46 protein-coding genes are annotated in these 45,480 nt (G+C 48.9%); 40 read left to right on the top strand and 6 right to left on the bottom strand.

Annotated elements, in window-relative coordinates; genetic code table 11:
• The first annotated feature begins 303 nt into the window (after positions 1 to 303).
• Positions 304 to 1,413, top strand: a complete 1,110-nt coding sequence (locus tag VN379_RS08280; RefSeq protein WP_325532720.1) for a Glu/Leu/Phe/Val dehydrogenase — start codon at positions 304 to 306, stop codon at positions 1,411 to 1,413.
• Positions 1,414 to 1,609: 196 nt separating this feature from the next.
• Positions 1,610 to 4,543: an insulinase family protein gene (locus VN379_RS08275; RefSeq protein WP_325532718.1), complete on the top strand. Its 2,934-nt coding sequence runs from the start codon at positions 1,610 to 1,612 to the stop codon at positions 4,541 to 4,543.
• A gap of 94 nt (positions 4,544 to 4,637) precedes the next feature.
• Here the strand turns inward: VN379_RS08275 and VN379_RS08270 are convergent, their stop codons facing one another.
• Entirely contained in the window at positions 4,638 to 4,928 is a 291-nt protein-coding gene (locus VN379_RS08270) for a hypothetical protein (protein WP_325532716.1), read from the bottom strand.
• 164 nt (positions 4,929 to 5,092) lie between these two features.
• Here VN379_RS08270 and VN379_RS08265 point away from each other — a divergent pair, with 164 nt between their 5' ends.
• The 6 genes from VN379_RS08265 to VN379_RS08240 all read left to right on the top strand — a co-directional run bounded on the left by VN379_RS08265 (position 5,093) and on the right by VN379_RS08240 (position 12,185).
• Positions 5,093 to 6,268, top strand: coding sequence for an MFS transporter (locus VN379_RS08265; protein WP_325532714.1), 1,176 nt, complete (start codon positions 5,093 to 5,095; stop codon positions 6,266 to 6,268).
• Complete coding sequence (locus tag VN379_RS08260; protein ID WP_325532712.1) at positions 6,261 to 7,880, top strand: hypothetical protein; 1,620 nt, start codon at positions 6,261 to 6,263, stop codon at positions 7,878 to 7,880. The genes VN379_RS08265 and VN379_RS08260 overlap by 8 nt, the downstream gene beginning before the upstream one ends.
• A gap of 119 nt (positions 7,881 to 7,999) precedes the next feature.
• Entirely contained in the window at positions 8,000 to 8,581 is a 582-nt protein-coding gene (locus VN379_RS08255; protein ID WP_325532710.1) for an RNA polymerase sigma factor, read from the top strand.
• Positions 8,571 to 9,482: a hypothetical protein gene (locus tag VN379_RS08250; protein WP_325532708.1), complete on the top strand. Its 912-nt coding sequence runs from the start codon at positions 8,571 to 8,573 to the stop codon at positions 9,480 to 9,482. Before VN379_RS08255 ends, VN379_RS08250 begins: the two co-directional genes overlap by 11 nt.
• Positions 9,483 to 9,683: 201 nt before the next feature.
• On the top strand, positions 9,684 to 10,880 hold the full coding sequence (locus VN379_RS08245) for a protease complex subunit PrcB family protein (protein ID WP_325532706.1): 1,197 nt from the start codon (positions 9,684 to 9,686) through the stop codon (positions 10,878 to 10,880).
• 126 nt (positions 10,881 to 11,006) lie between these two features.
• On the top strand, positions 11,007 to 12,185 hold the full coding sequence (locus tag VN379_RS08240) for a PP2C family protein-serine/threonine phosphatase (protein ID WP_325532704.1): 1,179 nt from the start codon (positions 11,007 to 11,009) through the stop codon (positions 12,183 to 12,185).
• On the opposite strand, the gene VN379_RS08235 is transcribed toward VN379_RS08240, so the two are convergent.
• A complete protein-coding gene (locus VN379_RS08235) occupies positions 12,172 to 13,290 on the bottom strand; it encodes an HD-GYP domain-containing protein (protein ID WP_325532702.1) in 1,119 nt (372 codons plus the stop codon). The two genes, VN379_RS08240 and VN379_RS08235, sit on opposite strands and share 14 nt — an antisense overlap.
• A gap of 157 nt (positions 13,291 to 13,447) precedes the next feature.
• On the opposite strand from VN379_RS08235, the gene VN379_RS08230 reads away from it, so the two are divergent.
• The 32 genes from VN379_RS08230 (at position 13,448) to spoIIID (ending at position 40,969) form a co-directional block, all read left to right on the top strand.
• On the top strand, positions 13,448 to 14,269 hold the full coding sequence (locus tag VN379_RS08230) for a carbon-nitrogen hydrolase family protein (RefSeq protein ID WP_325532700.1): 822 nt from the start codon (positions 13,448 to 13,450) through the stop codon (positions 14,267 to 14,269).
• A gap of 34 nt (positions 14,270 to 14,303) precedes the next feature.
• On the top strand, positions 14,304 to 14,921 hold the full coding sequence (locus VN379_RS08225) for a LysE/ArgO family amino acid transporter (RefSeq protein ID WP_325532698.1): 618 nt from the start codon (positions 14,304 to 14,306) through the stop codon (positions 14,919 to 14,921).
• A 77-nt stretch (positions 14,922 to 14,998) separates the two neighbouring features.
• Complete coding sequence (locus VN379_RS08220; RefSeq protein ID WP_325532696.1) at positions 14,999 to 17,077, top strand: diguanylate cyclase; 2,079 nt, start codon at positions 14,999 to 15,001, stop codon at positions 17,075 to 17,077.
• A gap of 203 nt (positions 17,078 to 17,280) precedes the next feature.
• Positions 17,281 to 17,490 carry a 50S ribosomal protein L31 gene (gene rpmE, locus VN379_RS08215; RefSeq protein ID WP_325532694.1) on the top strand — a complete coding sequence of 70 codons (210 nt, stop codon included), beginning with the start codon at positions 17,281 to 17,283 and terminating at the stop codon, positions 17,488 to 17,490.
• A 135-nt stretch (positions 17,491 to 17,625) separates the two neighbouring features.
• Positions 17,626 to 18,462, top strand: a complete 837-nt coding sequence (locus VN379_RS08210; RefSeq protein ID WP_325532722.1) for a DUF1385 domain-containing protein — start codon at positions 17,626 to 17,628, stop codon at positions 18,460 to 18,462.
• Positions 18,455 to 19,522 (top strand): peptide chain release factor 1, encoded by a 1,068-nt coding sequence (gene prfA, locus VN379_RS08205; protein ID WP_325532692.1) that lies wholly within the window; start codon positions 18,455 to 18,457, stop codon positions 19,520 to 19,522. Before VN379_RS08210 ends, prfA begins: the two co-directional genes overlap by 8 nt.
• 1 nt (position 19,523) lies before the next feature.
• Positions 19,524 to 20,384 (top strand): peptide chain release factor N(5)-glutamine methyltransferase, encoded by an 861-nt coding sequence (prmC, locus tag VN379_RS08200; protein ID WP_325532690.1) that lies wholly within the window; start codon positions 19,524 to 19,526, stop codon positions 20,382 to 20,384.
• Between the two features lie 89 nt (positions 20,385 to 20,473).
• Positions 20,474 to 21,520 carry an L-threonylcarbamoyladenylate synthase gene (locus VN379_RS08195; protein ID WP_325532688.1) on the top strand — a complete coding sequence of 349 codons (1,047 nt, stop codon included), beginning with the start codon at positions 20,474 to 20,476 and terminating at the stop codon, positions 21,518 to 21,520.
• A 117-nt stretch (positions 21,521 to 21,637) separates the two neighbouring features.
• Positions 21,638 to 22,234: a manganese efflux pump MntP family protein gene (locus tag VN379_RS08190; RefSeq protein WP_325532686.1), complete on the top strand. Its 597-nt coding sequence runs from the start codon at positions 21,638 to 21,640 to the stop codon at positions 22,232 to 22,234.
• 59 nt (positions 22,235 to 22,293) lie between these two features.
• Positions 22,294 to 22,758: a low molecular weight protein arginine phosphatase gene (locus VN379_RS08185; RefSeq protein WP_325532684.1), complete on the top strand. Its 465-nt coding sequence runs from the start codon at positions 22,294 to 22,296 to the stop codon at positions 22,756 to 22,758.
• A gap of 57 nt (positions 22,759 to 22,815) precedes the next feature.
• Positions 22,816 to 23,256, top strand: coding sequence for a ribose 5-phosphate isomerase B (rpiB, locus tag VN379_RS08180; RefSeq protein WP_325532682.1), 441 nt, complete (start codon positions 22,816 to 22,818; stop codon positions 23,254 to 23,256).
• Between the two features lie 23 nt (positions 23,257 to 23,279).
• Positions 23,280 to 23,834: a TIGR01440 family protein gene (locus VN379_RS08175; RefSeq protein WP_325532680.1), complete on the top strand. Its 555-nt coding sequence runs from the start codon at positions 23,280 to 23,282 to the stop codon at positions 23,832 to 23,834.
• Between the two features lie 39 nt (positions 23,835 to 23,873).
• Positions 23,874 to 25,109, top strand: coding sequence for a serine hydroxymethyltransferase (gene glyA / locus VN379_RS08170; protein WP_325532678.1), 1,236 nt, complete (start codon positions 23,874 to 23,876; stop codon positions 25,107 to 25,109).
• A 44-nt stretch (positions 25,110 to 25,153) separates the two neighbouring features.
• Positions 25,154 to 25,780, top strand: coding sequence for a uracil phosphoribosyltransferase (gene upp, locus VN379_RS08165; RefSeq protein ID WP_325532676.1), 627 nt, complete (start codon positions 25,154 to 25,156; stop codon positions 25,778 to 25,780).
• A 65-nt stretch (positions 25,781 to 25,845) separates the two neighbouring features.
• Positions 25,846 to 26,307 carry a dCMP deaminase family protein gene (locus tag VN379_RS08160; RefSeq protein WP_325532674.1) on the top strand — a complete coding sequence of 154 codons (462 nt, stop codon included), beginning with the start codon at positions 25,846 to 25,848 and terminating at the stop codon, positions 26,305 to 26,307.
• A 253-nt stretch (positions 26,308 to 26,560) separates the two neighbouring features.
• Complete coding sequence (locus tag VN379_RS08155; protein ID WP_325532672.1) at positions 26,561 to 27,232, top strand: nucleotide pyrophosphohydrolase; 672 nt, start codon at positions 26,561 to 26,563, stop codon at positions 27,230 to 27,232.
• Between the two features lie 172 nt (positions 27,233 to 27,404).
• Positions 27,405 to 28,454, top strand: coding sequence for an MraY family glycosyltransferase (locus VN379_RS08150; RefSeq protein ID WP_325532670.1), 1,050 nt, complete (start codon positions 27,405 to 27,407; stop codon positions 28,452 to 28,454).
• A gap of 123 nt (positions 28,455 to 28,577) precedes the next feature.
• The gene (gene wecB / locus VN379_RS08145) at positions 28,578 to 29,741 is read left to right on the top strand and encodes a non-hydrolyzing UDP-N-acetylglucosamine 2-epimerase (RefSeq protein WP_325532668.1); all 1,164 of its coding nucleotides are present in this window, start codon (positions 28,578 to 28,580) and stop codon (positions 29,739 to 29,741) included.
• A 196-nt stretch (positions 29,742 to 29,937) separates the two neighbouring features.
• Positions 29,938 to 30,144 (top strand): AtpZ/AtpI family protein, encoded by a 207-nt coding sequence (locus VN379_RS08140; RefSeq protein WP_325532666.1) that lies wholly within the window; start codon positions 29,938 to 29,940, stop codon positions 30,142 to 30,144.
• 47 nt (positions 30,145 to 30,191) lie between these two features.
• A complete protein-coding gene (locus tag VN379_RS08135; RefSeq protein WP_325532664.1) occupies positions 30,192 to 30,623 on the top strand; it encodes an ATP synthase subunit I in 432 nt (143 codons plus the stop codon).
• A gap of 10 nt (positions 30,624 to 30,633) precedes the next feature.
• On the top strand, positions 30,634 to 31,317 hold the full coding sequence (gene atpB, locus VN379_RS08130; protein ID WP_325532662.1) for a F0F1 ATP synthase subunit A: 684 nt from the start codon (positions 30,634 to 30,636) through the stop codon (positions 31,315 to 31,317).
• A 57-nt stretch (positions 31,318 to 31,374) separates the two neighbouring features.
• The gene (gene atpE, locus VN379_RS08125; RefSeq protein ID WP_075757102.1) at positions 31,375 to 31,626 is read left to right on the top strand and encodes a F0F1 ATP synthase subunit C; all 252 of its coding nucleotides are present in this window, start codon (positions 31,375 to 31,377) and stop codon (positions 31,624 to 31,626) included.
• Positions 31,627 to 31,713: 87 nt separating this feature from the next.
• Entirely contained in the window at positions 31,714 to 32,217 is a 504-nt protein-coding gene (gene atpF / locus VN379_RS08120; protein WP_325532656.1) for a F0F1 ATP synthase subunit B, read from the top strand.
• The gene (locus tag VN379_RS08115) at positions 32,211 to 32,765 is read left to right on the top strand and encodes a F0F1 ATP synthase subunit delta (protein WP_325532654.1); all 555 of its coding nucleotides are present in this window, start codon (positions 32,211 to 32,213) and stop codon (positions 32,763 to 32,765) included. Before atpF ends, VN379_RS08115 begins: the two co-directional genes overlap by 7 nt.
• A 156-nt stretch (positions 32,766 to 32,921) precedes the next feature.
• Positions 32,922 to 34,445, top strand: coding sequence for a F0F1 ATP synthase subunit alpha (gene atpA / locus VN379_RS08110; protein ID WP_325532652.1), 1,524 nt, complete (start codon positions 32,922 to 32,924; stop codon positions 34,443 to 34,445).
• 6 nt (positions 34,446 to 34,451) lie between these two features.
• Complete coding sequence (atpG, locus tag VN379_RS08105; RefSeq protein WP_325532650.1) at positions 34,452 to 35,303, top strand: ATP synthase F1 subunit gamma; 852 nt, start codon at positions 34,452 to 34,454, stop codon at positions 35,301 to 35,303.
• A gap of 32 nt (positions 35,304 to 35,335) precedes the next feature.
• The gene (gene atpD, locus VN379_RS08100; RefSeq protein WP_325532648.1) at positions 35,336 to 36,745 is read left to right on the top strand and encodes a F0F1 ATP synthase subunit beta; all 1,410 of its coding nucleotides are present in this window, start codon (positions 35,336 to 35,338) and stop codon (positions 36,743 to 36,745) included.
• 3 nt (positions 36,746 to 36,748) lie between these two features.
• A complete protein-coding gene (locus tag VN379_RS08095) occupies positions 36,749 to 37,156 on the top strand; it encodes a F0F1 ATP synthase subunit epsilon (RefSeq protein ID WP_325532646.1) in 408 nt (135 codons plus the stop codon).
• Positions 37,157 to 37,418: 262 nt separating this feature from the next.
• Positions 37,419 to 38,672 (top strand): UDP-N-acetylglucosamine 1-carboxyvinyltransferase, encoded by a 1,254-nt coding sequence (gene murA / locus VN379_RS08090; RefSeq protein WP_325532644.1) that lies wholly within the window; start codon positions 37,419 to 37,421, stop codon positions 38,670 to 38,672.
• A gap of 162 nt (positions 38,673 to 38,834) precedes the next feature.
• Positions 38,835 to 39,839, top strand: coding sequence for a stage II sporulation protein D (spoIID, locus tag VN379_RS08085; RefSeq protein ID WP_325532642.1), 1,005 nt, complete (start codon positions 38,835 to 38,837; stop codon positions 39,837 to 39,839).
• Positions 39,840 to 39,901: 62 nt separating this feature from the next.
• Positions 39,902 to 40,597 (top strand): M23 family metallopeptidase, encoded by a 696-nt coding sequence (locus VN379_RS08080; protein ID WP_325532640.1) that lies wholly within the window; start codon positions 39,902 to 39,904, stop codon positions 40,595 to 40,597.
• A 111-nt stretch (positions 40,598 to 40,708) separates the two neighbouring features.
• A complete protein-coding gene (spoIIID, locus tag VN379_RS08075; protein ID WP_325532638.1) occupies positions 40,709 to 40,969 on the top strand; it encodes a sporulation transcriptional regulator SpoIIID in 261 nt (86 codons plus the stop codon).
• Positions 40,970 to 41,202: 233 nt separating this feature from the next.
• On the opposite strand, the gene VN379_RS08070 is transcribed toward spoIIID, so the two are convergent.
• From VN379_RS08070 to VN379_RS08055, 4 genes are read right to left on the bottom strand one after another with little or no spacing between them, the layout of a single operon-like run.
• The gene (locus VN379_RS08070; protein WP_325532636.1) at positions 41,203 to 42,165 is read right to left on the bottom strand and encodes a 2-keto-3-deoxygluconate permease; all 963 of its coding nucleotides are present in this window, start codon (positions 42,163 to 42,165) and stop codon (positions 41,203 to 41,205) included.
• Positions 42,166 to 42,178: 13 nt separating this feature from the next.
• Positions 42,179 to 43,201 carry a 4-hydroxythreonine-4-phosphate dehydrogenase PdxA gene (gene pdxA / locus VN379_RS08065; RefSeq protein ID WP_325532634.1) on the bottom strand — a complete coding sequence of 341 codons (1,023 nt, stop codon included), beginning with the start codon at positions 43,199 to 43,201 and terminating at the stop codon, positions 42,179 to 42,181.
• Between the two features lie 4 nt (positions 43,202 to 43,205).
• Positions 43,206 to 44,489, bottom strand: coding sequence for a four-carbon acid sugar kinase family protein (locus VN379_RS08060; protein WP_325532632.1), 1,284 nt, complete (start codon positions 44,487 to 44,489; stop codon positions 43,206 to 43,208).
• A 32-nt stretch (positions 44,490 to 44,521) separates the two neighbouring features.
• Positions 44,522 to 45,379 (bottom strand): MurR/RpiR family transcriptional regulator, encoded by an 858-nt coding sequence (locus VN379_RS08055; protein WP_325532630.1) that lies wholly within the window; start codon positions 45,377 to 45,379, stop codon positions 44,522 to 44,524.
• Positions 45,380 to 45,480 lie beyond the last annotated feature (101 nt).

Genomic DNA, 45,480 nt, shown 5'->3' with positions numbered 1-45,480 from the left:
ATCTTTTCGGGGGTCATGAGAAATATCCTTTCAGAATTTTTGACCAATGCATATTTTCACTGCTAATTTACACTAATAGGATTGATTTTGTATTATGTATTCGGTAGACAAAAAGCATTAACGAATAATATGATGAAAATGTAAGAATATTTAAATATATCCAGGGGGTTGATAAGCATGCAAAATATTTTGAAATGGCGAAAGTCCAGTTAGACAAAGCAGCAACCTTAATTAAGATAGATCCTGCCGCAGCTAAGCTGCTCTGAGCCAGAGCGGACGCTCGAGGTCTCCATCCCGGTCATTATGGACGATGGCCGTCTGGAGGTATACAAAGGGTACCGGGCTCAGCACAATACTGCGCTTGGCCCGGCTAAAGGAGGTATCCGCTTCCATCAGAATGTTAACATGGATGAGGTTAAGACCCTTAGCTTCTGGATGACCTTCAAATGCGCGATATTAAACCTGCCTTATGGTGGCGGCAAGGGTGGCGTTATTGTCGAACCCCGCAACCTGTCCCGCCGCGAACTGGAGAGTTTGTCACGCGGTTATATTCAAAAAATAGCGCCAATTATCGGTGAGTATGTTGATATACTTGCCCCTGATGTCAACACCGATTCCCGGATCATGGGGTGGATGATGGATGAATACAGCAAATCGTTCGGTCGTCTGGCCTCTGGGGTTATTACCGGCAAGCCTAAAACGATCGGCGGCTCGGCCGGCCGTGGTTCAGCTACCGGGCGGGGTGTTATGTTTACCGTACGGGAGGCTTTTAAAAAGCTTGGTTTAAATGCCAATCAGACAACCGCAGCAGTGCAGGGGTTTGGTAATGTAGGCAGCTTCACCGCCAAGCTTCTTTATGATATTGGTGTCACAATTGTGGCTGTCAGTGATGTGCATGGCGCAATCTACAAAGCGGATGGCTTTAATCCTTATGCTGTCGAGGAGTATATAAAAGATAAGGGTTCGGTAATGGGGTTCCCCGGCACCAGCAGCATGAGTAATGCCGAACTGCTGGAACTGCCTGTTACGGTATTAGCCCCCTGTGCCCTTGAGAGTCAGATTACCGGCGATAATGCTGACCGCATTAAAGCCCGGATCATTGCTGAAGGCGCTAATGGCCCGACAACACCTGCCGCCGATGAGGTATTGGCCAACCGTGGCGTTATGATTATTCCTGATGTTCTGGCGAATGCCGGTGGTGTTACCGTCAGCTATTTTGAATGGGTGCAGAATCTCTACCGCTATTATTGGACCGAAAAAGAGGTGCATGCCCGCCAGGAAGAAATGATGGTAGAGGCCTTCGAGAAGGTTTATGAGACCAGTAAAAAATATCAGAGCACCCTCCGGGTAGCTGCCTATATTGTCGCCCTGGAGCGGCTGACTGAGGCAATGAAACTGCGCGGCTGGTATTAGCCTGATAACTTTAACGCATTGGATATAATAGAATTTGTAATTTTATAATTAAATGTGTGGCAAACGGGAGAATCTATTATTAGATTCTCTTTTTTGCAGGAAAACTGTTCCAATCTGACGAAAGGCAAAAGATATAACCTCTTGGTAAGGCAATACATAGGATAAAAAGTAAAACTACAAAAAGCGAGGTAAAAGCATGTCCTTTAAGATCGGCCAGACCTATCACGGTTTTAAACTAATGGATGCTAAGCACGTAGCCGAGATTAACTCTGATGCCAAATTGTTTGTGCATAAACAAAGTGGCGCGCGCCTGCTATATCTAGGCAACGATGATGATAACAAAGTCTTCTCCGTCACCTTCCGTACCCCGCCTGAAGACTCAACCGGTGTGCCGCATATTGTAGAGCACTCCGTATTGTGCGGTTCGCGCAAATTCCCGATTAAAGAACCGTTTGTTGAATTGGTAAAAGGTTCGCTTAATACCTTTCTTAATGCGATGACCTTCCCGGATAAGACCATGTACCCTGTTGCCAGCCGCAACGAAAAAGATTTCCGCAACCTGATGGACGTGTACCTGGATGCCGTATTCTACCCCCGGATGCTGGAAACTCCCGAGATTCTTATGCAGGAAGGCTGGCATTATGAGCTGCCTGACAAGGACGCTGAACTCACATATAAAGGCGTTGTTTATAATGAAATGAAAGGAGTATTCTCTTCACCTGACGCTATCCTGGAACATCAGATTTATGCTGCGCTGTTTCCGGATACTACCTATGGCGTCGAGTCTGGCGGCGATCCGGAATATATCACTGAGCTTACGCAAGAGCAGTTCGTTGCCTTTCATAAAAAATATTACCACCCGTCCAACAGCTATATTTTCCTGTATGGCGATCTGGATTTAGACGATAATCTGAAATTCCTGGATCAGGCTTATCTTAAAGATTTTGCTGCGGCAACCATCGATTCAGATATCCCGCTGCAAAAGCCATTTAAGAAAACTGTTGTTAAAGTGGTTGACTATCCGGTATCTCCGCAGGAATCAACCAAAGATAAGACCTTTATTACCCTCAATATCGCTGCCGGCAAAGCTACCGATCCCGAAAGCTACCTGGGGCTGATGATGCTGGAGCATATCCTGCTGGAGACACCGGCAGCACCGCTTAAAAAAGCGTTATTAGATGCTGGACTGGGCAAAGAGGTATTTGGCAGCTACAGCAAAAGCATTTTGCAGCCGACAATGACCTTCGGCGTAAGCGGCGCAAATGCCGATCAGCTTGACGCCTTCCAGGCTGCTATTTCGACTACTTTAGCGAAACTGGCAAAAGATGGCCTGGATAAAAAACTGGTTGAGTCGTCAGTTAATATTTTCGAGTTCCACCTCAGAGAAGCTAACTATGGCAACCGTCCTAAAGGTCTTGTTTACAACATGAAGTGTCTTGACAGCTGGCTCTATGATGAAGATCCGCTGATCCACCTGGCGTACGAACCGTCGCTGGAGAAAATTAAGCAGCAATATAAAAAAGGCTATTTTGAACAGCTTATAAAAACCTATCTCATTAACAATACCCATCAGGCGCTGGTTGCCTTAAAGCCGAGCTGTGATATTGGCGCCCAAAAGGCTGCAGAGTTAAAACAAAAATTAGCTGAGTACAAAGATAGCCTCAGCCAGGCCAAACTGGATACCCTCGTTAAGCAAACAAAGGCCTTAAAAGAACGCCAGGAAGCGGCTGATTCACCGGAGGCGTTAGAGTCAATCCCGCTTTTGGAGTTAAAAGATATTGATCCTAAATCGGAAGAATTGGTCACCGTTGAGCAGAAAGAACAGGGAGTGCCGATACTGCTGCATCCCCATTTTACTAATCAGATTGCCTATATAAACCTCTACTTTAATATTGGCGCTGTTGCTGAAGCTGAACTGCCCTATGTGTTTCTGTTAGCTGATATTTTAGGTAAAGTAGACACCGCCAAGCTGCCATATACCGAATTGGCCAAGGAGATTAACATTCATACCGGCGGTTTTGCCTATGATGTTTTTGCTTTTTCCGAGAACGCCGATGATGAGACCTTTACCCCGATGTTTAGGGTTAAAGCCAAGGCACTTGTAAGCAAGCTGCCGGAGATGTTTGGTCTCTTAGGGGACGTAACCGGTGGCAGCCTGTTTAATGACGGCAGCAGGCTCAAGGAGCTTATCCGCGAAACTAAGGCCGCATGGGATACGGCACTGTTCCGCCGCGGCCAGCAGGTGGTCGCCAGCCGCCTGTTATCCTACTTATCACCTGTTGCTAAATACAATGAGGTTGGCTTACTGACCTACTACAAGTTTATTGCCGCGCTTGAGGATAACCTTGAAACCAAGGTGAAGGAGATAGGCCGGACGTTGTCGGCTGTAGCCCAAACAGTATTTAATAAGGATAATCTGCTGGTAGGCGTTACCTGCACCAAGGAAGACTATGAGCAATTCCGGAAGAGTCTCACCGTACTTAAAGAGAAACTGGGCTCCAGGCAGTTTAAACCAGTCAAGTATAGCTTCAAAGCCCAGGCGCTTAACGAGGGACTCTTAACCTCAGGCAAGGTGCAATATGTTGCTAAAGGCGCCAATTTCCGCCGTCTCGGCTATAACTATCGTGGCAGTATGAAGGTCCTTGAGACAATCCTGCGTTATGATTATCTCTGGAACCGGATTAGGGTTCAGGGCGGTGCCTACGGTGCCTTTGCCCAGTTTGACCGGAGTGGTAATGTTGTATTTGGCTCTTACCGGGACCCCAACCTGGGCGAAACCGTAAAAGTATATGATGAGACTGTTCAATATTTGAATGACTTTACCCCTGGCAATGTTAGCAAGCGGGAAATGACCAAATACATTATTGGGACCATGAGTACCCTGGATGCACCGCTGACACCACAGATGAAAGGTGAAAGGGCTGATGCCGCTTACATTAGGAATATCAGTCAGGCTGACCTGCAACAGGAGCGGGATGAGATTTTGGCTACCAGGCAGGACGATATCAGAAAACTTTCGGACGTTGTGGATGCCGTTATGAAGGCTAATTACCTGTGTGTGCTGGGTGGCGAGCAAAAAATTAAGGCAAATAAAGAGTTGTTTGGGCAATTAGTTACTGTAATTGAGTAGCTAAAAAGAGATTGGCCGCGCCAAGGCTCGCAATGACCGGTTGGAGTGTATTGTCCTCCACGGTCATTGCGGGCGGTGCCGGCAATCTCTTTTTTTACTCGCTTAAGAGTCCTTGTGCCAATAAACTGTCATCAGTTTCCCAAGACTCTACAATTACTTTAGCTGTCCGATATTCAAAACCCATGCCCATTAAATAACTCATAAGCGCTAACTCAGTCATAGCATGGCGCGTACTTGTGCCTTCAAGCTCCTTGATCCCATGACGAATGGCAGGCTCAACCTGTAACAAAAAATAACCGGCAGTGAGCGACTGGCTGGGAACCAGCTGAACTACAGGGTTTGGCTTGCAGTTGCGTCCGGATATCATACTTTGGAAAGTTGCCATTATGTTGCCTCCTTACGGCTTTTACTGTAGTTTATGTTGCCATGCAAATATTTGTGAGCTTATGTTAAGTCATTAAATAAAAAACAGCTTAAAAATAAATTTAAGCAGCAGGAACCGGGACAGAGCAGGCCAAATATATAGGTAGATAGTTCAAGGAGGTATGTATGAACCCTCAGGACGGTGCACTTTGGTCCAGAAATTTTACCCTTAGTTGTCTGGCTAATTTTTTCTACTTTGGCAGCTTTTATTTGTTATTGCCTATTCTGCCTCAATATGTTGACACCCTGGGCGGCACACCTGCACAGGTTGGACTGGTCACTGGTCTGTATACCATGGCGGCTGTACTGATCAGGCCATATTTCGGTCAGCTTGCCGACCGTATTGGACGGAAAAAGGTTATGATGATTGGTGCAGGCTGTTTTACGCTGTTATTTATGCTATACGGCCTGGTTAATGCGATTTACCCCCTATATATTATGCGTGTGTCCCATGGTTTGGCTCATGCCGCTTTTTTGGCCGCTTCAGCGGCCTATATCGCCGATTTGGCACCGCCGGCGCGGCGGGGTGAGGCTATGGGTGTTTACGGCACCTCTAATGTTATTGCCATGGCTCTATTTCCCGCCTGGGGTACGGCAGTTATCAGCAGGACCGGTGATTTTAATTATTTGTTTGGACTGTCGGCAGCGGTGGCGGGGGCCGCTTTTCTCTGTATCCTGCTGGTGAAAGATCTGGCGGTTGCAAACTACGGTGGCCGGCCGGCCGGTAGCTTTTTAGCTGTTGGTAAACGGCGTGAGGTGCTGATGCCGGCGTTGGCCTTATTTGGCGGAGCTACCACTTATGGTGCCATTATTGCTTTTTTGCCATTGTTTGCCCCACAGCAGGGAATCAGCGATATCGGGATCTTTTTTACCGCTTTTGCAGCCAGTACTGTTGCCAGCCGGGTATTTATCGGGAAATTGTCTGACAGGATTGGCCGCCAGCGGGTTATCCTGCCATGTATGGCACTGGTGGTTGGCGCTGTCCTGATGCTGGCCCAACTGAGCAGCAGTGAAATGCTGATCATAATAGCCCTATTATATGGCTTTGGATTTGGCGCATTTATGCCGACACTTAATGCCCTGGTTGTTGATTATACACCACCCCAGGACCGGGGAGTTGCGCTGGGATTTTTTACAGCATTTATGGACCTGGGCATCACTGCAGGTGCTGTTGTCCTGGGGTTTGCCGGCGAAAAATTTGGCTATACGGCTATGTTTAATAGTAGTGCAGTTGTTGCTATTATCAGTATCGCCGTATTTGTTATTGGAATGAGGAAGGTAGGTGTACAACCGCGTGAATAGTATTAATATCAACAGTACCGCTCCGGCTCTGCCGGTCAAGCTTGAAACGGCAGATAGTCTGGTGGTCAATCAGGATTCCAGTGGTGAGGTTCAGGCGAATGCCACTGGCACGAAAGCAGCACCCGCGCAGGCGGCATTGTTGTCATTGGAAAGCTTTATCACCATCGAGTTGGCAGAACTTGGCAAAACAGTTACCGCCCGCACCGCGGTTGTTAACAGTTTGCCACCCGAAGTCCAAGAGCTTGTTAAAGATATATTGCATCAGTCGCAGGCCGCACAAACTATTGTTCCTGAAGGGGTGGCTTCGCTGCTTAAGGCGCCGCGGACAGCTGCTGAGAAGTTGACAATATTAGCTGCGGCACTGGAGCAAGCGATGACAGGTGCAGGCGAGGACGTGGCTCCCCCGCCTGCAGGAATACCGGCAGGTAAGCCGCAGGCAGCATTGACTGAGCTGATCAATGTCTGGCGAAAGCTAACCCCGGCAGAGCTTAGAGCAACCGTCAAGGTATTGCGTGAACTTGCTGCCACAGCAGCATCTCAGTCGGAGCAGGCTTTGGCTGAGAACCCGGAGCTGCCGGCAACTGTTCTTCCTACAGTGAAGCTGCCCGCAGAGCCAGGGCCTGAAACACCGGCACCAGCTCAGCCTAAGGTTTTGCCAGGTGAACCGGAGGTGGCGTCCCAGGTATTGAGTAAGCCGGATGTCCGGGATGCCGAACCTGATAAACCGCCGGCAGCTCCCTTGCCGGGTACGCCCAGGCAGGTAAAAGGAGATATCCCCGCCTTGCCAAATATGCCACAGCCCCACCCTGATGTACAAGAGCAGCAGGATGTGGATGTGCCTGCCTTATTGAAGTCTGTTTTTAGCCGCTCTGAGGTGGTCAAAAGCCTGCCACCGGAGGTCCGGGAATTTATTCAGGCCTTACTGCGCCAGGAACTACCGGCCCAGACCGGGAATACAGGCCCACAAAATCTTCAAACCCGGCAGGCCCTGCAAGACTTGCAAGACCTGCCTGAACCCCTGATTGCCTTTATTAAATCAACCCAGCCGCTCCCGGAAAAGCTGGCACTATTTATTGCAACCTTGGAACAGGCAGCAGAGCCGTTTAGTCCTGAGGGACGGCCTACGGCTAAAGCCACCCCTGGCCCCCAACTGGATTTAGTCGCGTTAACCACAGCCGGGCAAGGGAAAAACCCTGAAGAGTTGAAGGCTGCCGCCAATATAATCAGGGGCTTGGCTGAAACTATGCCCAAACCAGGCGGTATCATTGCCGAGCGTCAGGATAATCAGAGCATATTGACCTTTACCGTGCCACTGTATTTTGGTGAGGGTCAGACCGCCTACCCGGCCCATATCCATATCTATCACCAGGAGCAGGAAGATCGAAAAAAATCCGGACAGACAGTGACCGAGACCTGGCTCAGGATTTGTGTAGAGACAGAGAATATTGGATTGGTTGAGACCTCGTTTCGTTTGTATGATGGACATACCGTAGATGTCAAAGTGCGCTTTGACGATAAAGCAACAGCTGATGATTTTGCTGATGATGTTGAAGAGGTAAAAGAAAAGCTGGCACAGCTCCCTCTTGCCCTGGGAGAGTTTCTGGTAAAGTAATGAAACTAAGAAATTTTTTTCATGCATTCGTAACATACTATAAGATAACGACCTGTGGCGTTACTTATTGGCTTCTGTAACGTTAAATTATATGTAAGCCTAAAGAGTGGTGACAATGATTGTCAGAAAATGAAAATATTATGATTGCCAAAGCCAGGGAAGGTGACCGCGCAGCACTTAATGCGCTTGTTTCCAGCCATTGGCCTTCTATGTACCGTTTGGCTTTAGCAAAAACCGGCAATCCCGAAGATGCCCAGGAGATTGCACAAGACACCTTCTTACGGGCCCTGGCAGCATTACCACGTTATAAAGAAACGAACGCCACCTTTAAAACCTATTTGTCACGGATTGCCCTTAATCTTATTATTGATTATTACCGTAAACGCGGCCGGGCTCCCCAGGTTGTGGATATTGCTGAATACAATGAGCCGATCATTGATCCCGATTCACGGCCGGAAGAGTCTGCAGTAAACGCTGAATGGCGCGGGGAAGTACTCGGCCTGCTGGCCCGCTTGCCTGCTGAACAGCGGCAGGTCATTGAACTGCGGATTATTCAGGGGCTGTCGGTTGCCGATGCTGCCCGGATTATGGGCAAAAGCGGTGCTGCGATAAAAATGCTGCAGCAGCGGGCGCTGAAAAAACTTAAAGACTTATTTACCGAGCATGGGTTAACAGGAGGAGGTGAAGCTGGTGCAGGATAATACAAAAATCGAGAAAAGACAAGCAGAAGCGCTGTCAGCCGCCATTGATGCCCTTAACCGGGGTGTGGTGCCCGAAGAGAGCCAGGAACCTGAGTTACAAGAACTGCTATTGACCGCCAAACTGGTTAAGGATGCATCAGAACCAATGCTTGCACCACCTCCGGCAGTGCTCGATAACCTGGTAAATCAAGCAGCCAATACCATTGCCCGGGAAAACCGCAAAAGGCATCGGGCCTGGGGCTTTGCCGGTCTGACAAGTGCGGTCGCAGCTGTTGTTCTAGTCGCGTTGTTGCAGGTTATGCCGCCGGTCACCCCAGAGCAGCAATTAGTTAAGACGTCGCCTGCTCCAGTCACCGAAGCTCCGCAGCCCCCAACAATCGCGAAGACACCACCCAATCTAGTTACACCGCCGGCTGATACCCGGACGCCGGTTTTACCCGCTAAACCGGCACAGGATTCTCAAGCCGCTCAACCCGAAGCAGCAGATGTGACTCCACCTGCTGCTCAGGAGCCCAGTATTGCCCTTGTCCCGCCGCAATCACCGGTTCCGGCGGCCAGCGAAACCATGCTGGCTTTGGCAGAACGAAAAGCCGATATTGTCAGCATTGACGCTGCCACCAAAAGAATCCGCCAGGTTTATCACCAGGGTGCACCTGACGAAATAATTGTTACCCAGGCCCCAAAAATTCAGCGAAACCTCCGGACAGCCCCGCAACCCCCGGAAGCACGCACAAAAATGGCTGCCCCGGTTCCCAATGAATCAGTCGAGATCAAACCCCCGCATCGTAACAAAGTAACAGTAACAGTCGACAACACAGAGGTAACCCTGGAAGGCACAGCGACTGAAGAAGAACTCCTAAACCTGGCAAAAACACTCACCAAAGTAAGTGTAGCAAAATAAAAGAAACAACAAAAGTGACTCAAGGGGACGGTTCTCTTGAGTCACTTTTTTGCTGTTTGTGACTCAGCAGAACCGTCCCCCTGAGTCTGGGAAGTTTTTCTTGTGTTGGTGGCGTTACCTTTGAGGGAACGATGGCGTTTAAGTAGATGAGTTGACTAAGGAGTCAATTGCAATAGATTAATAAAATGAGAGGGATAAAACATGAAAATCAATAAGAAACAGATAAAATTTATTTCTGCTGTCACCGGTCTGGCAGTGATTACGGCTGCAACCTCTTTTGCTGCCCTGCCTGAGCCGGCATCGGCCCAATGGCTGAATCTGACTCAATCTGCTGTGCTTGAACAAGGGGCTCAGTCAACACCGATTATGACGCAAGAGACCGTTTTAGCCACTGCAACCGGGGATATGACTACCGGAGTTGAGGAAGCTGAAGACGGCAGTATTCCAGTGCAAGCAGAAGGAAGTAAGATGTTTCAAGTTCCTGTTAAACAGGTAATGACAGATGATCGGCCGGCTGTAGTGCTTAAAGATACCTCGGTTCAGGGCATTATTGAGACTGTTGTTAAAATACCGGGAGTATTACCAGGCGGAGTTGTTGCCAGTTCGGGAAAAATTGACGTAGGACCAGGGGTGGCAAACCTTGATTATGCCAAAATAATTAAGTGGCAGCAGAATGTTGACGCAGGTTACGAACGCTGGCGTCTTGACCCAATGAAAGTCGCCCGCCGGGAAGGAAAAAACTATGGCTTTACCGATAAAGATAGCTTTACTATTGTTAAGCGCCTGGCACATAGCGAGTTGGCCCGTCATGGTGAGGTCCATGTCAAAGTAACCCATAACGGGAAAAATTATACCATGATTTTGGTTAAACCGTTTGGCGGCGGTGACGCCATTTGGACGACGTACAAGGTAGTTGGCCAATATAAACCGGTTCCACCTGCTCAAACTACAGGTAAAACCCTGTTCTCCTCCAATAAATTTGCCAACTGGAGCTGGCATAAAGATAGATACCTGAAAGATATGGCTTTTGCTACTATCGTTGATTATAAATCGCAGCTTAGACAGGACAAGCGTATCCCGGAAAATGTTCTGAGTAAAGTGAAGAATATTAATTATGATAAAAAAGTCGTACTGTTTGCTTATCTTGGTACAGCCCCGTCAGGTGGTTATGGGGTTGGCATTGAAAAAGTAGTTATGAACGGCAATAAGATGACTGTCACTGTCCGTACTCAGAGTCCGGGACACGGTTCGGCGGTAACACTTGCGATGACGCAACCATCCGACTATGTAGTGCTTGATAAAACAATCTTTGATGTCTGGGGTGGCGTGGACATTACCTTTGTTGACCAGAATGGTAAAGTTCTAAGTAAAAATAAATTAACGATTTCCCATCGATAGAAAAAACGAGATTGCGAGCATGAGCTGAGCAATCTCGTTTTTCATTTATGGTAACCGGTGCTGTTTTCACTGGCAGGAAAATATTATATAATAAGAAAATAGTTGTTAATCAGACGGAGGTAGCCAATGGATTCGATCAATATGCTGGTAGTATTTTTGTTAATACTATGTGTTATAACTTCTGGTTGGCTGTATAAGCGAAATCGCCACATGGCCAGGTTGGTAGAGCAGCAACTGCAGGAAACTGTGCGCCAGGCCGAGGTGTTTAACGCTCGGAATGAGCGTTATCGCGCACTTTTACGACAGTCAAGCGATGGAATTATTGTCTTGGATGCCGAAACCTGGCGGATTCAGGAGGCTAATGATCAGTTTCGGCAGATTATGGGTTTTGAGGAAGCTGAAGTAGTCTGGCTCCATATTAAGGATTTAGCAATCTCAGCCGACATTGTGGCCGATCTTGAGGAGGCATTGGCTACTGGTGAGAGCCGCAGCCAGCGGAATTTCCGGCGTAAAGACGGGCATGGTATTACTGTTGAGTTTTCGGCAACGCAGATCAGCTACCGGGACCAGCAGGCCATTGTAGCTACTTTCCGGGATATAACGGAGTATGTCCGTCTGCAGGAGGCCCTGAAAAAGGACATAAAAACTGCCGGTCAAGTGCAGCGCAGTTTATTGCCTGCTGATCTTGATACCGGCCAGGTGAGTATTCGGACCGTATTTGAACCTTATCATATGGTAAGTGGTGATTTTTTCCATTATACATTTATCAAAGGCGGCCATGTTTTAGCCGGCTATATGATCGATGTGGCCGGGCATGGCTTGGGAACCGCCCTCCAGACCGCAGCTCTGAATGTGCTCATGCAGGAAGCTTATTTAATGGAGATTCCGCTTGTTGACAAGGTACGCTGGATAAACCAGACGGTAATGCGCTATTTTACAGAAGAGACCTTTGCCGCCATGCTATGTTTCGAACTGGATTTTGACAGCAGGATCCTTACTCTGGTGCCAGCTGGCATTACCGGTTTTTTTGTGGCTTCGGAGACAAGCAATGGTTTGGTAAAAACAGCTGGTTCCCTTTTGGGAATCATTCCGGAGCTTGATATTACCGAGGTTCAAATGCCTGTACGTGCCGGAGATACTATTTATTTTGTGACAGACGGCATATTGGATCTGGTCGAAGTCAATGGCCTGCCTGAAGACCTGGATCTCCGTGATTTTGACAGTACAGCCAACTGGTTTGACCTGTTGATAAAAGCCAGCAGGCGTTGGGATGATGCCTCAGGTTTATTTATCAAGCTGAATTAGCGTCCAGTTCTAATATTTCGGCAGGGGTGAAGATTTTATCAATAAAGGTTGTCAGCTGTTTGGTTAAATCAATCTCGGCCCCTTCGGTTTGCCTGTGACCGTTAGCATCAATAATCACTCTCAAGGTGGGCCGGGTTTGTAGACCGGAGATTACTTTTGTTACCAGGGCAATCTCACCGGTGTTGAGTCTAACGATGCTGTCCAAGGGATAGATTGCAATTTGACTCAGGAAGGTTCTTAAAATGACTGGGTCGAAGTGGGTATTTGCGAGCGACATCATGATCTCATAGGCTTCATATGGCAGAGTTCCTTCTTTGTAGGGTCTGTCTGAGGTAATAGCGTCATAAACATCAGCGATGGCCACAATCCTGGCATAGTGATGGATATTTAAACCACCCATGCTGCGGGTGTAACCGCTGCCGTCAAACTTTTCGTGATGCTGGAGGGCAACGTGGGAGGAGATAAGGGGGATTTCGCTTTGGCGGCGGAGAATATCAAAGCCATAGTCAGGATGATTCTCCATGACTTTTCTTTCCTCGACGGTGAGGGGCCCCGGTTTGACCAGGATTTCTTTGGGAATGAGCATTTTTCCTGTGTCATGCAGTAAGGCTCCCAGAGCCAGCTCTCTGAGCTCGAGAAGATTATAGCCTAGCTTGACACCGGTGAGTGTTGATAAAACGCAGACATTAACCGAGTGCCCAAAGGTATAGCCGTCGCGTGAACGAATATCAGTCAGATGAACCATGGCCCCCCGGTTTTTAATAACCTCATCAGTAAGAAAGGCAGCTGTTCTTTTAAACTCCTTCGTATCTACCTGGCGGGTGTCGGAGATATTTTGAAATGCAGCATGTACCGCCTGGACCGCTTGTACCCGTGTCTCTTCACGGACAACCTCAGGGATAGTATCGATGAGGTCACCATCAACCATCTGATCAGTAAACGGGTTTTTTATATATATACTTGTCAGGCCAAACTGCCGTAACCGTTCAATATGTAAATGATTCAATTCTGTATCAGTACCTAAGAGCAACACGCCTTCGGTGCTGAAAACATTGCGGGCGATGACCATACCCGGCTGTAAACTAATTGTGGCAATTTTTTGCATGAATGTGAAGGGCCTCCCTATGTTCTAACAAGTTATTGTTTATTTGCCAGGCTATGTTATTCGACAGGCTATGTTAATAAATCCTTCAGCTAGAGCTGTTGATTTTAAAAAATCACACTATTTTGTAATGATAACAAATATAACGGGAGGGTTATTTATGTCAGTATTTACGGTAGGTATTTGTCAAATGGGGATTATACCCGATAAGTTGGTTAATATTGACAGGGCGCGACAAATGATTGGCGAAGCAACTGCCCGGGGCAGCCGGTTAGTGGTTTTGCCTGAAATGTTTAACTGTCCGTATCAGTCGGAGCTGTTTCCTGAATATGCAGAAAGTTATCCGGATGGCCCAACAGTGACTATGTTAGCCGAGTGTGCCGCCAAATATAAGGTAATCATTGTGGGCGGTTCAATTCCTGAAAGGGATGAGGCCGGCAATATTTATAACACCAGCTTTATCTTTGATGAAAGCGGTGACTTGATTGGCCGCCACCGCAAAGTCCACTTATTTGATATTGCGATAAAAGGCGGCACTGTATTCCAGGAATCCAGGACCCTGACTGCCGGCAGTAGCATGACTGTTGTCAAGACATCGCTGGGGACTATCGGTGTGGCTATCTGTTATGATGTGCGCTTCCCTGAGCTGGCCCGGGCCATGACGCTAAAAGGTGCACAGGTCTTAATTTATCCGGCTGCTTTTGGTCCGGTTACTGGTCCGGCTCACTGGGAATTGTTAATGCGGGCAAGGGCTGTTGATAACCAGGTATATGTGATTGCGGCAGCACCGGCGCTGAATGCAGCTGCCGAATATGAGGCTCATGGGCATTCCATGCTTGTTGATCCCTGGGCCAGGGTGCTGGCTGTTGCCAGTGAAGTAGAAACCGTAATAACCGGCAAGATAGATTTTAGAACACTGGATAAGGTGCGGGATGAGTTACCGATACTTAAACACCGGCGGCCAGAGCTATATAGAGACTGACCATTGGAGTCAGTTTCAGAGGGAGAGAGAAAAGGTGGAACCATTTATTCATGGCATGATTCTTGCTTTTGGGCTTATTTTACCACTAGGGGTACAAAATTTATTTGTTTTTACGCAAGGCGCTCTTCAGAGCACCCTGTGGCAGGCGTTGCCGGCCGTTCTGACAGCCGGAGCGTGTGATACATTGCTTATTCTGGCGGCAGTGCTCGGGGTATCACTGGTGATTTTGAGTTTTGCCTGGCTTAAGCTGATCCTATTGGGAACTGGCATTGTCTTTCTAGCCTACATGGGCTGGGTTTCCTGGAATAGCAAGCCGGATAGCAGTCCCGTTCCGGGCGGCAGCGGTATGCCTCCTGCCAAACAGATTGTGTTTGCTGCATCGGTTTCGCTGTTAAACCCGCACGCTATTCTTGACACAATCGGGGTCATCGGAACAAGTTCCTTAAACTATGCTGACAACGACAAAGTATTGTTTACTGTTGCCTGTATAGCAGTCTCCTGGCTGTGGTTTTTTGCGCTGGCCCTTGCCGGACGGATAATTGGCAACTTAGACAGCACAGGCAAAATGTTAAGTCGTATCGGTAAGATTTCCGCTGTGTTCATCTGGGGGGCTGCACTATATCTGGGTTATGGAATTGTCAGTGAGATGTAAGCCAGCCATTCTTAAAAAGTAGCTATGCGTATTGGAGACTGCTTGTCTATAATAGTAAGCAAAAAGGCGGTAAAAAGGTGCCACTACGGGAAAAAAGCATCATTATTATTGGCCTGACGCTATTTTTGTTGCTGTTTAGTATATTCCTTACCGCGGATACCATTCTGGTTAATGGCTATCGGCAACTGGAGAAAAGTGATACTGAACGCAATGTAAAGCGAGCGATCAAAGGCATAGAAAACGAGGTTGATTCCTTAGAGGGGATAGTCAGAGATTGGGCTCAGTGGGATGATAGTTATCATTTTATTGAGAACAGTAGTCAGGACTTTATTGATGCCAACTTCGTAGACCTGACGTTTATATCTCAGCAGATCAATGTGATCATGTATACTGATCTTGCCGGACGCATTGTATATGCACGTGCCTTTGACTGGGATAAACGTGAGGAATTGAACTTAACTGAAAAAATGGCGGCAAGGCTTGCTGACATTAAACCAATTGACAACCGCACCCCTTTTTCCAGTATTAATAAAGGCCTGTTGACTTTCCCGGAAGGACAGATGCTAGTTGCTGCCGGGGCTATTTCTAACAGCACCGGGATGGCTCCGGCCCGGGGAGTATTACTTATTGGCCGCTTTGTGACTTATGTGGAAAAAGAGAAGATATCAGAACGGATTCAACTGCCGATCGATTTTGCCAGCTGGGATGGCGATTTGCCACCGGATTTTGTTTCAGCTCAGGGCTATTTGTCTTACCGTGATGAGATATATGTCAAACCGATTGATGATAATTATATGGCCGGCTATACGGTCTTGCCTGATTTGTATGGTCAGCCTGCCTTGTTGATGCGGGTCATGGTAGCAAGAGAAATCACGCAGCAGGGGCAGCAGACACTCAATTACTTTATTGCCATGTTGTTGATTGCCGGTCTCATCTTTGGGATTGTGATGCTGATTCTTATTGAGTGGAATGTACTTAGTCCATTAACTCAGTTAAACGGCATTGTTGAAAAGATTACGAAAAGCAAAGATCTTTCTATTAGGTTGCCGGTAGCCGGTAGGGACGAACTAACCGGGTTAGCGGCTAATATTAATAATATGCTGAGTTCATTGGAAAAGGCGCAGTCCCGGCTTAGGTATGTTGGCCGGCACGACACGCTGACTGGGCTTTATAATCGTGCCTTTTTTGAGGAATGCATCGAAAAGACCAAAGAAACGGCAGACAGTGTTCAGGTGCTTGTCGCCGATGTTGACGGGCTTAAGTTGATTAATGACACCTTGGGCCACAGTAGTGGGGACTCCCTGTTACGCAAGGCTGCTGAAGTATTAAAACAGACCTGTCCGCCTGATGCCATCATTGCCAGATTCGGCGGCGACGAATTTGCTATTATTCTTAAGAATTACCTGGCTAAAGATGTCGCCCTGCTGTGTAAAGCTATTAAAGAGGCTGTTAGCAGTGCCAACCATGAGACACCAGGTTTGACGCTCAGCATGTCGATTGGTTATGCAGCAGGTACGCAGCAGTCTAATGATGCCGTAGAGCTGCTAAAAGAAGCAGATAATTATATGTATCGTGATAAACTGTTCCATAATCGCAGTACGCGCAGCGCTATTGTACAGACATTAAAAAAAGCGCTTGAGGTGCGGGATTTTATTACTGACGGGCATGCCGTCAGGATGCAGGATTTAGTGCGCTTATTAGGCACAGAGATTGGATTTTCCGAGAATAGATTATCGGAATTGCAGCTTTTTGCCCAGTTTCATGATATCGGCAAGGTGGGCATTCCTGACGGGATTTTGTTTAAGTCTGGCCGGCTGACTGTCGAGGAAACAGCCATCATGCGCAGCCACTCGGAAATTGGGTATCGTATTGCCAGGGCGGCACCAGATCTGGTATTTATTGCCGACTGGGTGCTTAAACACCATGAATGGTGGAATGGCGGCGGGTACCCGCTTGGTCTTAAAGCTGAAGAAATTCCTATTGAATGCCGCATTCTGGCTTTGGCTGATGCTTATGATGCGATGACTAATCAACGGCCATACCGTACGCCCATGACCCCTGCCGACGCGACCAGAGAAATCAGGGAAAATGCGGGTATACAATTTGATCCTGAGCTTACCAAAGTATTTATCACGATATTGGCAAAGTTGCCGTAAGATAACTTGCACATTCTTGGCATGATATGCTATAATTACTACGCATAAAGTGAAACTTACCTCCAAGGCGCTTAAATGCCCGGCGAGGCTTAGTTGAACCTATCCAGGAGCTTGTCCGGCTATGTCTCTGCATAAGCGGAGGGGATTCGTGACGAACAGCCAGCGGATAAATTTAAGTGGCTTTAAAAAGTGAGGTGCAAGACGTGCAAGAAAAAATTCATCCTAAATTCAGTGAAGCTAAGGTAGTTTGCGGTTGTGGCAATACATTTGTAACCGGCTCAGTTAAAAAAGAACTGCGTGTAGATGTATGCTCCAAATGCCATCCGTTCTATACCGGTCAACAGCGCCAGATAGCAGCCGGCGGCCGTGTAGAAAGATTCAACAAGCGTTATGGCAGCAATACCCAAGAATAATTGCAGCTTGGCAAATTGAACAAGAAAAAGGCAGCAGAGCAGGAATGCTCTGCTGTACTTATAAATAAAGGGGGGGCGGGTATCGTGAGTGAGAGAAAGCCTTTTGTCGGCGGCCAGGCCGTTATCGAAGGGGTTATGATGCGCGGGCCGGAATATATCGCCACTGCAGTTCGCGAACCGTCCGGCACCATCACTGTTCAAAAAGAGCGTCTAACCTCGATAACTGACCGTTATCCCATATTGAAAAAACCAATGCTGCGTGGTGTTGTGGCATTAGTTGAATCCCTGGTATACGGTCTTAAAGCGTTATCGTTTTCGGCTCAAGCGGCAGGTGAGGAAGAAGAAGCACTGACAACAAAGGAAATTGCTATGACTATGGTGTTTTCACTGAGTTTGGCGATCTTGTTGTTTGTCGTTATTCCTACCTATGCTGCCAAATATATTCATAGCGCCGTAACAGATTCACGTTTATTAAATACCTTTGAGGGGATTTTGCGACTGGCGATTTTTTTCCTGTATATTCTGGGAATATCTTTAATGAAAGATATTCAGCGGGTATTTCAGTACCATGGCGCTGAGCATAAAACCATTCACACCTATGAGGCCGGAGAGGCATTGACGGTAGAAAATATCAGGAAACACAGCCGCCTGCATCCCCGTTGCGGGACCAACTTTCTACTCATTGTTATGGTAGTAAGTATTGTTATGTTTGCCTTTTTGGGGTGGCCCGATCTGTGGCTGAGGATTTTATCCCGGGTCGTTTTATTGCCGGTAGTGGCAGGTATTGCTTATGAGATTATCCGGTTTGCCGGGCGTAGTCAAGCCCGGTGGGTTGCTTGTGCCATCACCCCGGGGATGTGGTTGCAGCAACTGACCACCCGTGAACCAAGTGACGACCAGATTGAAGTGGCTATTGCGGCCTTAAACGCTGTGCGCCCTGATGAAGACTTAGAGGTGAGGACGAATGCTTAATAAATTTCAGGCAATTGAAGATAAGTTCATGGAATTAGAGGGACGCATCAGCGATCCGGCTGTCATGGCCGATATGGGTGAATGGCAGAAGTTGACCAAAGCCCACAGCAAAATGGTGTCTGTAGTAGAAAAATTCCGTGAATATAAAAAAGCAAGGCAGGCCATGGATGATGCCCGCGAAATGATGAAAGACAAACTGGATGAGGAGTTTCGCGAGCTGGTTGAAGCCGAGTATAATGAGGTTAAGGGCAAAATAGTATCGTTGGAAGAAGAGCTGAGAGTGCTCTTGTTGCCAAAAGACCCCAATGATGATAAAAACGTTATTGTTGAAATCAGGGGCGGTGCCGGTGGGGATGAAGCGGCGCTGTTTGCCGGCGATTTATTTCGTATGTATACCCGCTATGCGGAAACTCAAGGCTGGCGGGTTGAGATGCTTGACGCCAATGCCCCGGATTTGGGCGGCTTTAAGGAAGTTGTTTTTTCCATCGAAGGTGATGGCGCATACTCTAAACTTAAGTATGAAAGTGGCGTGCATCGTGTTCAGCGGGTGCCGACCACTGAGTCCAGCGGGCGTATCCACACCTCAACCGTGACAGTTGCTGTATTGCCTGAAGCCGAGGAGGTTGATATCGACGTCAGCCCGAATGATCTCAGAATTGACACCTACTGCGCTAGTGGCGCAGGCGGCCAGCATGTCAATAAAACCGAATCGGCTGTGCGGATTACTCACTTGCCGACAGGTGTGGTAGTACAGTGCCAGGATGAAAAATCCCAGCTCAAGAACCGTGACAAAGCTATGCGTGTGCTAAGGGCCAAGCTACTGGAACTGGCGCAGGCCGAACATGCGGCAGGGATAGCAGAAAACCGCAAAAGCCAGGTAGGCACAGGCGACCGCAGTGAGCGGATTAGAACCTATAATTTTCCCCAGGGCCGCGTGACTGACCACCGGATCGGCCTGACGCTGCATAAACTGGATTTTGTTTTAAATGGTGATTTGGATGAGCTGATTTCAGCGCTGATAACTACCGGGCAGAGCGAGAAGCTAAAGGACGTAGAGTAAAATGACTGAACAGTGGATAATTAGTTCAATCTTAAATTGGACTAAGCAGTACTTCGGCTCCAAAGGGATTGATAATCCCCGTCTGGATGCAGAGGTACTGCTTTCCCATATCCTGGGCAAGGACCGGCTGTACCTGTATACCAATTTTGATCAGCCCCTGACTGCGGGTGAACTGGCAGCATACCGTGAGACTGTCAAGCGGCGGGCTGTACGTGCGCCGGTAGCTTATATCACCGGCTATAAAGAATTTATGGGCTTGAGCTTTGCGGTTAGTCCGGCAGTACTGATTCCCCGGCCGGATACGGAGATTTTAGTGGAGACAGTACTAGCGCGTCTTGCCACCGGACAAGCACCGAGTATCGCTGATTTGGGGACAGGCAGCGGTGCAATTATTGTCAGCATTCTGACCAAACTAACTACAGCCAGGGGGGTTGCTGTTGATATTTCAGCAGGTGCATTGGCTATAGCTAAGGAGAATGCCGTCAGGCACAGTGTTGATCAGCGGCTTGAGTTGCAGCTGGGCGATCTGTTTGCGCCCCTTTCCGGCAGTAAGTTTGATGCGATACTGTCAAACCCGCCCTATATTCCGGACCGTGATATCGCCGGCTTAAGCGCAGAAGTGCGTCAGGAGCCGCGGCTGGCGCTGGCAGGCGGGGCGGATGGCCTGGATTTTTACCGGCGTATTGTGGCCACAGGGGCGGCCTATTTGAATACCGGCGGTTTTATTGCCGTCGAGGTTGGCATTAATCAGGCCGGGCCGGTGGCCGCACTGGCGAACACCGCCAGCAGACTTAAGGCTGAGGCCATTATCAAAGATTATGGCGGAATCGAACGGGTAGTCGTATTTTCGTTAACACAATGATTCAAGGGTGACTCAACAGAACCGTCCCCCTGAGTCTGACTCACGGGGACGGTTCTGTTGAGTCAGAAAATCGATGGAGATGAGTTTATTTGCGTACTGTATATTATCAGGTTGATCCGGTTAATCCGGACCGGGGTGTACTGGCTGAGGCCGCTCAACTGTTGCGGCAGGGAGGGCTTGTGGCGTTTCCGACTGAGACAGTGTATGGTCTGGGTGCCAACGGTCTTGATGCTCAGGCTGTGGCCGGGATATTTAAGGCTAAGGGGCGGCCGTCCGACAATCCGCTTATTTTACATATTGATACCCCTGATCAGTTAAATAACCTGGCAGCCACTATTCCTGCCAGCGCTCAGGCGCTTATTGATAAGTATTGGCCTGGACCGCTCACTGTGGTGGTACAGCGTCAGCCCCATGTACCAAATGCCGTAACCTGTGGTCTTGACACTGTGGCTGTGCGTCTGCCGGACTCACTGATTGCCAGGGAGCTTATCCGGTTAGCCGGGGTTCCGGTGGCTGCACCCAGCGCCAATACCTCAGGCCGGCCAAGCCCGACAACAGCCAGCGATGTAGAGAGTGACCTTGCCGGTAAGATTGACGCCATTATCGATGCCGGGCCATGTGCCATCGGGGTGGAGTCAACTGTTGTTGACTGTACCACGCCGGTACCGACCCTGTTGCGTCCAGGCGGCATTACCTATGAGATGCTGCTTGCGGTGTTAGGGGAAATAGAGGTAGATCCGGCACTGGCCGGCACCCTTACCGCTCCGCGGTCGCCAGGCATGAAATATACCCATTATGCACCAGTGGCACCCATGTTTTTGATAGAAGCCGGACAGCAAAGCCCTGCATTGCTTTTACAGCGTGAAATCAGCAAAGCCCTGGCGGCAGGTAAAGCTGTGGGGGCAATAGTATCTGCCGAGATTGCAAATACGTTGCCGCCGCAGGTAATAACCGCTGTTTACGGACCACAGGAACAGACCGGGGTTATTGCGGCAAACCTGTATACAGCGCTGCGTAGTTTTGATAATCAGGCGGTTGATGTTATTTATGCGGAAGGTATCGCTGAACAAGGACTGGGGCTGGCTGTAATGAATCGGCTGCGCAAGGCCTCAGGCTACCGGATTATCCGCGAATAGTACAAGGTATGCTTACATATTGCCCCCTGCCGGCACATATATATTACCAGGCCATTGATAAGGCTCCAGCCAGATTGTTGGGACTTTAAACGGCCTTAGGTAAAGGGGTGGAATTTTATGAGCATGTTCGAATTATTCATCTTAAGCGCAGCCTTGGGAACTGACCTATTTTCAGTGGCAGTGCCGATTGGCATGAATAAAGTGCGGCGGCTGGTTATTGTCCAGTCGGCCATTGTTTTTGCTTTATTTCATATTATTATGATTCTGGCCGGCTACCATATCGGTCACTGGCTGGGTACTGTTGTTGAACATGTCGGCGCCTATCACATTGACTGGCCGGCAGCCAATGTACAAAACTTTGCCACAATTATTGGCGCGCTGGTACTGGCCGGGCTGGGCGCAAACATGATTAAAGAAAATATCAGCGGCCCGGAAGACACCTCACCCGGAAACCCGTTGCGCGGCGGGGCACTCCTGATGCTGGCGGCCAGTGTCAGTATTGACGCGCTGGCAGCCGGTTTTAGCCTGGGGATGATCGATGTTGATTTGCTGCGGTTGAGCGTCATCCTGGGCGCCGTTATCTTTGTTATAGCCCTGATGGGACTGGGCCTTGGCCGTAAGCTGGGACGCTATATCGGCGAACGGGCTGAAATGATTGGCGGCATTGTTTTGGTTTTGCTGGGAATACATATTTTATGGACGACAATTTATTAGCAGGTTTACAGGGTATGAGATAGTTTTTCCGGACACAAAATATGAGGGGTTGATCCTGGATGTTCAAGATCGTACTTGTTTGCACAGGAAATACGTGCCGCAGCCCGATGGCGGCCGCACTGCTTACCGATTTGGCGGCCAAAGCCGGGCTTGCCGGTACAATACTTGTCGATTCGGCCGGGATTGCCGCCGGGCGTCAGCCAGCTTCGGCTGCGGCTCAGTCTGTAATGCGTCAGGCCGGGTTAAATTTGGACAGGCATTATTCTGAGCAACTGTCACTTGCTCAGCTGCAGAGTGCTGATCTGATACTGACAATGACTCAAGCGCATAAACGTGCGGTAGCCGGGATGGCACCAGGCATGACAGACAAAATATATACACTGGCTGAACTGGCCGGACAAGCCGGGGACGTAGCTGATCCGTATGGCGGCAGTGAAACTGAGTACCGTAACTGTGCCCGGCAAATCCAGCAATTGCTGCTGGCGGCATGGGGAAAAATTGTCACTTTGGCAGGAAAAAAGTAATTAGCGTTGAAAAGGTGAAAAAGATACGCAAATTTATGGCATAGGAAGTGTTACTCAATGAAGGTAGCCATTGGCAGCGACCACGGCGGTTTTCGCCTCAAAGAAGAGATTAAGGCTCTGTTCACCGAAATGAAGGTAGACAGCCACGATTTTGGTACATATACGCCAGACTCAGTTGACTACCCTGATATTGCCTGCCAGGTAGCGGGGGCGGTGGCAAATGGCGAATATGACCGGGGTATCATTGTTTGCGGTACTGGCATTGGCGTAAATATTGCCGCTAACAAGGTTAAGGGAATAAGAGCCGCGCTCTGCCATGATGTCTTTTCCGCACAAATGTCGCGCGAGCATAATGATGCCAATATCTTAACACTGGGCGAACGGGTGATTGGTGCTGGATTGGCCAGGATGATTGTTGAGGTGTGGCTTAAGGCAGAATTTGCCGGGGGGCGTCACGCCTGCCGGGTAGAAAAAATTATGGAGCTGGAAAAAGCGTAGAGCGCAAATGAGGTGGATAACTCATGGACACAGACTTGGCAACAATTGGCCGGCAGACAATGCAGGCGGCAGAAGAACTGCTAAAGACGGCTGCACTGCAGCCAGGACAAATCCTGGTGGTAGGGTGCAGTACCAGTGAGGTGCAGGGGGCCCGGATTGGCTCCTATGGTTCAGATGTGGTGGCTGCCCGGATTTTAGCGAGTTTGCAAAAGGTTTGTTCCTGGTATCAGGTAGCTTTGGCCATCCAGTGTTGTGAGCACCTCAACCGGGCACTTGTTGTAGAACAGGCTGTAGCTGATCAATATCAGCTTGAGCAGGTCACCGTCGTTCCGGTTGTTAAGGCCGGCGGGGCTCTGGCTGCCGGTGCCATGCGCGAGTTCGCCAATCCCGCGGTAGTTGAAGCAATTACGGCTCATGCCGGTCTTGATATTGGCAGTACACTCATTGGAATGCATATAAAGAAAGTGGCTATTCCGGTGCGGTTGACGCAAAAATATATTGGACAGGCTTATTTGACAGCCGCGCGCACTAGGCCTAAATTAATTGGCGGGGCGCGTGCCGTTTATGAGATGTGTTAATTAAAATGCAATTTTTCGTACTTAGGGGAGGAATTATTTATGACAATACTTGCAGGAGTGGACCCGGAAGTAGCAGGGGCTATTGACCTTGAACGTAAACGCCAGCAAAACAAGCTGGAGCTAATTGCATCTGAGAATTTTGTCAGCAAGGCTGTAATGGAAGCCCAGGGATCTGTACTTACTAATAAGTATGCCGAAGGTTATCCCGGGCACCGTTATTATGGCGGTTGTGAATATGTCGACATTGTTGAGCAATTGGCTATTGACCGTGCTAAAGAACTGTTTGGTGCTGAGCATGTCAATGTGCAGGCACATTCGGGGGCTCAGGCTAATACGGCTGTATACTTTGCATTTCTGCGGCCTGGCGATACCATCCTGGGTATGAATCTGGCTCATGGCGGTCATCTGACCCATGGCAGCCCTGTTAATATCTCCGGACAATATTTCAAAATTGTTGCCTATGGCGTTGACAGCGTTACCCATCGCATTGACTATGATCAGGTGGCTGAGCTGGCTATGACGCATAAGCCCAAAATGCTGGTGGCCGGCGCCAGTGCATATTCCCGCATAATTGATTTTGAACGTCTGGGACAAATTGCCCGCGACGCCGGTGCTATGTTTATGGTTGATATGGCGCATATTGCCGGCTTGGTGGCAGCAGGCTTTCATCCCAGCCCTGTGCCTCATGCCGACATTGTTACCACAACGACCCATAAGACCCTGCGCGGTCCTCGTGGCGGCATGATCATGTGCCGCGCCCAGTATGCCAAGGCTATTGATAAGGCGATATTCCCTGGTATCCAGGGCGGCCCGCTCATGCATGTTATTGCCGCTAAGGCGGTGTCCTTTAAAGAAGCGCTCAGTGAAGAATTCCGCCGTTATCAGGGGCAAATCATTAAAAATGCGCAGGCCCTGGCTGAACGCCTTAAACAAAACGGCTTTACCCTCGTGTCAGGTGGCACTGATAATCATTTGATGCTTGTTGACCTGCGGGCACAGAACATTACCGGCAAGCAGGCAGAACATCTCCTCGATGAAGTGGGGGTTACTGTCAATAAAAATGCAATTCCGAACGATCCGGCCAGCCCGATGGTTACAAGTGGCGTCCGTATCGGCGTTCCTGCCGTCACTTCCCGGGGAATGGCCGAACAGGACATGGTGATTATCGGTGATATCATCTCCATGACGCTGACCAAGCCTGAAGATAGCGAAACTCAGGCTAAAGCCCGCTCCCTGGTGGCCGAACTGTGCCGCAAATACCCGTTATATGCATAAACAACCCGGGCGGGTGCCTGATGGGAAATAAGGAGATGACCAATATGCAAGTAAAAATAATCGATCATCCATTGATTCAGCATAAATTATCATTGATCCGCGATGTTAAAACAGGTACCAAAGAATTTCGCGAGCTGTTAGAAGAAGTGTCTATGCTTATGGCCTTCGAACTGACCCGGAACATGCCACTGGAGGAAACCCAGGTCGAAACGCCGCTGACTACCTGCACCTGCAAGGTGCTGTCAGGCAAGAAAATTGCTGTGATCCCCATTCTGCGAGCCGGATTGGGGATGGTAAACGGCATAGTAAAACTTATTCCCGCTGCCAAGGTGGGACATATTGGCGTATATCGCGACCATGATACCCTGAAACCTGTTGAATATTATTGCAAGCTGCCCACCGATGTGGCTGAACGTGAACTCATTGTCATTGACCCGATGCTGGCAACAGGCGGTTCATCGGTTGCGGCAATTGATATGTTGAAAGCCAAAGGCGCTAAAAACATTAAGCTGATGTGCCTGGTCGCTGCGCCTGAAGGCGTAAAGCTGGTTAACGACCACCACCCTGATGTTGAGGTGTATGTTGCGGCTGTTGACAGTCATCTCAATGAACATGGGTATATTGTGCCTGGCTTAGGCGATGCCGGTGACCGTATTTTTGGAACAAAGTAAACAGGCATTTTGTACCTGGGCCATGAATACACTGTTATACACCGTTGGCCAAGGGGGTAGAGAATATGAATGAGAAGACAGAACTTGTCCGTCCCACCTGGGATGAATATTTTATGGATATAACCAGAGTGGTTGCTACCAGGTCAACCTGTTTGCGCCGTCAGATAGGCGCGGTTATTGTCAAAGACCAGCGGCTGCTGTCAAGTGGTTATAACGGCGCGCCCTGTGGTTTAGCCCACTGTGGGGAAACCGGCTGTGTCCGTGCTGTCAATCAGGTTCCGTCCGGTGAACGGCAGGAACTGTGCCGGGGACTTCATGCCGAACAAAGTGCTGTCGTCCAGGCCGCCATGTATGGGGTACCTATTCATGGTGCTACCATTTATTCCACCCACCAGCCGTGCTCAGCCTGTACTAAGATTATCATAAATGCCGGTATCAAGCGGGTTGTTTATCAGTACAGCTATCCTGACAAACTGGCTGAACAGCTAATTGCCGAGGCCGGCATAGAATACGTATGTTTTGGTTAACTATATATTTCGCAGTAAAGAAGTTTGCCGGCGCAGGCGGGTGGTGCATACCGCCTGCAAAACTTTAACGCGTTGTATATAGTAACCTGCTGCTGCCTGGCACTACCGGGCAGCTTTTCTTTTTAACCGGAAAATCCAGTGAGAAGGAAGGATTTCAGCAATTTTTGGCGAAATTTTGATTTATAATCTGAGGCTGGTTTAGTGTCCGGGTTTTCTGGGATGCATAAACCGGCCTTTCTATAGGAGAATATGCATGGTAGAAGCGATTTACTTACCGAAACTGGAGTCTTTGACTCCGACACTTGATTCAACCCTCTTAAAGGCTATGGAAGAGGCTGGCGAACTGGCCCGGGCTGTGCTCAAATTTATGCCATGGGAAAAACTGACTCCGGATGAATTGAGTGCGCGGCCTGAAGCAGTGGCCCTGCTTGCTGATGTTAAAGAAGAGCTTTTAGATGTCGCCCAGACCTGCGTGACAATGATCTTTGTTATGGAAGACTCGTTCAGTATTGATGCCGATAGCCTGATTGGTGAGCATCTGGACAAACTGTTTGAAAAAGGGTACGTGTATGACGACAAGCAGAGTTACCGCATTGCCACGATAAAAAATCTGCATGGCGGCAACTATAAATGCATCAGCCTGCCGCATCTGCATATTGATGATGTTACCCTGCTGACAACTGTCTGCAAGATCCAGGAAGAACTCGGTGAACTGACCCAGTTTCTTGGCAAGTATGCCGGTGCGTCAGGGGAACAAGCCAGTCTCAGCATTAATGAGGTGAACCGAGGGGCTGCCCTTGAGCTTTTTGATGTTGCCCAGTGCTGCTTTACAATGATGTATATCCTGGCTGAACGGCATGCTGTAAACATACCTGCACTTGTTGCCACACACGTGGACAAGTTGCGCCGTAAAGGCTACTGCTAAGAAAATGGTATAAAGGCGCGTTAAATCGAGGTATACTGCATATATATGGCGCATATAGTTATTGGTAATGAAAATAATACCGCTAGAGGACGATTTGGCGACTAGGGGCCGATTGACAACTTTTACACACATGAGGTACAATGGGTGTTGCGTAGAAAAGAGGTGTTAGCATATGCAAACATATGTGGTGGCTTTTACTGTTGCTCTGGCAGCAGCTTACTTTATCACCCCCCATGTTAAGGATCTGGCCATTAAAGCAGGGGCGCTTGATGCTCCTGACGCCCGTAAAGTGCATACCATTCCAATCCCCCGTATGGGCGGACTGGCGATATATTTTGGTTTTGTGTTGGCCGTGCTGTCCAGCATGCGCATCAATCATGAAATCTGGGGGCTGCTATTAGGCGGCACTGTTATTTTGGCAGTTGGTATTATTGATGATTTAAAGCAATTACCGGCAAAAGTTAAACTGTTAGGTCAGATTGTGGCTGCCGCTGTACTCATTATGTTTGATATCCGCATCGAATGGCTGACAAATCCATTTGGTGACATGATTTATGTTAATTATTTATCCATTCCGCTCACTATTATGTGGGTCGTCAGCCTGACTAACACTGTCAATCTGATTGACGGTCTTGACGGACTGGCTGCCGGGGTTTCGACAATTGCGTCGGTGACTATTCTCTTAGTGGCGCTGGAACAGAACCTTTGGACAGTAGCGATTTTGACTGCCGCACTGGCTGGCAGTGCGCTGGGCTTTTTACAGCACAACTTTAATCCCGCTAAAATCTTCATGGGTGATACCGGGAGTATGTTCCTAGGCTATATGCTGGCTGCGGTCTCGATACTGGGGACAGTAAAAAGCGCAGCTACCATCGCGCTGGTGGTGCCAATTGTGGCACTGGGGCTGCCAATTATGGATACCGCGTTTGCCATTATCCGCCGCTATATGAGCGGGCGTCCGATTTTTAAGCCGGACAAGGGCCATTTTCACCATCGCCTGCTAGCAATGGGCTTAAGCCAAAAACAGGCTGTATTGCTGATGTATGTGATCAGTGGTTGTTTAGGCGTAAGTGCCATCGCCCTGACTGAAGTAAGCAAAGTGTATGCCGCGTTGATTTTGCTGTCAATCATTACAGTTGCCATTTTGGGGGCCAAGAAGATTGGTGTGCTAAAAAACAATGAGGGTGTGCTTAAAAGCACCGACTCAGTGAAAAGCCATTAGGCCTGAGTCGCGTTCATAACGCAATTTCGCAAGGTTATAGGGCGGGCAATCTTTGCCCGCCCTATGCTATACTACGGCATAAGTGAATTTTTCCACTTGATGCCAACCGAGAGGAGAATCTTTATGTCGCGCATTAAAGTGATGACTGTCTTTGGTACACGGCCGGAGGCGATAAAAATGGCGCCTGTTGTGTTGGAATTATCGAAATACCCTGAGTATATAACCCCGGTGGTGGCAGTTACTGCCCAGCATCGCGAGATGCTTGACCAGGTGCTGAATCTGTTTAAGATTAGGCCTGACTATGATCTGGATATTATGAGTAAGGGGCAGACCCTGTTTGATATAACCTGCCGGGCCATGCATGGGCTTAATCAGGTACTTGTTGTCGAGAAACCTGATATTGTGCTTGTTCACGGTGATACCACTACTACCTTTGCCGGAGCGCTGGCGGCCTTCTATCACCAGACAACAGTCGGTCATGTTGAGGCCGGTCTTCGTACAGGCAATAAGCAGTCACCCTTCCCGGAGGAGATGAACCGCAAGCTGACAGGTTCACTGGCAGATATCCATTTTGCGCCAACAATTACGGCCAGGCAAAACCTGCTGCAGGAAAATGTCTGTCCGGAGGCAGTCACTGTTACCGGCAATACGGTCATTGATGCCCTGAAGGCAACTGTTGATGCGGATTACCGGTTTACTGACCAACTGCTCCAGGATATTGATTACGCCAACCGCAAGGTTATACTGGTAACAACCCACCGGCGGGAAAATTTAGGCGAGCCAATGCGCCATGTATATCAGGCGCTGAAAGATATTGTTATTGCTCATTCTGATGTGGAGATTGTTTTTCCGGTACATAAGAATCCACTTGTCCGTCAGGTTGTTCAGGAGGAACTGGGCGAACTTGACCGGGTTCATCTGATTGACCCACTAGACTACCAGCCCTTTGCCAATCTGATTGCCAGGTCTTATCTGGTGCTTACTGATTCAGGCGGTATTCAGGAAGAAGCGCCAGCCCTCGGCAAGCCGGTATTGGTTTTAAGAGACACTACTGAACGCCCTGAGGCGGTTTCAGCAGGTACTGTCAAACTGATCGGCACAGACCGGGACCGTGTATATGCAGAAACCCGGGGGCTGATTGTTAACTGCAATGAGTATCAGCAGATGGCCAATGCTGTTAACCCCTATGGCGATGGCCAGGCCTCCAGGCGCATTGTCAAAGCGATTTTACACAAGTATGGTGTAGTGGACAGCCGCCCTGATGAGTTTACTTTTAGTAATATTTAGCTCAGAAATATGCAAATTTTGCTATATATATGTTAAAAATTTATGGTTTCCTGTATTTCTATGCAGGAGTTTTGCCCGTTGAAAGAGAATAGCCAGAGTGGATACCGGCCTTTTTTGGTATTTTCGCCAGAAATAATAGCTCCATGTTTTGATGGTTATAATAGCTCTAAGATGCCTGACTTTAAGAGGTGAAGAGATGGCTGGCAAAAATAATGAGCTATGGTCAGCCTTTAGTCTTGCTGGATCTATCGGGCTTAATATGGCGGCAGCTGTCGCTGTCGGACTCTTTCTAGGCCGCTCCGCCGACAGTCTTTTAGGCTCATCTCCCTGGTTTACTGTAGGCGGTATTGTGCTGGGTATGGCTGCGGGGTTATGGGGCACCTATAAAAAGATTGTTAAGTGAGACTGTTCATAAGCAGCTGTCTGTTTGTCAACAGCTTAGGAGGACAAGTGTTTAAAACCGGTTTTGCTGACGATTTCGCTGTGCAGATGCGGCGAACACTGGTACATCTGGGAGCCTGGGGTTTTTTTATAACCCTTGGTGCTTTTATGTCAAATAAAGTATTCATTATACCTGGTTTATTGACAGGCTGGTCGGGGAGTGTAATCTACTTTCTCCTGATGTGCCGCCGGGTAAAGCAAAGTGCCGAACTGCCGCCTGAGAAGGCAATCGCCTCAATGCGCGCCGGCTGGCTCATCCGGTTCAGTTTTACAATTTCTATGCTGGTTTTGTCAATATATGTGCCTGGTATTGATTTTTGGGCGGCAGTAGTGGGATTATTCTCACTTCACATAGTATTAATGATTAATGCCGTAATTACCGTGATTTCAGGACTTTTAGCAAATGTAGGCAAGTCCAATCTTAAATCAGGAAGGGAGTGAAAGCGAAAGTATGGGACATGGTGGAGGAGGCCATGAGATTGGCGGACATAAGCTGGCACATTTTGCCGGTCTTACCTTTAATCTCGACACCTTATACATGACATGGCTGGCCATGGGCATTGTCATAATCCTGGCAGTGATTGCTACCCGCCGGTTGGAGATTGTTCCACGGGGCTGGCAAAATTTCCTGGAAATGATTATTACCGCCCTGCTGGAACAGATTGACAACACCATGGGGCCAAAGGGGAGAAAGCTGGCGCCGTTGATTATTACCCTGTTTTTATTTCTGGTTGTTGGCAATGAACAGGGCCTGGTGCCGGGATTTACCTCGCCAACCAATGACATTAACACAACACTGGGTCTAGCGTTGATGGTTGTTATCCTTGTACATATTCTTGGTGTTATGAATCGGGGGCCGGGTAGGTATTTCAAACATTTTTTTGAACCCTATATCCCCTTTGTCATTATCAACATAATCGAAGAACTGGCCAAACCGATTACCTTATCTTTCCGTCTATTTGGTAATATTCTGGCCGGTGAGATCCTGCTCATTGTCCTGGGCATGCTGGTGCCGTATGTTATACCTACGGCATGGTTGGCCTTCAGTGTGTTTGTCGGCATTGTTCAGGCATTTATTTTTACCATGCTGTCCATGTCGTACCTGTCAAATTCATTGCAAGACGAGCACCACTAACCTTTAGATAAAATTGAATGCTCATAATTGCACAAAAGAAAAAAGGAGGAGTTTTTTGTGGAACAAGCTATTATTATTGCAGCCTCTGCTATTGGAGCGGGTTTGGCTATTGGACTGGCCGCCATTGGCGCCGGTATCGGTGACGGTGCGGTTACCGCTAAGGCAATTGAGGGGATGGCCAGACAACCGGAAGCAAAAGGAACTATTCTTGTAAACATGCTGATTTCAGTAGGTTTGATTGAATCTATTCCTATTATTGCAGCGGTTATTGCTATCGTACTTGTATTTGCCAATCCGTTTATTAAGTAATCAAAGCGTTATCGGGCGACTGGCAGAAGCTTATGCTGCTTTCTGTCAGCGCTCCCCTTATACGCCGGAAAGAGGAGGGGCCCTCAATTGGTTGACTTGAATGCGACGCTTATAGCGCAAATTATAAATTTTCTTATACTTGTTGCTATCTTAACTAAAGTGGCATACAAACCGCTGATGCAGGCGCTGGCTGACCGGCAGGCCAAAATTGCTGACAGTCTGGAAACAGCTGAACAGGAGAAGCAAGCTGCTGAGAAACTCAGACAGGAATATCTTGCTCAACTGGCCGAAGCTCGTACCCAGGCCCAGGCTATTGTTGAAAAGGCCGCCAAGCTGGCTGAACAGACCAAGGAAGAAATGTTGAAAGAAGCTCGCGAAGAAAGCGCACGGCTGTTGAAAGCCACGCAGGAAGAAATTGCCCGTGAACGTGATCTCGCTATTGCCGAACTTAAAGGTGAGGTTGTAACGCTAGCCGTTGCCGCTGCTTCCAAGATTATTGCCCAGAACATGGACAATACCGCCAATGCCAAGATTGTTGATGACTTTATCACTAACTTGGATGGCAAGAAAATAGGTGGTTTGCCATGCTAACCAATAAGTTGGCGATCAAATATGCACAGGCCATATATGAAATTGCCAGCGAAAGAGCGCTGCTCGACAACGTGGAGAAACAGCTTAGGCTGGTCGACGCCACCATTGCCGGGCATGCTGATTTGGCGACACTTATGTATCATCCGCTTGTACCGGCTCCAGCTAAAAAAGAGACAATCAACCGGGTTTTCGCCGGCGATTTGGACGGTTTTGTCCAGAATTTCCTGCTGCTCCTGATTGATAAACGTCGCGAGCCGGCACTGCCAGCCATTATCCGCGAGTACATACGCCTGGCCAATGAGGCCAGAAATATTGCCGAGGCCGAAGTCTTTACTGCCAAAGAACTAAGCGCAGAACAGCTTGAAGCGCTTGCAGCAAAACTTAGCAAGGTTACCGGCAAGAACATAGTACTCAAGACAAGCATAGATCAAGAACTGCTCGGCGGTGTAGTTGTTAAAATTGGTGATAAACTAATTGACGGCAGCGTAGCCCGTCAGCTTAAAGCGCTTAAAGCTGCGCTTTTGACGAACCAAGTCACTGCCGTATAGCCGAGGACTTTATCCGATGACCAGGCCGGTCTAAGACTCCCCTTGCCAGGGAAGTCCAGACGGCTAAGTCCCCGGATAAGGTCGACTATAGTTCAGACAGGCTATATCCCTGTCTGAAGCTGAGTCTACTTTATGATTGGGGTGAGATCTTAACTTATGAAAATGAGGCCAGAAGAAATAACGGCGATTATCAAACAACAGATTGAGCATTATCAGGTAGACCTCAATGTTGACGATATCGGCACCGTTATCGAAGTAGGCGATGGTATCGCCCGGATCCACGGTTTGGAAAAGGCCATGGCCGGCGAATTATTAGAGTTTCCGCATGAAGTATTTGGCATGGTCTTAAACCTGGAAGAAGATAATGTTGGTGCCGTATTATTGGGCGGCGAGATTGAGATCAAGGAAGGCGACACTGTACGCCGGACCGGGCGTATCATGCAGGTTCCTGTAGGTGAAGCCATGGTCGGCCGTGTTGTTAACGCCCTTGGTCAGCCTATTGACGGCAAAGGCCCGATTAATACCACCGAATTCCGTCCGGTTGAATACCGTGCACCAGGCATTGCTGACAGACAGTCGGTAAAAGAGCCGTTGCAGACAGGCATTAAAGCCATTGACTCCATGGTTCCTATCGGACGCGGTCAGCGCGAACTGATCATTGGTGACCGTGGTACCGGTAAGACCGCGATTGCTATTGATACTATTATTAACCAAAAAGGGCAGGGTGTAGTTTGTATTTACGTAGCCATTGGCCAAAAGGCATCCACAGTAGCCCGGGTTGTTAAGACCCTGGAAGAGGCTGGCGCTATGGAATACAGCATTGTTGTCGTGGCTACCGCTTCTGACAGCGCACCGCTGCAATATCTGGCGCCCTACGCCGGTGTTACCATGGGTGAATACTTTATGTATAAAGGCGGCGCCGTACTGTGCGTGTATGACGATTTGTCCAAACATGCCGTAGCTTATCGCGCGATGTCGCTGCTGCTTCGCCGTCCTCCCGGACGTGAGGCGTACCCTGGCGACGTATTTTATCTACATTCCCGCCTCTTAGAACGGGCAGCCAAGCTGTCCGGTGAACTTGGCGGGGGCTCGATTACAGCACTGCCGGTTATTGAAACCCTGGCTGGTGACGTATCGGCCTATATACCGACCAACGTAATTTCTATTACCGATGGTCAGATATTCCTGGAAGGCGAGTTGTTCTATTCGGGTATCCGCCCGGCTATTAACGCCGGTTTGTCGGTATCCCGTGTAGGGGGTTCCGCCCAGATTAAAGCGATGAAACAGGTTGCCGGACGCTTGCGTCTGGACTTGGCACAATACCGGGAATTGGCAGCGTTTGCACAGTTCGGCTCTGACCTTGATAAATCTACCAAGGCCCAGCTTGACCGTGGTCAGCGAATGATGGAAATCCTGAAACAGCCGCAATATGTACCGATGCCTGTAGAAGAACAGGTTATGGTTATCTATAGCGGTATTAATGGTTGTCTTGATGATGTGCCGATTGAGGATGTCACTAAGTTTGAACAAGACTTCCTGAAATTTATGCGCAGCAATTATGCCGAAGTGGCTAAAACCATCAGAGAGAAGAAAACTCTTGATGCTGACACCGAGGCGGTTATTAAAAAAGCTGTTAAAGAATTTAAAGACACTTTTGTTAAAGTTGAAGCGGCGAGGTGATAATGTATGGCTAGCGCCAGAGATATCCGCCGTCGCATTAAAAGTGTAAAGAATATCCAGCAGATCACCAAAGCCATGAAGATGGTTGCTGCTGCCCGGCTGCGCCGGGCGCAGGAACGGGCCATTGCCAGTAAGCCTTATACTGATAAGATTAAAGAGGTACTGACCAGTGTAGCCGCCAATGCCCGTGATGCTTCCCACCCACTGCTTGAGGTGCGGGAATCGAAACAGATTGGTTATCTGGTATTAAGTGCTGACAAAGGCTTGGCGGGGGCCTACTCGTCCAATCTCGTTAAAGAGGTTTTACCGCTGGTACGCGGCAAAGACAACGCCAAGCTGGTGACTGTGGGCCGTAAAGCCCGTGATTACTTTAAACGGCGTGGTTACAATATTGACGGCGAGTACACCGGTTTTTCGGAGAAACCGTCCTATCACAATGCTGTCATGCTGGCACAGCTTATGGCTGAAAAGTTTGCAGCAGGTGAGTATGACGAGATTTATTTGACATATACCCATTTTTATTCGCCTATTAATCAGAAGCCAACAACGATCAAATTGTTGCCGGTAGCCGGAATCGGCGAAGGGGAGGAAACACCCCAGACCGAGTACATATTTGAGCCGTCGGCCGGTGAAGTTCTTAGTCTGCTTCTACCGCGCTACCTGGAGACAGTTATTTACGGTGCGCTTTTACAATCAGCGGCTAGTGAGCTGGGCGCCCGGATGACTGCAATGGGTTCGGCTACTGATAATGCGCAAGAACTTATTTCCAAACTGACACTGAACTACAACAAGGTTCGCCAGGCCACCATTACCCGGGAAATTTCCGAGATTGTCGGTGGCGCTGAGGCGCTTAAGTAGAAGGTTGAAGAAGTTAAGGAGGGGAAACCCTAGTGAATATCGGTAGAATTATTCAAGTTATCGGTCCTGTTATTGACGCTGAGTTTCCCCCGGAGAAACTGCCTGCTATATATAATGCTGTCACAATTGACGAAGCAGTTGGAGATGTGCAGGTTAAGCTGACTGCAGAAGTAATGCAGCACTTGGGCGATAATACCGTCCGTTGTGTAGCCATGTCTTCTACTGACGGCCTGACTCGCGGCATGAAGGCAGTAGATACCGGGGCGCCCATTAAAATTCCAGTTGGTAAGGGGACTTTAGGCCGGGTATTTAATGTACTTGGTGAAACAGTTGATAAAAACCCCGAGCCAGTGACTGCTGATGATTACTGGCCAATCCACCGGCCGGCACCAAAGTTTGAAGACCAGGAAACCTCTACGCAGATACTGGAAACAGGCATCAAGGTTGTTGACCTGATTGCCCCGTACGCGTTAGGTGGTAAAATTGGCTTGTTCGGCGGTGCAGGTGTAGGTAAAACAGTACTTATTATGGAACTTATCCGTAATATTGCCACAGAGCATGGCGGCTACTCGGTATTTGCCGGCGTAGGCGAACGTACCCGTGAGGGTAACGACCTGTGGAATGAAATGATTGAATCAGGCGTTATCGACAAGACAGCCCTTGTTTACGGTCAGATGAACGAACCACCCGGAGCACGCATGCGCGTGGGCCTTACCGGTTTGACAATGGCTGAATATTTCCGTGATATCGGCGGTCAGGACGTACTGCTGTTCGTTGATAATATCTTCCGTTTCATTCAGGCCGGCTCCGAGGTTTCCGCCCTCTTAGGCCGGATGCCGTCGGCGGTAGGCTATCAGCCTACGCTGAGTACCGACGTAGGTGCACTCCAGGAACGGATTACCTCAACCAAAAAAGGTTCAATCACCTCGGTTCAGGCCGTATATGTGCCGGCCGATGACCTGACAGACCCGGCGCCGGCAGCTACCTTCGCCCATCTTGACGCCACCACAGTACTGTCCCGTCAAATTTCGGAGCTTGGTATCTACCCGGCTGTTGATCCGCTGGACTCCACCTCCCGGATTATGGACCCGCATGTGTTAGGCGAAGAGCATTATCAGGTAGCCCGCGGCGTACAGGAAGTGCTGCAACGCTATAAAGAACTTCAGGATATTATTGCCATCCTGGGCATGGAAGAATTGTCTGATGAAGACAGACAAACTGTAGCCCGGGCAAGAAAAATCCAGAGATTCCTGAGCCAGCCATTCTTCGTTGCCGAGGCATTTACCGGTTCACCTGGTAAATATGTGTCGCTCAAAGAAACAATCCGCGGCTTTAAAGAAATCTTAAGCGGCAAGCATGATGAACTCCCGGAAACAGCCTTCTATATGGTAGGTACTATTGACGAGGCAGTGGAAAAGGCTCAGAGAATGAAGGGGGAATAATATATGGCCAATAAAATTCGGCTGGATATTGTTACTCCTGACAGGATGGTCTATTCCGAAGATGTCAATATGGTAATCGCCAGAGCGACTGACGGCGACCTTGGCATTTTGGCAGGTCATGCCCCGCTGATCGCCGGCCTTGATGTCTGGCCACTTAGAATTATAAAGGATGAAGGCGAGGAACAACTGGCACTGTGTGGCGGCTTTATTGAGGTTCGTCCGCAGAAGATAACCGTATTGGCAAGTTGCGCCGAATTGCCCGAGGAAATCGATATCAAACGTGCTGCGGCCGCCAAAGAGCGGGCCGAAGCGCGGCTAAGAACAACCGCTGATGTTGACGTTCATCGTGCTGAGATTGCTCTTAAACGTGCAATGACGCGTTTGAGAGTGGCCGAAAAGAAATTAGGTTAAAACAAATTAATGAGATTATTCCACTGCGGAATAATCTCATTTCTTTTTATCTCACCATAATTTACATTGAATAACGTGCCTAAATACTGGCAAAAATGAAGATAGCGGCTTTATTTTTACTTTATTATACGTCGCAGGCCACTTGCTTCGCGAATTGGGTAATGATAAACTATTATAGGACAACTGTAGACTGCCTGGCATCTGAAATTTTGCAACAGTCTTTATACATTTAAGGGTACCGCTGTGGTGGGAGGAAACTTTTGTGGAAAAATTAATTGTTCGAGGGGGCAATCGCCTTTCTGGTACAGTAAAAGTTAGTGGCGCGAAAAATGCTGTGCTGCCGGTAATTGCGGCAACGCTGCTGGGGACAACTCCCAGCACCCTGGAAGAGATACCAGACCTGGAAGATGTCCGTACGATTGCCGAAGTGCTTGAGCATTTAGGCGCGGCGGTAAAAATTGAACCGGGAACATTATATGTTGACAGCTCCAATATTATTGCCTGCGAAGCCCCTTATGAGCTTGTACGGAAAATGCGGGCATCCTTTCTGGTAATGGGTCCGTTGTTGGCGCGGGAAGGCTGTGCCAAGATTTCCTTACCAGGTGGCTGTGCGATTGGTACAAGGCCAATCGATCTGCATTTGAAAGGCTTTGAGGCTTTAGGCGCTGAGATTGTTATGGGCCATGGCTTTATTGAAGCCAGGGCGCCCCAAGGCTTAAAAGGCGCCAGAATTTATCTGGATTTTCCTAGTGTTGGTGCAACCGAGAATATTATGATGGCCGCAAGCATGGCTAAGGGACAGACCATCATTGAAAACCCTGCGGAAGAACCTGAGATCGTGGATTTGGCCAATATGCTTAATCACATGGGTGCCAACATTCGCGGTGCAGGCACTAAAATGATTAGAATTGAAGGTGTCACCGAACTCAGAGGTGCCTGCCATACCGTTATTCCTGACAGAATTGAAGCAGGTACCTATATGGTGGCCGCAGCAATGACCGGTGGTGACGTATATGTGGAAAACGCCCTGACCGAACACCTAAAGCCAGTTATTGCCAAACTAAAAGAAGCCGGTGTACTTATTGAAGAGGATGTTAACGGTGTAAGGGTTTGTGCAACAGGCATCATCCGCTCAATCGATATCAAAACCTTGCCATATCCTGGTTTCCCTACCGACATGCAGGCTCAGTTTATGGCGCTGATGACAGTTGCCCAGGGTACCAGCATTGTCACCGAAACTGTATTTGAGAACCGGTTTATGCATGTTGACGAACTCAAACGCATGGGGGCATCGATTAAAATTGATGGCCGCAGTGCCGTTGTTGAAGGCATTACTAAACTAACCGGTTGCCCGGTTAAAGCCACAGATCTTAGAGCAGGAGCCGCGCTTGTGCTGGCAGGTCTGGTTGCCGAAGGCCAAACCGAGATTGGCTATATTCATCATATTGACCGGGGTTATGACCGGCTTGTGGAAAAATTCCGCGGTATTGGTGCAAATATTGAACGCGTAGGTTAGTTGAACTAATAATTATATAAGCACTGCTTATCGTCGCAAAGAGCGAGATTGCACCACCAGGGGCAATCTCGCTTTGCTTTTCCACTCATACCGTGTAGCTTGTTTGCATATTATGAATTAATAATGTGTATACGGCTAAGTGTTGCCGGAAGAGGTGAGACGGTGAGGTATGTGGTTGTATATAGTATCTTACTGGTTATAGTTACTGTTATTGCAATTCCGGCGTTCATCGTGCAAGGCCTGAGCGATTGGAACCAGCAGCCGGCAGCAGCCAATTATCCTGTAGTTTACCGGGGAGAGGATATTACGATTAAAGTATATGTACATGAGATTAAACAGATAGTTTCCATGAATCTGGAGGATTATGTAAAAGGGGTAGTGGCAGCAGAAATGCCTGCTGAATTTGAGCCTGAAGCACTCAAAGCGCAGGCGGTAGCTGCGCGCACCTATGCCGTAAAACACATGGCATTGTTCGGCGGTACCGGTTCGAGTGAATATCCTGGCGCAGATGTGACTACAGACCATAACGACAGCCAGGCCTGGCACAATGAAACAGTTCTAAGAAATAAATGGGGCCAGAATTATGCTAAGTACTGGGGAAAAGTCAGCCGGGCTGCTAACGAGACGCGGGGTTTGATCATTACCTATAAAGGTGAACCCATTAATGCTGTATTCCATTCTACCAGCGGGGAAAAGACCGCCAGTGCCCAGGAGGTATGGGGCTTTGATTATCCCTACCTGCAAAGTGTGGCTTGTACCTGGGATCAAAAATCACCGCGGTATCAGGATACCAAGGAAATAACCCTGGTTGAGCTTGAAACCCGGTTAGGGGCCGATGCCGGTATCCTGGCAGCCGCTCAAAGCAGCGGTAGTGGCAGTATTGCAGGCATTATCGATCATACCGGTTCAGGCAGGGTAAACAAAGTCCGGATAGGAACTAAAACCTTGTCAGGCCTTGAGGTGCGTCAAAAGCTGGAATTGCGCTCAACAAATTTTAGCGTTGAGTCTGCCGGCGATAAGCTGATATTTAAAACCTTCGGCTATGGTCATGGTGTGGGACTATGCCAATACGGCGCCAACGGCCAGGCCAAAGAAAATTGGAACTTCCGGCAGATATTAACCCACTATTACACAGGAACGGCTATTAAGGATATTTTTGGTTCATAAGCCAGCAGGCCTCAGCGGATTATTCCCGGCTAAACTGGGCATAATATCCATGAGGTGATTAAATGTCCGGAAAAATATTTGTTAAGCTGGCACGGTCTGGATATATAGGACAGGTACTAGCAGCAGGGGTGCTATTAAGTGTAGCAGCGCTACTGATGTTTGCTGTTGTCAGTACTTTGGAGCCGGCGTCTAATCCGCCAATTACTAAAAGTGCACCCGTATCAGAATTAACGCAACCTACGCAAAACACACAGCCCGAACAACCAATGCCGGCTGTTTCAATTAATCAATTGCCTGCAACACAGCCGCCGGCTGATCCAGTGGCAGCAGATGCCGCAGAGCTGGATATGGCGGCAGGTAATCTGGCCATTCGCGACCTGTGGAGTGGTGCCGTAATCCGTGGTTTTGGCTGGCAGCTCCATCCCCTGTACAAGGATTGGCGATATCATAACGGCCTTGATATCAGTGGTGGTGAAGGGCAAATAGTACCGGCCCTGTTAAGCGGGGAAGTAGTGGATATGTTTACCGATAAGCAGTATGGCTTAACAGTAGCCGTGAGAAGCGGCAATTACACCGTCTATTACGGTTCCCTGGCCAGCATTGCCGTAAATAAAAATAATATGGTCAGAGCAGGCAGACCTATTGGCTCAATGGGAATCAGCACCAGTGAACCGGAACCCCATCTGCATCTGGCTCTTAAAAACGCTGAAGGCAAAAGCATTGACCCACGGGAGCTATTCCCGAATATCCCTAATTAAATTTAACTTTCACAAAATTAATGACCTTTTAGTAAGGTCATTTTTTCTTTTCCCCCGCATATACATGTTAGCAAAGGGTTAAAAGGACGGGCGCGAGGGGGAAGAGACTAGATGAAAGAGTATATTCGCAAACGGGTGTTGGATATATGCAATCACATCATGGAAACAAAGCATACAGTACGTCAGACAGCAACGGTCTTTGGGGTAAGCAAAAGCACTGTTCACAAAGACATGATTGAACGTCTTCCTGAGGTTAACAAACGGCTGGCTGCCAAGGTGAAAAATATCCTTGAACTAAACAAGGCAGAGAGGCATATCCGCGGCGGTGAGGCTACCAGAAAGAAATACAAAGATGAAAAAGAGGATGAATAATAATACCTTTGCTTCTATTAATCATGGTGCTGTCATTAGAATAATCAACCTGTTGCCTTTAGAATTAGGCAATAGGTTGATTTGTTTAGAGGACAGTAAAGGACGCACATCCTGATTGTTCATGGATGCAAAAATAAAAACCGCTATTTGCCTTTCGGCAGCCAGCGGTTTTTGTTTTGCATCTGTATAAAGTGCACGTGCAGGTTCTGTATTTGCAGCGTAATATTCCCGGACTACGCTGCCGGATTTCCTCCTACACCAATTCTCTTTGCCCACCAGGCAGTTACGACAGGTACCAGTACAGCCGTAACAATTACGCAGGTTGCCACCAGCACAGTTGCCGTAGGCGCAACAGACGCATACGAAGTATCGACAGCGGCGATGGCTGCCGGTACTGCTGCGGCGTTGCCGGCGGTTGAGGCGGCGGAAAGACCGGCAATGCCGTTGCCGCCGCTCAGCTTGTCGGCCAGCAACAAAACTGTGCCGCTAATTGCCACTACCGCAACCCCCATCAGAATGCCCAGCATACCGCCTTTGACGATATTGCCAAGATTTAAGCCGCATCCCAGGGCAAAAGCAAAGAAGGGAATCAGTACCGGTACTGCCCGGCTCAGATAGTCGCGCAGTTCCCTGTCAAGATTGCCTAAAATCATGCCGATAACCAAAGGCAAAATGGCGCCGACAAAGGTTTGCCAGGGAAAAGCGGCCAAACCGGCAATCCCGAGGGTAGCCATGGTAAAGAAAGGGCCTGATTCCAGACTCATTACCGAATAGGCGCCGACATCTTCTTTTTTGCCAAACTGTCCCATCAGCGCCATATATAACCCGCCATTGGTATCATTGATGGCAGCTACAATCGCCAAAACCGACAAACCGGCAAAGAAGCCCGCATCAACATAACCTGACGGCATCAGTTTTGACGCAATTATGGCCAATACAGCGCCTGTCAGGATTTTAGCCCCCAGCAAAACTCCGCCCTTGCGCAAGATATAAGGTGTAGACTTCAAGTCAATGGTTGAACCCATACACACATAAAAAACAGCTAAGATAGGCATGGCACCGGTCATCAGGGCACCGGTAAAAGAACCAAAGGTTTTTCCGAATTCCGGCAGCAGTGTGTTTAGCACAGCCCCCAGAAACAAGGGAATAATCATCATTCCGCCAGGGACTTTTTCAATAGATTGTTTAATTTTCATAACATTTGCTCCTTTATCTTTTATCGGAGTTACGGACTCCATTCGCCAGCCGGGCGGCAAATTCGATCGCGGCGTACATGCTGCTGCTGTCGGCAACGCCAGTACCGGCAATGTCAAAAGCAGTCCCATGATCCACCGAGGTACGTAGAAACGGTAACCCGACAGTCACATTAATGCCATTATCAAACCCTAAGAGTTTAATCGGAATATGCCCCTGATCATGGTACATGACCACAACAATATCAAATTCCTTGCGGCTTACAGCCCGGAAAAACACGGTATCCGGCGGAACCGGGCCGGTTGCGGCAATACCCTCCCGGCAGGCGGCCTCAACGGCCGGTGCAATTTCGTCAATGTCTTCCCGTCCAAACAGACCATTTTCACCGGCATGCGCGTTAAAGCCGGCGACAGCGATGCGCGGCTGCTCCAGACCCAGCAGCCGGAGTGTCCGGTCAGCCAGTTTAATGATGCGCAGCACCCGTTCTTTGGTAATCAGCTCTGCTGCCTGCCGCATTGAAACATGGGTAGTAACATGAATAACCCGCAGCGCATCACCGGCCAGCATCATGGCATAATCAGCGGTATTGCTTAATTGCGCCAGAATTTCAGTATGTCCGGGGAAATGATGCCCGCCTTTATGGAGCGCTTCTTTATTCAGGGGCGCCGTAACAATTGCCGCCACCTCATTGCGAAGCGCGGCCTGAACAGCCGCCTCAACATAGCGAAACGCAGCATCTCCCGCCCGGGCATCTACCTGCCCGAAAGGCAGGCCGGCCGGGATGTTGGCAAAATCCAGTACATCAATAACACCGGGACGGTACACTCCGGCTGCAATGTCGCCGGCTTTCCTGATTGTCAGCTTGCTGTTTACGATACCGGCTGCCTGCTGCAGCCGCTGGTAATCGCCAAAGACCAGCGGACGGCTGATTTGATAAACACTGTCGTCGGCTAATGCTTTCACAATAATTTCCGGGCCACAGCCTGCCGCATCCCCCATGGTGATGGCCAATAACGGACGTTGATCATTTATTGTCATAACATCACTTCCTCTGTTGTAATTTGCGCACGGCCTTCAATAAGTCGCCAGGCTTGCCGAAGGCTCCAGCTTTTGTAATAACCTTCAGGGTTTTCCCTTCCCTTGTTGTCATTGTGCCCAGCGGAATGGCGGTCGTTACCTCCTCCAGTATCCTGATGCCGGTTACGCCCAGCGCACGGCAGACCGCCACCGCCGTGTCGCCGCCGGTAAGAACAATTCCGGCAACCTCCTGCCTGCGGACAAGCTGGGCGCCAATCCAGCCCAGAATTGTTGCTGTAATTTCGCTGACCTCTACAGCGCTGAAGCCAAGTTTGGCCCCGGCTGCCTTCGTCTGTTCAACGGCCGCCGGCTGATACCCCGTGGCAATAACCAGGCATGTACCCTGGGCTAGTTTTTTACTAATGGATTCCAACAAAGGAAGCGCATTCTGCTCCTGCCAGGGCAGGTACTTGGCCACCTCAATTTCCACCAGCTCACAGCCGCCAGCCAAAAGCTCGGCAATCTGCCCTCTGGTGACTGAACTGACACTGCCGGCAATGACCAGAGCCGGCGTTTGTTCCCGGACATTGTCATTCCAGTTGAAAACCGCCGGCAGGCAATCCGCCAAACCGGCAGAACCGGCCCATAACACCCGGCTGGAAATTCCGGCCACCGCCCGGGCGGCCAGGTCAAAATGCTCATCTGCCCAGCCATCACAGGAAATTATACGGCACCCTGCCGCAAGGGCGCGGTGAACAAACTCACCGATGACTGCCGGACCGCCGGTAAGCTCGGCAATGCCAATATGAGCCACCTGTAAGCCTGCCTGGCGTTGCAACAACCCTGGCAGACAGCTTTCGGTAACAGGGCATTTGGGGTCTCTGGCAATCTCGGTTGCTTCCACCGGAATGCCCTGCACCAGATGATTACCGCCAACAGTTGTCCTTCCTGTTTGCACAAAAGCAGGCATGACAAAAGCAAAATCATGAAGCCCCATATCGAGAATAGCCTTAATCTCAATACCCACATTGCCCCGTAACGTTGAGTCAAGCTTTTTATAATAGCGTGTAAAACCTGCCTGGTGCGCCTGGTGCACTGCTGTCTGCACCCGGTCGTAAGCTGCCTGTACGTCAATGGCCCGGCTGTTTGTATCCCAGATAACAATAGCTGCCTCCGAAGCCGGACCAGGCTCGGCTCCTTCCAGTAAAACCTCTGTACATAGACCGTGCCGGGAAAATTGAAGCCCGGTATCATTGGCCCCGGTTAAATCGTCGGCGATAACCGCCATTGCTTTACGCTGATTTTTCAAATCCCATGCCTCCTAAATCAATTCTGGATCAACTACTTGCTGCCGGTACCGCCTCTCAATTGCTTTAAGGCAATCCGCGACTGGTTTACCCGGTCTGTCGCCTCAGCACCGATCTGCAGTGCCAGCCGGACATACAGAATATCGATAACAACTAACTGAACAATCCGGGAAATCATTGCATCTGAGCGCATTTTTGTTTCTCGTGTGCAGCTGAGAAGGTAGTCGCCGGCAAGCCTGGTAATACTGGAATTCATATAACCGGTAAGCGCACAGGTATAACAGCCCTGTTCCCGGGCCAATTCCAGCGTCCGGATAATATCGGTGGTTTCCCCTGAGTGGCAGACGGCAAAGAAAACTTCCTGCGGCTGTGCAACCGTGGCCGCAATTGTCATCAAATGAGAGTCGGTATAGGCATTAACCTTTAAGCCCAGACGCATCAGCTTATGCATAACATCCTGGGCAACGACTCCTGATGCACCCAGGCCAATCACGTGAATAAAAGCCGCATGGCGCAGCCTGTGTGCAATCCTCTCCAGCGCTACCGGTGAAAGCTGCTGTTCAAGATCGGCAATCCCCTGAATCGAAGAATGAATTACCTTATGAATGATAGCATCCAGTCCATCCTGGCTGTCCACTTCTTCATAAATAGGACGCATATCATGTTCTTCCGTTTCCCGGGACAGGGCAATGCGAAACATAGAATAATTATCATAACCCAATAAGCGGTAAAACCGGATAATGGTGGCATCTCCCACCTGACATCGCTCCGCCAGCTTGTTAATGGGCAGCGTTAGGGCTTCACCGGCAGAAGCCTGTAAAAACTGCACAATCCTCTTCTGTGAGGAAGTGAGCCGGTTGCTGTGAAGACTAATCCGGGAAAAAAGATTCATGAATTAAAATCACCTCCTTGTCTGGAGATTTTCGTCATTAAAGTGATATAACGAAGAAGATAATCTCCGTTTAAATATTTGCTGTTTTTGTTATTTTTCCT

This window comes from Sporomusa sp., from assembly GCF_035561255.1.
Lineage (GTDB): Bacteria > Bacillota > Negativicutes > Sporomusales > Sporomusaceae > Sporomusa.
The sequence above is the reverse complement of the archived record's forward strand: the minus strand, read 5'-3'. Positions and strand labels throughout refer to the sequence as shown.

Bases quoted from the DNA above. Each gene is read 5' to 3' on its own strand.
- VN379_RS08280 (WP_325532720.1), top strand. From the start codon at position 304: ATGGACGATGGCCGTCTGGAGGTATACAAAGGGTACCGGGCTCAGCAC.
- VN379_RS08095 (WP_325532646.1), top strand. From the start codon at position 36,749: ATGGCCAATAAAATTCGGCTGGATATTGTTACTCCTGACAGGATGGTC.
- upp (WP_325532676.1), top strand. From the start codon at position 25,154: ATGCAAGTAAAAATAATCGATCATCCATTGATTCAGCATAAATTATCA.
- VN379_RS08160 (WP_325532674.1), top strand. From the start codon at position 25,846: ATGAATGAGAAGACAGAACTTGTCCGTCCCACCTGGGATGAATATTTT.
- VN379_RS08265 (WP_325532714.1), top strand. From the start codon at position 5,093: ATGAACCCTCAGGACGGTGCACTTTGGTCCAGAAATTTTACCCTTAGT.
- VN379_RS08080 (WP_325532640.1), top strand. From the start codon at position 39,902: ATGTCCGGAAAAATATTTGTTAAGCTGGCACGGTCTGGATATATAGGA.
- VN379_RS08140 (WP_325532666.1), top strand. From the start codon at position 29,938: ATGGCTGGCAAAAATAATGAGCTATGGTCAGCCTTTAGTCTTGCTGGA.
- rpiB (WP_325532682.1), top strand. From the start codon at position 22,816: ATGAAGGTAGCCATTGGCAGCGACCACGGCGGTTTTCGCCTCAAAGAA.
- VN379_RS08175 (WP_325532680.1), top strand. From the start codon at position 23,280: ATGGACACAGACTTGGCAACAATTGGCCGGCAGACAATGCAGGCGGCA.
- VN379_RS08230 (WP_325532700.1), top strand. From the start codon at position 13,448: ATGTCAGTATTTACGGTAGGTATTTGTCAAATGGGGATTATACCCGAT.
- VN379_RS08240 (WP_325532704.1), top strand. From the start codon at position 11,007: ATGGATTCGATCAATATGCTGGTAGTATTTTTGTTAATACTATGTGTT.
- VN379_RS08070 (WP_325532636.1), bottom strand. From the start codon at position 42,165: ATGAAAATTAAACAATCTATTGAAAAAGTCCCTGGCGGAATGATGATT.
- prfA (WP_325532692.1), top strand. From the start codon at position 18,455: ATGCTTAATAAATTTCAGGCAATTGAAGATAAGTTCATGGAATTAGAG.
- VN379_RS08055 (WP_325532630.1), bottom strand. From the start codon at position 45,379: ATGAATCTTTTTTCCCGGATTAGTCTTCACAGCAACCGGCTCACTTCC.
- atpA (WP_325532652.1), top strand. From the start codon at position 32,922: ATGAAAATGAGGCCAGAAGAAATAACGGCGATTATCAAACAACAGATT.
- VN379_RS08270 (WP_325532716.1), bottom strand. From the start codon at position 4,928: ATGGCAACTTTCCAAAGTATGATATCCGGACGCAACTGCAAGCCAAAC.
- VN379_RS08150 (WP_325532670.1), top strand. From the start codon at position 27,405: ATGCAAACATATGTGGTGGCTTTTACTGTTGCTCTGGCAGCAGCTTAC.
- VN379_RS08275 (WP_325532718.1), top strand. From the start codon at position 1,610: ATGTCCTTTAAGATCGGCCAGACCTATCACGGTTTTAAACTAATGGAT.
- wecB (WP_325532668.1), top strand. From the start codon at position 28,578: ATGTCGCGCATTAAAGTGATGACTGTCTTTGGTACACGGCCGGAGGCG.
- atpG (WP_325532650.1), top strand. From the start codon at position 34,452: ATGGCTAGCGCCAGAGATATCCGCCGTCGCATTAAAAGTGTAAAGAAT.
- prmC (WP_325532690.1), top strand. From the start codon at position 19,524: ATGACTGAACAGTGGATAATTAGTTCAATCTTAAATTGGACTAAGCAG.
- VN379_RS08235 (WP_325532702.1), bottom strand. From the start codon at position 13,290: ATGCAAAAAATTGCCACAATTAGTTTACAGCCGGGTATGGTCATCGCC.
- atpB (WP_325532662.1), top strand. From the start codon at position 30,634: ATGGGACATGGTGGAGGAGGCCATGAGATTGGCGGACATAAGCTGGCA.
- pdxA (WP_325532634.1), bottom strand. From the start codon at position 43,201: ATGACAATAAATGATCAACGTCCGTTATTGGCCATCACCATGGGGGAT.
- VN379_RS08155 (WP_325532672.1), top strand. From the start codon at position 26,561: ATGGTAGAAGCGATTTACTTACCGAAACTGGAGTCTTTGACTCCGACA.
- VN379_RS08210 (WP_325532722.1), top strand. From the start codon at position 17,626: ATGATGCGCGGGCCGGAATATATCGCCACTGCAGTTCGCGAACCGTCC.
- VN379_RS08115 (WP_325532654.1), top strand. From the start codon at position 32,211: ATGCTAACCAATAAGTTGGCGATCAAATATGCACAGGCCATATATGAA.
- VN379_RS08190 (WP_325532686.1), top strand. From the start codon at position 21,638: ATGAGCATGTTCGAATTATTCATCTTAAGCGCAGCCTTGGGAACTGAC.
- spoIIID (WP_325532638.1), top strand. From the start codon at position 40,709: ATGAAAGAGTATATTCGCAAACGGGTGTTGGATATATGCAATCACATC.
- VN379_RS08185 (WP_325532684.1), top strand. From the start codon at position 22,294: ATGTTCAAGATCGTACTTGTTTGCACAGGAAATACGTGCCGCAGCCCG.
- glyA (WP_325532678.1), top strand. From the start codon at position 23,874: ATGACAATACTTGCAGGAGTGGACCCGGAAGTAGCAGGGGCTATTGAC.
- VN379_RS08245 (WP_325532706.1), top strand. From the start codon at position 9,684: ATGAAAATCAATAAGAAACAGATAAAATTTATTTCTGCTGTCACCGGT.